This is a genomic window from Pelatocladus sp. (assembly GCF_059505505.1).
In genome coordinates, this window is record NZ_JCACKS010000208.1 from 11,146 (window position 1) to 68,816 (window position 57,671).

Below are 57,671 nucleotides of genomic sequence, written 5' to 3' on the forward strand. Positions count from 1 at the left end.
GGTTGAAACTGGAATCTTCGAGTTCACGACGAGAAATTTCTAGGTTGAAACTGGAATCTTCGAGTTCACGACGAGAAATTTCTAGGTTGAAACTGGAATCTTCGAGTAAGCGAGTTCAAAAAACCCGCCTGCGATTTCAATCGCAGTCTCATTTGCATTGTCCACAAAAAAACGGCTACGTGGAAGACCCTCATTCTTGTAATTGTTGTACTAAAAGTTCTTCCAAAATATCCAATAAACTATCAACATCCTGACCAATTTGTTGAAAACAATCTGGTGGTGCTGGTTGTGGTTCAAAATGAATCAGCTTGATTTGCTCTTTACCTACACCAACCATTACAACTTCAACTTCTGGTTGATAATGTTCTATGATTCCAAGAACTTCCTGAAGCCTATTCTCAACATTATCATTTAATTTTTCTATGGCTGCTTTCGGACAATAAACAAAATGCGGTTGAGGTTGCAAATCAATACCGATAGTACCCTGAGTGTCACCATTTTCTAACCACAAACCCCAAGCTAGCGCGCCTAATTCTTGCTGATGTGCTTTCACAAATTGATCTAATTGGCGACGCCATTTGTTATCAGGTGATTCTGGTTGGGTAGTACCGAAGATCATATCAATTCTGGATTTTGGATTCTCACAAAATATAATCTCACCCATAGACGCAAAAGTGCAAATTTTAAAAAACCCGCCTGCGATTTCAATCGCAGTCTCATAGCTCAAGTCTGCTTAAGCAGACTAACTGATTTATATTCATCCCAGCATTGAATCGAAGATTACAGTGTGGGGCTTCTGCCCGTTTAAGCTAAACTCTAAATTGTAAACCAATACTCGGCATAAGCTTATGAATATCTCGTCAGCGCGGCAATATTTTTACCAGGAAATTCAGCAGCCTGATGAGTATATAGACTTAGCAAGAACAGCTTTATATATTGCTCAAGAAGAATACCCTAACCTAGATCCAGAAGAATATATCAATAGTTTGGATACAATGGCAGCAGAATTAGAAGAACGCCTCTCAGCAGAACGTTATCCTTTACGAATTATCCAAACTATTAATCAATATCTCTATAACGATTTAGGATTTGCGGGAAATAAACAAGAATATTATGACCCCCGTAATAGCTATTTAAATGATGTGATCGATCGCCGTCTGGGAATTCCGATTACATTGGCGCTAATATATCTAGAAATTGCCCGACGCATTGATTTTCCCATGATAGGTATAGGAATGCCGGGACATTTCCTCATTCGTCCTAACATTTCTGATATTGAAATTTTTGTTGATACCTTCAACAACGGTGAGGTTTTATTTCCCCAAGATTGTCAAGAAAAATTGACTCAAATATATCAGCATCCCGTGACTCTGCAACCAGAATTTTTAGCAGCAGTGACAAATAAACAAATTTTGGCAAGGATGTTGACAAATCTCAAATATATATATTTGAACAAACAGGAACTAGAAAAAGCCTTAGCAGCAGTAGAGAGGATATTATTATTATTTCCTGGTTTTGCGTTAGAGTTACGCGATCGCGGTCTTTTATGTTATCAACTCGGTCGCTTTTCCCAAGCAGCCAACGACTTAGAAACCTATCTAGTCAAAACCCCAGAAGCCCAAGATGCATACATGATTCGGCGATTGTTAACTCAGCTTGGAAGAGGATAATCATCGGATTTTGGATTTTAGATTACTCTTTGAGAAGCCGCTATCGCGTCTATGGATTTTAGATTATTTTGTCTCTCGTGTCTCCCTTGTCCCCCGATCCCCGAACGCGAGTGCGTCTCCTCTGGAGAATCCCCGATCTCCAATCCCTTATCCCCGATCTCCAATCCCTTATCCCCGATCCCCAATCCCCGATCCCCTATCCCCCAATACGGTTCGGATAAGACAAATCGATTGGCATTTAAACCCTGTAGAGACGTTGCACTGCAACGTCTCTACATTCCCAAATCATGCGAAAAATCCTTAACCGAACCGTATTGCCCTATCCCCTATCCCCTCAGCTACAAGTTTAAGTCGGCGTAACTGAGCTTGCATATCTTGTTTTGTCAAGGTTTCGGCGAAGGTTTTAAAACCCCAACTAACTAGGGGATTAGGTATCTCAAATTCAAAGCGGTTAATAAGGCGTGTTCCTTTTGCTTGTGGTTGACATTCCCAGCGATCGCGTCCTTTGAAAAAACCCTCGAACCCCCAAACAATCAAACCTGGTTGTCTTTCAATCACAACACTATTTAAAGTCGGTTTGATCCCAGGTATTTGAATCACAAATCGACTGCGACTACCAACATCAGTACTCCATTCGCCTACAGGTTCGCAACGCAATGCAGGATTGAGCCAACGGTGCATTAAAATGCGATCGCTAATACAGCGTTCAACTACTGCTGCTGAAGTATTAATATCTATCGATTGTTCAAAAACTTCCATTGCAGATATTTCACTCTATTTTTAATTATATCTGCACTCACATTAACGCAAAATCAGAAAGTAAGAATTGTGGAAATATGCGTCGGAAAAACAACTAATAACCATATAGCTATTAATATTTCAGAAAAATTTAATTTCCATGATCCAATTACTATACTATGTATTTGTCAATACAAGTCAACTACTAAGAGATATATATTTTAGTTTGCTTTTTTAAATTAAAAAAAATAAAAATTCTGAAATAACGGTTGAGATCAATTACCTGTAAAATTGACTAATTAAATTCAAATGTAAAACACTACGAAGTTGCTGGAATGTAGAATTGTCAAGGGCAATTTACTCCAAGAGCATCTACAGTGTTTTCTGGAACAAACTTACTTTAATACCGGAAAACCATGAATATAACTTGGCAAAATATAACCCAAGTAATGAGAACTGGTTTGTGTGTTAGGGTGGAAACATTTTTAGCACAATCACCTACATTCCCATCACAACAAGACGCAGGATTCAATTCTTATGTGCAGAACTCTTTCCAACAAATAGTTGCATTTCTACCCCGTTTACTGGGAGCAGTAGCAATTTTGTTGATTGGTTGGTTGATTGCTGCTGGGGTTGCTGCTCTGACGCGAGGAATCCTCAACCGCACACAAATTGATAATCGCATTGCTGCTGGCGTAATTGGACGTGAAGACAGTCGCCAACTTCCCCAAGTAGAAAAATTGATTTCTAACTTGGTGTTTTGGGGCATTTTACTGCTAACATTAGTTGCTGTTTTAGACACACTGGAGTTAAGGGTTGCTTCCCAACCGCTTAATACTTTCCTCAGTCAGATTGGTGACTTTTTACCCAGATTCGTAGGGGCGCTGATTTTTGCAGGAGTTGCTTGGTTAGTAGCAACTGTTGTTAAACTCATCACAATTCGAGGATTACGGGCGTTAAGAATAGACGAACGCTTAAACGCACCAGAAGATAATGCTACTGCTCAAAATCAATTACCTCTGAGTGATACCATTGGTAATGCTCTGTATTGGTTCATCTTTTTACTATTTCTGATTCCAATACTAGATACTCTGGGGTTACAACGAGCGCTACTACCAGTAGAAGCACTGGTGACAGAGATTTTGGCGATTTTACCGAATATTCTCGGTGCAATCATCATTGCTGCTGTTGGTTGGTTTCTCGCGACTGTTGTACAACGGATTGTCACGAATTTACTAGCAGCAACAGGAATCGACAATTTAGGAACTCAATTAGGATTATCCCGTGCTGCGGGAACTCAACCTCTTTCCAGAATTATTGGCACAATTGTCTATATTCTGATTTTGATTCCTGTAGCGATCGCCGCATTGAATACTCTGCAAATAGAAGCGATTTCCGTACCAGCGATCGCCATGTTGCAGCAAATTCTCAATGCACTTCCCGCAATCTTTACAGCGATCGCCATTCTCATTCTTGCCTATTTCTTGGGACGGTTTGTGGCAGATTTAGTCACTAACATTTTGACCAGTATAGGTTTTAACAATATTTTGTCTGTCTTAGGTCTATCAACACCCACAAGACAAATTGTCATTCCCCAAGAAGAACCTACAGCACCAACTCCCATCAGCCGCACACCTTCGGAAATCGCGGGGATTATTGTATTAGTTGGTATCATGCTGTTTGCAACTGTAGCAGCAGTGAATATCCTCAATATCCCTGCCCTGACAGCACTAGTAACTGGTATTGTCGTTGTACTGGGGCGGATTTTGGCTGGAGTAATTATCTTTGCGATTGGTTTATACCTAGCGAATCTTGCTTTTAGCATTATTACCAGTTCCGGTAATCCCCAAGCCAGGATTTTAGGTCAAATCACGCGGATTGCTATCATTGCGCTAGTCTCTGCTATGGCGCTGCAACAAATCGGTGTAGCACCCGATATTGTTAATCTTGCTTTTGGCTTGCTACTCGGTGCGATCGCAGTGGCGATCGCTCTTGCTTTTGGTTTAGGAACTCGCGATATAGCCAGAGAACAAGTCCAACAATGGCTAGAATCTTTCAAAAATAGAGGCTAATTCAACTTGCAAGGGAAGCATCCCAAATGTTTAAAATCTCCGCAGAGTGTAATACTGCTCGGATAAGACAAATAGATTGACATTTAAACTCACCAGAGACCGTAAATTTACGGTCTCTTCATGTTCAAAAGTATGACGAAAATCCTTGTAATAACGAAAATAATATAAATCACTAAAATCACTATTATGAATCAAATCAATCAAGTTGCGATTGTTGGCGCAACTCATGGAAACGAATTTACAGGGGGATATCTACTCAAAAAATTTGAGCAATTTCCCCATTTGATTCGGCGAACTAGCTTTGAAACTCAAACTTTACTAGCAAACCCCGAAGCTTTCAAACTAGGTAAGCGTTATATTGACAAAGACTTGAATCGTTGTTTCCTCAGCCAAGACTTACAAAACTCGACACTTTCGAGTTATGAAGATATTCGAGCAAAAGCTATCAATAAAATACTAGGGCCAAAAGATAATCCCCAAGTAGATGTAATTTTAGATTTGCACAGTACAACAGCAAACATGGGGTTGAGCATCATCATAGGTAACAAAAATCCCTTTTGTCTACAATTGTCTGCTTATCTGAGCGCAATCAATCCTCTAGTCAAAGTTTGTTTATCATCAACTAATCAAGCAAGTTCTTTACTGAAATCCCTGTGTCAGTGTGGTTTTGTGATTGAAGTTGGGCCTATAGCTCAGGGTGTTTTAAATGCAGATTTATTTCTCAAAACAGAGAGTCTGATTTACACAATTTTGGATTATTTAGAAGCATATAACCAAAATCTAATTCCCGAAACTTATGACGAACTTACACTTTATCAAGATATCGGAACTATAGACTATCCCAGAAATAATTTCGGAGAAATTCAGGCGATGATCCATCCCCAGCTTCAATTTCGAGATTATGAACCTCTTCATCCTGGCGATCCAATATTTCTCAGCTTTGATGGTCAAGAAATTACTTATAAAGGAGACTCAATAATCTATCCAATTTTTATTAATGAAGCTGCTTACTATGAAAAAGGAATTGCTATGCGTTTAACTAAAAAGCAGGAACTAATTAACATTTCTACCTTAACAAGCCATGATTAGCGCTGACATCTTGCAGCATTATCAATTAGCCGTACTACCAGCCTTTGACAGAAATATCTAATACCAATTAAATATGAAGTTACACATTATTTTAACCCCTCCCAACCTCCCCTTGGTAAGGGGAGGTGCCGAAGGCGGTGGGGTTCTTTTTATGCATCTTCATATGGAAATGGTATTAGTACTGCAATATCAATTAATATCTGTAGAATCTAGCTTATTTTCATCTTGTTCTTGAACAGCTATGTAAATATTGATCAAAGTGGCACAAATGAAAAAGAAAAAGGCTAACCAAAATCCAAAGCTGTAATTCACAAGAATTAAACCTTGTCCTTGTTTGAGAATTTCATTATCAATTTTAGATTTAACGATTAGTAATAAAATAAAACCTGCGGCTCCACACCCTGCTGGGATCACAGCACTTTTTTTAGCTTTGAGAAAGCTAGTACCTAAACCAATAGCCCCGGAAAGAAAAGCCAGTGCAGCTAAAGGTTCACCAGGTATTTTTTCTTTTTTTGCTGGTTCTCCAAAAATACTTGGTGATTGAATTTCTTTGCCAGTTGCGAGTTCAACTCCATTTAAAGTAACTAGTGGTTCTTGACGACAAGAAAGAGTAATAAAAGGTAAGAAAAAGCAAATTAATGTTAAAGAAAAGAGTGCAGGTGAAATCTTTTTAGTAGGATTATTCATGCTTTTCGCACTTAAGTAATTATTTAAGTATAAGCATAAGACCTATGCAGGTGTCACATACAATTCTCATGTTTTGTTTGTAGTGTAGACGCTCCTATGAGCGTCTACACTACAAACTAGTACAGCACGGCGTAAATAAAGCAACCATTTAAAATAGTCGAAAAGCTAATAAACTAAGCATTTTTTCTTTTTACTTTTGCCTTTTTACTTTTGCCTTATTATACTAAGTATTGTTTCCTTCACAAAAAGACATAATTAGGTAAAATTAGGTAAAGCAATTTATGCAGTTGTAAAACAAAGGCGTCAGCAATCTCATGCAGCTGAAATTCAGTGCATCTCGACTTCCCTTAACTCCTCTACTGTTAATCGCACCCTTCTTTTTATGGGGAACGGCGATGGTGGCGATGAAAGGAGTAATTTCCCACACAACACCACTGTTTATGGCGGGGGTGCGGATAGTCCCAGCAGGGGTGCTGATTTTAATAGCAGCCGCTTTTATGGGGAGATCCCAACCCAAAACCTGGACTGCTTGGCTGTGGATTGCTTTATTCGCCTTGGTGGATGGGGCCTTATTTCAAGGCTTTTTGGCTGAGGGATTAGTCAGAACTAGTGCTGGGTTGGGATCAGTGATGATCGACTCGCAACCATTAGCAGTTGCTTTAATGTCTTCGTGGCTATTTCAGGAAAGAATTGGTTTGTGGGGATGGTTAGGACTTTTATTAGGTGTGATGGGGATCAGTTTAATTGGCTTACCTGATCAGCTGATTTTAGGTATTTTGTCTGACAACACTCCCGAATTTTTGCTTTCTCCGACTCTCCCACTTTTAAATTCTCTGTTTGCTAGTGGCGAATGGTTAATGCTGTTAGCAGCGTTGAGTATGGCGGTGGGTACAGTGATGATCCGCTTTGTTAGCCGTCATACTGATCCCGTCACTGCTACAGGATGGCATATGGTTATAGGTGGTTTACCATTGTGGGCGATTTCATCGTTTACAGAATCCCAACAATGGCAGAATCTTGTACCCTCAGACTGGGCAGCTTTAGGATATGCTACGGTATTTGGCAGCGCGATCGCCTATGCATTGTTTTTCTATTTTGCTTCTAGCGGTAATCTTACTAGTCTCAGTTCTCTGACTTTTCTCACGCCTGTATTTGCCTTATTATTTGGCAATCTATTACTGCAAGAAATCCTCAGTCCCTTACAGTGGATAGGAGTTGGTTTGACTTTAGTTAGTATTTACCTGATTAATCAACGCGATGTGTTAGCTGCTGTAGAGGGGATTGGGGAAGGGGGGGTTTCCTCTGGGGATAAGGAGGATCGGGGACAAGGAGGACAAGAAGAATTGTTAGCAACTAACCAGCAACCAGCAACCAGCAACAAGCACTAAGCACTAAATTACTTTTCTGGTGCTTCTGATTGCAGAATTGCTTGACAGTATTCGATGATAATTGTGAGGCGATCGCTAATGGTTTTGAGTCGATCAGCAGCAGTAGCAGCTTGTCGCGCACCTTGAAAAAACATGATGTCAATTTCCAATAGTCGCAGTTGCTTACTCATCTCTGTCCTATAGGATAATTCTCGTGTTTTTTCCTCTGCTAAAGGTAAAATCTGTTGCTGAAAAAATTGTTGTAAAGACAAAAGATGCTGTCGCAGTTGCTGTGCATCTGTTTGGTGAGTTGCTGTTTGTGAGCGGAGTTGCTCTAATAGTACTACGAAGGTGTGATATCTCTCTTGATTGACGGACATTCAGTGCTAATTAAGATACTATTAATGTCAAGTAATTTTTCCTATACAATATTCTTTTCTAAACATTTGGTCTAGTGATGGACTCCAAAATATTAAATTTGGAGTCTGATTTGGCATCATTTGACTCTGATGACTATTATGCTTGACACCTAATACAGGATAATTTGCCACAAGCTTTTTGTTTGAGCAGTCATCTTGCGATCCCTTTTTCCTCCGCCGTGTCAGCAGCAATATAGTTTTTCGATGACATTTTCGTTAACTGTGTTCACTCCTGCCTCTAACCACCGAATTATCTCCAGCCCCGCTATATTTTATGATGAGCAGCACAATTGTCAACCACCCTATTGATATAACTCTTCCAGAATGGCTAGAAAGTTGTTTACGTACTCCGCCGACAGACAGTGCCGCAACGGAAGAAGACCGAAGATACTATGATACAAGTTTGATTTGTCGAGCCTTTGAGTTTGCTTATCAGTTGCATCACGGTCAGTACCGCAAATCAGGAGAACCATATATCTGTCATCCAATTGCTGTAGCTGGAATGCTGCGTGATTTAGGTGGTAGTGCAGCTATGATAGCAGCTGGATTTCTTCATGATGTAGTTGAAGATACAGATGTTACAATTGAAGATATAGAACAGCGTTTTGGCTCAGAAGTTAGATGCTTAGTTGAAGGTGTTACCAAGCTTTCTAAAATTAATTTCAAAAGCAAAACTGAAAGTCAAGCCGAAAATTTTCGGCGAATGTTTTTGGCTATGGCCCAAGATATCCGCGTGATTGTGGTGAAGTTGGCAGATCGCTTACACAACATGCGAACATTAGAATATATGCCAGAAGAAAAACGCCGTCGCACCGCTACAGAAACGCGAGAAATATTTGCTCCCTTAGCAAATCGCTTAGGAATTTGGCGTTTTAAATGGGAATTAGAAGATTTAACATTTAAGTATTTAGAACCGGAATCTTTTCGACAAATTCAACAGCTTGTTTCGGAAAAACGCACAGCGCGAGAAGAGAGATTGACAAATATTTCCGAAACATTGCGATCGCGACTTGCAGAAGCGGGAATTCGCTGTCTTGATATTAATGGACGTCCCAAGCATCTTTATAGTATTTACCAAAAGATGCAACGGCAAAATAAAGAATTTAACGAAATTTATGATTTAGCAGCACTGCGAATTATTGTCCAGACAAATGACGAATGTTATCGTGCTTTAGCAGTAGTTCACGATGTTTTTCGTCCAATCCCTGGTAGATTTAAAGATTATATTGGATTGCCCAAGCCTAACCGTTATCAGTCATTGCATACTGGCGTTATAGGGCCTTGGGGACGACCTTTAGAAGTGCAAATTCGGACATTAGAAATGCACCGTGTAGCAGAATATGGTATTGCTGCTCACTGGAAATATAAAGAAACTGGTGGTTCTAATAGTAATCTAACTGCATCGGATGAAAAATTTACGTGGTTGCGGCAGTTATTAGAATGGCAAAGTGATTTAAAAGATGCTCAAGAATATTTAGAAAACATCAAAGATAATCTATTTGAAGAAGATATTTATGTATTTACTCCCAAAGGAGATTTAATTGCTTTAAAACCAGGCTCTACAACAGTAGATTTTGCTTATCGCATCCACACCGAAGTAGGAAATCGCTGTACAGGAGTGCGGGTAAATGGTAGAATGGTGCCACTTTCGACGCGCTTACAAAATGGGGATATCGTCGAAATTATTACTCACAAAAACGGTCATCCTAGTTTAGATTGGTTGAACTTTATTCGGACAAGTGCAGCCAAAAACCGGATTAAACAATGGTACAAGCGATCGCGCCGGGAAGAGAATCTTGCTCGTGGTCGAGAATTATTAGAAAAAGAACTTGGGAGAACAGGTTTTGATAATCTCTTGAAGTCCGAACCAATGCAGACGGTAGCAGAAAAATGTAATTACCACTCCACAGAAGATTTACTCGCAGCTTTGGGTTATGGAGAAATCACACTCAACTTAGTACTTAACCGTTGGCGAGAAATAGTCAAAGCACAGCAGCCTGTTGCTAGCGAGCCAGATCATACCACAAACCTACCCACCACAGCCAAGGCCGCCGCCTTGTTACGAGAGGCAACTTTCACAACTTCCCGCGCTAGTGATTCTCCTATCGTCGGCGTCGAGGGATTATTATATCACTTAGCTGGATGTTGTACCCCCATTCCCGGCGAAGCAATTATTGGTGTAGTGACACGGGGTAGAGGAATTTCCATCCATCGCCAAGGTTGTCACAACTTGGAAAAAGCAGAGTGCGATCGCTTAGTACCAGTCAGTTGGAACCAAGCATTAGAACATACTAGTCGTCCTCAGACTTACGCGGTTAACTTGCAAATTGAAGCGCTAGACCGAGTCGGAGTCTTAAAAGATATTTTGTCACGCTTGAGCGACCAAGGAATCAACGTCCGCCATGCAAATGTCAAAACATCATTTGGTCAACCAGCGTTGATTGATTTGGGGATCGAAATTTGCGATCGCTCTCAATTAGAACAGATATTTACTCAAATAAAAAAAATGAGTGATATTCTTAATATCCGTCGTCTTGGCCAAATTGACGAATGATTAATCATTTACAAGGGTGCGTTTACAGTTATTAGTTAACAGTTAACAGTTATCAGATTTTTAAAATCAACTCCTCTTTCCTCTTGATTTTTCTAGCATTCCTAAATCATTTGTAAACAATCAGCTCCCCGACTTCTTAAATAAATCGGGGAGCTGATTCTCTCAATATTCACAACTCCTCCATGGACTGCTATATAATAGCCTCAAACATAAACTTATGAAGTTAAACTTATAACCCAAATCCAGCAACCACCATTAAGTAAAGCTGTGATAATTGCACCAATAATAACCCCCTTCATTGATGCAAACTTTTCTTGTCTTTTCAGTCGCAAAAGCACAGGAATAATATATACAACTTGAGTGATACCAATCCCAAAAAAATAGAATATAAATATTATCTGAAAAAATCTGATGTTATATTGAGAAGCTAGTCTTAACTCTATATAAGCAAGAATACTCAAAATCAAAGTTGCAATAATATGCATTCCCAAGACTAGGAAAATTCCGCCGATCACATAAGAAAATTCGTTTCTTCTCGACATGCAGCTTCCTTAATTGCCAAAATTAAATCTTTTATTATTAACCAAATCATACCCCGTACTACCTTCGCGATAAAACATATTAAAAGTATCAAAAGGAATTATTCTTCCATCTGGGTGTACAATATGAATGCACGATCGCTTTACAGAACGCACGTCAAAATTATAGGGATCAAGAAACTGGACAATCATCACCCGAAAAATATTGGCGTAGGTAATTCCTTCTGGAACAGGCAACATTGGCAAACAACACAAAAGCTGCTTTAATGATGTAGCCGCAGAACTGGGTGAATGACTAGTGGAAAATAACTCAAAAATGTGGCGTTTTAGTTCTGGATTTTGTTCGTAAAGTACACTATTGGGCATAACTTCCACAAACTTTTCAGGATTAATTAACCCAGTCAGGGGTATAACTTTACCATTAACTTTGAGTGCATAAGCCATTGCCAAACAATCGGGATGGCAAGGAACAGGTAAAATATCTTCTGGTTGAAAATAAGGACTTTGTTGTAAAATTGACCTGCGTACTTCGGTGAGAGTGTACCTGTCTCGCTTGGGATCAAAGCCTTGCAAACGTCCAGCTGCTTGGATTGGTTGAAACGTTACGCCGCGTACACAAGGCTGTTGCAAAGCATACTCAATTATTTTGCCGATTTCCTGGTCATTCAACCCTTTTTTGAGGGTGACTACTAGAGTTGTAGAAATATTATATTGATTGAGGCTCGCGATCGCCATTTCTCTGACACTACGCAAATCTTTACCCCGCAAGTCTTTTAGCGCTTCTACGTCAAAGCTATCAAATTGCAGATATACTTCTATACCAGGCATGTATTGACTCAGGCGACTGCAAAAAGTTTTATCTTTAGCAATTCGTACGCCATTGGTATTAATCATTAAATGTTTAATTGGCTTGCTTTTGGCAAGATCCATAATTTCAAAAAACTCTGGATGAAGCGTCGGTTCTCCACCACTCAACTGCACGATTTGCGGTTCTCCCTCATTCGCTACCACCGCATCAATCATGCTTTCAATTTCTGCTAAACTGCGGTGGCGTCTGGGTTGATGAGAAATATCAGAAAAATCTTCAGCACCGGAATCAGCATAGCAAATTGGGCAAGAAAGATTGCATTTATCTGTGACTTCTATTAAAGTTAAACAACTATGCTGCTCATGATCTGGGCATAGTCCACAATCATAAGGGCAACCATATTTGATTGGTGTATTAGACTTGAGTGGCATATCTCCTGGTTTGATAAACTCCAGGGATTTTTTATAATACTCAACATCATCAGCAATTAAAACTTCTTCTCGTCCATGGGTAGGACAATGTTTAACTAAGTAAACGCGATCGTCTTGAAAAATAATTTTTGCTTCGACTTTGGTGAGACATTTTGAACAAACACTATTTGTCAAAGCATAAAATAGGTAATTGCGAGTAGGCATGGTGCAGAGGTTTGTTTTTAATCTTACACCAAGAAATAATAGCGAGCATCATTTAGAATACTAAGTAAGTCGCTGGGAATAAACATAACTGAGTTACGAAAAGTAAACATGCCTAAAAGCCTTACCAATAAAAAATGACATAGACGCTTTAACGGCTTCAAGGTAGAGTATGACAAATGACGACCCCAATTAGTTAGCTTTATTTGTACCAACTTACCTATCAGTGCGTCACTGATCACTGATAAACGTTATCAACTTGTTTTGCTAAACTCACAACAAGTGTTACTATTTCTAGTATGAGATTTTTGTCGTTTTATAGTTTGATTTGTCATAAATAACAACTCTACTACAAAAATCCCTATTTATTTTCGGCAAAGGCATTGAGTTAGCCTTTTATCAATCGGAGCGGCGGGATTTGAACCCACGACCTCCACTACCCCAAAGTCTAACGAGCGCAAACGCAGTCACAGTAAGGATTTCAAGCGTTTGCTAGTGGCGCGCTACCTACTAAAGTCCACACTCGGAACACTGAAATGGTAGGAAAGAAAAGAAACCCATGTGGAAGTGTAGCGGTTGAGTCTGTTAAAGGACGTATAAGACTACGTTTTAGATACCAAGGAAGACAGCTATACATGGCTGTAGGTGCAGATAATGCCACAATCAGAAGTGTTGCATCCCTTAAAGCAAGACAAATTGAATTAGATTTACTAACAGGTACATTTGACCCCTCACTCAATAAGTACAGACCACTATCAGCCAAGCCTGTCTACAGAGATCCACCAATACAGTTAATAAAGGAATCTGTAATAGAGGTTTTTTCTGCTTTCATAAAATGGAAAGCTAAAGAAATTGATAAGCGGTCACTCGAAAAGTACAACGTTACCTTACAGACACTAAAAGTCTCTATCTTTGGAAAATTTCCAGCTATCGATTTGACAGAAGATGAGGCACAATATTTTAGCGATCACCTAAAAGAAGAACATAAGTTAAGCCCAAGAACTCTGAAAGAACGTATTACATTACTACGGGCTTGTTGGGATTGGAAGAAACTACCAAATAATCCCTGGATTGAGGTCAGAAGGCGGATTAAGGTACCTCCGACTCAACCACCTACACCATTCACCCCACATGAGATAAACTTCATTCTAGAGGTGTTTGAGCGTGATTATAGCAACTATTATCCTTATGTCCTATTTCTCTTTTCAACAGGCGTACGTACGTCTGAAGCTATCGGTTTGAGGTGGAGACATATAAGCCCTAACTTCACCTCTATCTGGATTGGAGAGAGTTTAACTAAAGGTGTTAAGAAGTCCACCAAAAACAATAAGGCTAGAACAATAGTTGTTACACCAAAAGTCAGAGATGTGTTGGAAGCTATTAGACCGCCAAAAGCTAAACCTGATGGGTTGGTCTTCACCTCTATAGGTGGGGGCGTCATTGATGTTGATAACTTCACAAAACGCTACTGGGTATCTGCCTTAGAAAAGGCTGGCGTTGAATACCGTAGACCCTATAACACTAGACATTCATTCATTAGTAACTGTCTTGAAATAGGCATGAATCCAGTAACTATAGCGTCCATTACGGGGCATAAAGTTGAGACTCTATTCGAGTACTATGCTGGCTTAATTTCTCCTCCTGTTATCCCCGTCTTGTTCTGATTGCGGGATAAGCTTACACATACCATTTTTGACCATACGTACAACTGACCATACATACAACATTGAGCTTTTCAGCAACAAATAAATACTTTTTTTGGGGGCTATATGACTTGTCATATAGGGTTAACACCAACTACAAACTAACGTTAAAATCCAGCCAGCTCTAAATAGTACAAATGTTTTGCAGGGACGTACATCAAGAGCAACCCTGCTTGATTACCTAAAAAACAAAGAACCCAAAGCATAAGCGTCTGGGTTCTCTTACATCTAATATTCAAACATACCGCCATGTTAACAGAATCAAACAATAACGGTCAAGAAGTAACATCTCGTAACAATTCTGAAACCAGCTCACAGCCGGAGCTAAACACAGATTGCAAAGAGATTACAGAAACAGATGTCAAAGTGGAAGAAAATGTTGTACGAGATTCTCGAACAATAAGGGATGAGCTTGTAGAGCAAGACTTAAAGACAGATTTTGAAAACGGTGAAAATGTTGTTATAGACAATATGGAACAAGAATATTTTACCTCTCCTGAGTACGTGTTAGGTCTCCTCAGAACTCTTCCAAACAGACTCAGATTCACTCCTGTGGGTTGGAATAAAAATGCCTACTTACCTGAATGGCAAAAATTTCCACTAACAAAAGAAAAAATATATGAAGTCTACGTGAAAGACAGAGGCTGTGGGGCAATAGGACTAATGGCAGGGGAGGCGTCAGGAGGGTTAGTGTCAGTGGATGAAGATGCCCATCCTCATCACCAAGGTCATTCAATCAAGCAATTTATAGAAGAAAAATCGGGACTCCCTTACGAAGAAGCACTACCTCCTACAGTATGCTTTACTTCAGGAAAACCTAATAGGAAAGTCAGCCTTTATCGTGTCCCCGAAGAATATTGGAGCGCAATTAAATCTACGGATCATGTGACTTTAAGAGGGGAAACTAAGAATGGACAGAGAGAGGTATTAGAACAACTGCAACTGATGTGGAATGGTAAACAAAATATCATTGCAGGACATCACCCAGAAACAGGCTACTACAGACCAGTAGAAGGACACGCACCCCACGAGATCGCCTTTGCAGAAGCACCTACCTGGTTACTTGAACTAATGCTTCCAAAAACTAAGAATCCTAAACAAACTAATGAGACTCTCAATAGTGTTAGTGGAACATGGTCAAATTTTTTAGTTAATAGTGTGTACCAAACATTAGAGCTTGAATCAGGGTTCACTTGGAATGGGCATAACTTCCATACAGAAGACACCAGAGGGGTCGTAAAAGGCTGTTGCCCTTGGCACGAGAGCAAATCTGGCACTTCATTTACTGTATGGAGAAGTGAAGGAATAATCCATTGGATGTGTGCAGCAGGATGTGGCAAAGGGGATTTAGTGGGGTATCGACACCGGTTAAACGGTGGTGACGGTAAGCCAAAAGGAAAAGACTTTACAGACATAGTTAAAGGACTAGCATCAGAAGCTGGGGTAGATATGCCAAGAATCGAAAACAAAAAAATAGAGAATAGAGAACTGTCTTTTGAAGAAGCAATGAAAAGGACAGAAGAAATTATTGAGGAATTAGGCGATCCTGCGTTGCAGATGTGGGAACTAGAGAAATTAGCTTCCAAATGCTCAAAAGGAATAACTGCCGCAAAACTGAGACAGATGCATCAAATCAGAGTGGACAACTTTAGAGAATTTAACCCTAAAGATGTACATGAAATTTTAGCTACTGCACCTGAAACTAGAGAATGGCTTATTGCTGACCTTATATCAAAAGCTACGACTATAGTTTTGAATGCAGACGGAGGGGTAGGCAAAACCCTTTTAATCTATGACCTAGTAAAAGCAATCGCAACGGGGAGACGATGGAATGGATTCAATACCCAAAAGGGTAAGGTATTGATAATCCAAACAGATGAACCAGAAATAGACACGGCAGAGCGTCTAAATATTGCACACTTTGGAGAAGAAGTAGAAACAGGTTACGTCAAGTTTGAAACTAACTGGCAGTTTAGCCAAATAAAACAACTAACAAAATGGGTTAAACAAGAAGTACCAAGCCTGGTGGTTATAGACTCTCTTACTTCTTGTAACCGCGACACTACGTACGAAGAAAAAGATATTGCATATGCTCGTTGCTTATATGAATTAAGGGACTTAGCTAACGAGTTAGGAATAACTTTTATAGTATTACATCACACAAACAAACAAGGTGGTGCAAGAGGGACAACAGGGATTCGGAACAATGTGAGTGAAGTTTGGAATCTACGAAAAGGTGAAACAAAAGAAAACTTATTACCTCTTCAGCGAGTACTACAGTTTGATAAAAGCCGCAGTGGTTGTGCTGGAAGCATAGTACTAGAGCTTAACCCGGATGATTACTCCTGGAAGTATCTCAATAAAGTAAACGAACCACAAGGAGGTATGGCTCCTTACCCTGCAAGGCTATTAGGTTTCTTTAATAAGAATCAGGGGACAAAATATGACCCGGAAGAATTAGTGGAAATCATTCCAGGAGCCACAAAGGATGCTTGCCGCAAAACCTGTGAACGTCTTTGGAAGAGAGGACATATTAAGAGAGAAGAAAGGATTAAATCTTTTAATGGACGTAACTATCGTTCTTTTGTATATTACACACCTAATGAATATATAAATTCTCAAAACAAAGGTGAACAAAAGGAGGTCTTGTCCAGCTTGGAGCTACAACAACGTAATACCAATAGTTTTGAAGCTGGACAAGCATCTGGACAGGAGCCGGACAATCTGGACAAGGATGAACTAGAAACGCTACAACAACGTAATACCAATAGTTTTGAAGCTGGACAAGCAAAAAAAGAAGATGTCCAGATACAAAACAAAACAGGTAACGCTTCTCTTGACTTAACCTCTTCTGCTATGTCCAGCTCCGAAACGGTTGATATACAAGGGTTGCAGCAAAACCATCAGGGCAACACAGATTCTGTCCAGATGCTGTCCAGCTCCTTGTCCAGCTCCGAAACGGTTGATATACAAGAGGTTGAGGGGGCATCTGGACAGAATGTAGAAAAAGAGGACAAAAGAAGATTTAAGTGTGGTGGTTTGAGTTCTATATCAATAGGTGATGATGTGACATACATTGGGGAGAAATTAGCGCAGCAGTTTAAGGAAATTCGTTTGGTGGTTTTAAGTGTGGATGAAGACCGAGAAACAGCTAGACTTAAAAAAACCAATGGTTATGAAACTGGGGATATCCCCTTAAAGGATTTACGACTGCGAATGGGGTTTTAAACAGTGGGTAAGGTAAGGACTGATACAATACCAGCTACAGAGTTGCTTAGAAAAGGGCTAGTTAGGCTAAACGCAGCACTTTCCAGAAGCGGTGATTACGACTTAATAGGAATGGTAGGTGCGGTTATTTATGCTGGGCAGTACTTTCAACAAGATACAGAGAAAGGTACCCATGTCTACCTGTACTGTCCCAATGAAAGAACCGCTAAATTCCTTTCGGAGCAAGCAGTGTACCTGTTTCTGAAAATGTTGGCGGTGTTCCCACTAACCCGATTACTCATCAGCACCGTAGACGATCCCATAATTACTGTGCCTGCGGATGATTGGATAAGTCTTGGAAAACACGAGGTAGAGCCTGATCTATTTGTTGGAGTAGGAACTGTTAAGGGACATCCTAGTTGGCATGTAGTCGTGAAGCTTGATGAAGACGGTTATTTAATTAGGTAGGTAGTTATGGCTAGATACAAACGATATTGGTATAGAAGCTCAATTTTGCCATCAGTTCTTTATCACTGGGGTACTTCAGGCATAAAAATTGATGAGCATAAACCACTAGCAGGCTTGGACTGGAAAACAATCATCGAAAACAAAGATTACGAAAAAATTAATCTGTTAGACCAGCTAGCTACACAACACATCAAACAGTTTTGGGACAGGTACGAATTAGAGTTACCATTTGCTATCGAACACAAACTAGATCATACGTTCACAGTTGCAGCTTACTTCAATAAAGCCCACTACATACTACGAACTATAGAAGGTGAAGATGTCTACAAAATAAGAGGTGCTAAGAACTTCGATGACCTCTCCGACCACAAGAGACATCCCACGTACCAACTGCTGTGGAACATCGTAGAAAACGTTGATGATTTTCCCGAAAGCACCGAATACACCCATACGTCGCTACTCAAGATTGGCATGTGGTTGGATGCTCAGAAATCTACAGCTTATGAGGCAATTAAAGGCTTAAGACCTGGAGATGAAGTTGTACAGACAAGACAAGCGCGGTACAACAACACGCACATGCCATGCGATAACGTGAGTGAATTCAAACGCCGAAGACAACGTAAAATCGTTGACCACGGTCAAGAAGTACTTTGGTTTGAACGGTACGCCAAAGAAGGTATTGCAAAAATACATGCACGTATGTTAAATGATACCTTAACGTACTAGTAATAATACTCGGGGCTGCCCCTGCCACTAAAAAAAAAGTAGGGGGGGCAACGTATAGTGTACATTCTTACCCCACAAGGGTTCCAGCCGCTCTGCTCCGTAGTGGGGTTATGTGAAATTAAGAAAAAGAAAAACACGCACGTATCTTAAGATGCTCACCCCAACATCATGCATTTGTTCTTCCAACAGTTCATGAAGTACTAAATTATGGATACCGATGAGGATGTCAATGAATCGAAAGTTGCTTAATCTAATGCTCTACGCAATTTTGGACACTACCGCACATAAGGTTAAGTTGGGCATATCAAACAATCCCAGCCGTAGGCTACGTTGTCTACAAACAGGCAATTCCAGCAAGCTTCAGTTGTTATGGGTTATCGATGGATTTGGGCGTACAGAGGAACGTAAGCTGCATCATGCACTAGCCAGGTATCGCGTGGGTGGAGAATGGTTTGATGAGAAGGTGTTACAGTTCTTAAATCCAACTTCAGCCCACATCATAATTGCGTAGAATAGTGCATATGAACTCGTAATCGTTTGTACCACCTGGAAGCACTCTTCAAACTTCTAGGTGGTTTTTTAGGTATATTTAACGTGCGCTGTAAGCCTCTACAAGCCCTCTTAAATCATCAAGCATAGTAATCTATCATTTACGAAAAACGCTCTGATTTGCCTCTGTACGCTCCTTCCTGGACAACCCTTATAGAACAAGCGTTTGGACAGTTGTATTTTGAAAATACATCTGTAATAAACAAAGTTGGCGCGGTAAATAATGTTACTTTTGCGTACTTAACAGAAGATCAAGCGTACTTCGTGATGACACTGAGTAAACATACTGAAGGTAAAGTTTAAGGAGGAAGAGAATATGTCTGCAATAGCTCATTTACCAGAAGATATTCGCAAAGAATTTGAAGTTAAAGATGATGGGAGAGTTGTTTGTAAGAGTTGGAGAGCGTTAGGTAGGTTGTGTGGTGTTAGTCATACAGTCTTTACAGATATGAGGAAAGAGGCAGGTAGATTACCGTATAAAATACTGGTCGCGGATTCACTACCAAAATCGCTAGAACCATTAGCTGGTATGGATTTAAGGGTGGTCGCAGAAATTAACGAAGTTACAATTTCATGTTTTGTTAATTATTTCGCTTGGGAATCATCAGCTCTAATGACACAGCTAAATCAACAGCACTAGCACTACAAGCAGTGGGTGTTAGAGCTTGGATACAAGAAGAACTGGGTTGGAAGAAACCACTGTATCACGTAGATTCAGACTACTTGTATAATGCCCAAAATTTAGGCTCCGAAGATATACTCAATGAGTTTGGGTTTTATCAAGCACTAAGTTCTAGTAACAAACCTAAAGCTAAATCATTCCAGAAGTGGGTGTATGAGAAGGTACTACACGTTGTTCAAATGTGGTCAACCATTTCAGCTTAAAAATGGCTGAACTCCAGACACCATGAGGGTTACAAGGGGTCAACCTTATCCCAGCAAAGCTAGTTTTTAGATGGTTAATGAAAGACAATCCAGAACTTGCACTGGCAATGGCTGAGGCAGCGTACTTAGTCATATACCCAGATAAACAATAGGAGGAAGATAATATGTCTGCAATAGAAGTAGTACAACGTGGTGATTCACTAGTAGTTGATTCAAGATTGATAGCTGATGAACTAGAGATACAGAATCGTTCAATAGAACGAACTGTAGAGATGTACCGTGGAGAAATAGAAAATAATTTTGGATTAGTAATAACCGAATCAGTATGTGATCAAACTAAATTTGGTAGTGATACATACCGATACTGGTATTGGCTAACAGAAGACCAAGCGTATTTTGTAGTTACCCTTAGTCGTAACTCAGAAATAGTTATACAAGCTAAAGCAAACCTTGTTAAAGCATTCTCTAAGGCTAGAAAACAAGAACCTGTTGATGTGTTTGCTGAACTGTGTTCGATGTCAAGAGAAGTTCTTGAGTTCAAAGTAACTGAAGCAGCGTACTTAGTAATTTACCCAGATAAACAATAGGAAGGAAGATAATATGTCTGCAATAATGCCATTTGTATATGATGGTTTTGAAGTACGTGTAGTATTGATTGATGATGAGCTTTGGTTTGTTGGTAAGGATGTTGCAGGAGTATTGGGGTATGTTAAACCAGAAAATGCTATAGCAACTCATGTAGACCAAGAAGATAAAACCACTACCCCAAAACAAGGTGGTGGTTTTTACTCACTGATTAATGAGTCAGGACTGTATGCATTAGTATTTGGTAGTCGGCTTGAATCGGCTAAGAAGTTTAAGAAGTGGGTAACATCTGAGGTACTACCTACCATTCGTAAGACTGGTAGCTACGGGAAACCAAAGGACTTACTAGTTCAACTACAAGAAGCATCAAAAAACGAGATTATTGTCAAATTCCTTGAAGCTGGAATTGTAATTAAAAATTTACAGGAGGAGGTTGAACAAAAAACACAAGAGGTTAAACAAAAAGAACAGAAGATTGAGGAGCAGGCACCTAAGGTATTCTTAGCCGATCAATACATATCTACAGACGGGTTGACGACGTTCACTAATTTCTGCAAGGACTTGAACTTACCGGTCAACAAGTTCTGTCAGTACTTACGTGATTACAAGTACTACTACAAGAAGTCGGCTAGGAGAGGTGAACCACCAGCCGTAGGCATAAATTATGTGCGCTGTAAGCCTCTACAAGCCCTCTTAAATCATCAGGCATAGGAATATATCATTTACTAAAACATAGCGCTAGAAGCCAACTATAGGTAATGATTGTAGTATGTCAGTTTATAGTGTGTGAGACATCCATGTCAGCAATTAGTAAGAAATCGCGTGAGTTCGTAGACAAACTAAATGGTTGGGAGTTGGCGTACGGTAAGGGTGAGCTTGAATCACTTGTAATTAAGCTCGTACATAAGAAGCGCAGGTTTTTTCAAATTCCAATTGCACAGATTTATAAACATATTGATGCATACTTCTGGATAGACCACCTAAGCGAGAAGGCATGGGCAACTGATGAGGATTTAGAGGAGCTAGCTGAATTTTTTGATTTCTACTTAGCCACCTCTCGAAATGCCAAGCTATACGGAGAAAAAAGGTAATGCCAACAATCTATAAGTTTTCAGATGGTCGTCGTCGTACAGGTGGTCAACCGTGGACAGATTGCGAAGGGATATTATTTAATGCATTACTTCATGAACACTATCGTTTTGGCTGTAATGTAGCTGTATCAGGTAAAATCGTTGATTTTAGGTTCTATGGCACTCCTCTACTTATTGAACTTCATGGCTCCATCCATAAGAATCCAGACAAACAAAAGCTAGATGAAGCTAAACGTATATATTTAGAGTCTAAGGGGTACACAATCCTATATTTAACCAATAAACAGGTATTAACAGACCTGGATGAGTGTCTCAATACTATTCGTGAAGCATACTTACCGTTTGTCCCACACGTCAAACTAAGTAGACGCGATTGTGTCTGAAGCGAACCCAATTAAGATATACAAGATAAAACCTGAACCACAGGAGTTCTTACCAATGCCTAGTACTGTCCGCTACGATAAGGTGACTAGTAAACGACTGTACCACCCATGGACAGAGTGTGAATCAATATTATCTAAAGCACTTATTAATGCTGACATCAACTTTACTTGTCACGTACCTATAGATGGCGAGATAGCTGATTTCGTATTTACAGGTAGTGACCTTATAGTTGAGGTAGACGGCAGTTACTATCACAGTCAACATAAGAAACTGCTGGATGAGCAAAAGCACGCCTATCTAGAGAGCAAAGGTTTTACCGTCATACATTTTACAAATAGGGCTGTACGCGAGTCTACACGTGGTGTAGTTGCAGCTATAAGAAGACACTTAAGTCTGTCCTAAGTATTTGTTACTATTTAAATATAAAGTTGCATACGTATGTTAGCTTGCTACGCTTAGTACTTAAAACTAGTAGTGTTCTAGTGTCAATATTTTTCTTGTGTAGTACATATAGAAAGCGTAAGGCGTACCCCCCGGTAGGCGTACATGAATAACTGAGGTGTTCATAAGATTCAGCGTACTTATGAGAGCAGGTGTACGTCTAGAACTATTGATGTATAAGGGTTTCTCAATAAGCTTATCATCTATGCTCATCCGACAGTCGGGTATCTACCGTATAAGGTATATATTAACAGCTTATTACGCATACGATAACAGCTTATGCTTACATACTAATAGTTGGTACTACTAAGTTATTACTACTAAATTGTTAGCAGTATGTCCATCTTAAGTAAGATGATACTAAAAAATATGATAACCATTCTCATTCGTATGTCACGAATATGCTCAAATATGTGTAAATAATAAGGTTAAGGATAGGTAGAGGACTCCACCAACAACAGGAGAGAGTAGGGATAATAGTACTAATAACTTAATATAAATAGTATTATGAGAGACCATTCCACAGGTGGAAGTAGAGAGTACACAGGCGTATCAGCCATATGCTCTGATGAGCTAGATAATGACATGGCGGGGGCTTATATCACTTCTGATAGCAATGAAGAAGTATTACAGAATAATACTAATAGAGTAAAACGTAAGCAATATATAGTGAATCCTCAGCCACACGATACGCATCCAGATGTAGCAGGTAGGTTTGTAGAAGGTAAAGGTGTAGTGCGTACTGAAAGTAATGAAGAGTTACTATTACGTATGCGAGAGAGATATCATGAACACCCATTACCAGCAGTTATGCCAAACCTCATGGTAGGTAGTCGAGATGCTCGTATACCTGAAGAAGTGCTTCATCGTTATCAGAAAGAAGTAGGAAAGAATAATACTAACCCATATAAAAACATACCGACTACACAAAAGATTAGGGTAGACGGGGTAGTGATGTGTGCATTAGAAGCATCACAGATATGGGAGGAAAAGCAGGCTACTCGTAAGATGACCAACACGTTGTTAGCAGGACATTATGAAGCAAAGCGAATACAGCAAGAGAATTTAGTTGAAGCTAATCGCACTGTAAGCACGTTAAATACAGCGTTAGTTAATCAATACGCAAATCTAACCGAGGAACAACTACAAGCTGTCGTAGCTGCACAGGAGAACGCAATCATAAAATTACTTATGCCTAAGCTGACTGAGTTAGTAAACGAAATTATAAGGGGGAAAGTGTAATGGGATTTCATAATTACTTTGCGGATGAAAAACCAGAAGCTGAACCTACTGTAATCAGTGCTTTTGAGATACCATCACGTGTGTCTGAGATATTCAATACCTTATGGGAGGATGACCACCATAAGAAACTTATTGAGGGACTGAAAGCTACAGATAAGCCAAGCTTTCAAAAGCAGAACGCCATAAATAGGCAGATAGCTAAACGTAAGGCTGAAGTTGTAACAACTATATTCCAGGACTTCATAGGTGATATTGAGACACTAAATCCAGCTATACCTGAATTTAAACAGAAGAGTTGCTGGTATTCGTATACAACCACACATCCAATACACAAAAGTATAGTGGTTGATAATGAGCATAGGGATTTATACACCCAAGTGCATCGTGAGTATGCACAGAAGTTTATCCAACTTGGAGACAATATTATTAATGACACACCAGTAATGCGTTCAGGTGATGGTAGGCGTGCTGGACATAAGAAAGCTATCCAGGTTGAGCTACCAGTTTCGTTGGTAGAGAAGCTGGAACATACAGCAAACAGATATCAGCTAACAATCCATGATGTAGCAGCACAGGCTATAGAGCGGTACAGCGAAAAGCAAACCAGACTCAAAGACAAACCAGTCATAGTACCGAATATAGGGGTGTCTGTTGAGCAAGAAAAGTTTATTGAGGAGCTAGTTAAATGACACCACAAGAAGGTTGGATTACAGATAGTGATGGAGAGCGGGTGTATGTCCCATCATCAAACGTCTATGCAGGTAATTGGCGAAATGATGAAAGAGAAGACAACACAGATACTGATTACGTCTATGACAACACACCCACTGTGTACACCAGTAAGCCGCATGTCACAGTTGATGGAGCGTACTGGGATGAGCGGTCACAGACCCTTATGGCTGCTAACCCAAATGAATTAAGCGACTACCATCAGCGCTACATCCAGGGGCAAATGAAAGCGCAGGCTAGAGCGGCATTAGGGATTAACCCTAACCGTTATGATGGTACATTAGCTGATGATGTCCTGACCGGCGAAGTAGTTACACCTGCTGAACTAGGGTATGACCCTCTTAATGTCCACCGTCTCATTAATAAAGCCGGTGATGATGAGGGATTCCAGCAGTATGCACAGACGTTTAATCCAAATAACGCTGAATTACAACTTACACCTGAACACAACCAGATACTATCTCGCATCGAAAAACAATTCGGCTCTAAATTCCAAAACTCTAAAGACCCTGGTTTAGTTAATAGACAACAGTTACTTGCTTTCGCTAGCTACTATGGCATACTGCCTAAACAAGGTAGTATATCCCAACCACAAATGTACTACGACATTGATCAATCCAATATTCCAGAAGCCACACAATTGAAAGGAATATGGGGTGTCTCAGAACAAGATACTGACCACAGGATAAGAGTTGTAGACGAAATATTACAGATATCAAAAGAAGGTGAGAATTACGCCACTGTGGATGGTGTAGCGCTTATCTGGGATAGATTTAACAAAGGGTTCTACGATAAACAATTACAACAAATAGGCAGACAGGACTTAATACATAAACGGTATCGCCAGTAGTGGTGGGCAATTGTACAAATTTTAAAGGATAGTCATGAGTTCTAACAATTTTTCGATTAAATCAGACGAATATCAGATGATTCCGGTATTTGAGGATAACTTAATCTCTAACGCACGGCTGAACGTACCTTTGAAGACACAATACTATGCAGACAGTACGTCTAACTTGGGTAACGGTGGCGTGTTTAGTGGTACGGCGCGAGACACACTAGGTCGTTACACAAAGTTCAGAGCAATAGCTTTCAATGACCAAGCCAGTGCAGCTAGTGGGTTTGTAATCCAGCAAAGTGCAGACGGTAGCACTAATTGGAGGACAACCAAGACAGCATCTGTTAGTGCCTCAACTGTGGCTACGTTAGTGGAAGCAGACATAATTCTTAGGTACGTTCGTGTACAGCTAACCAATGGTGCAACACCAACAACATCTTTAGACATCAAATCTTCACTGGCATAATGAACTACCAAAAAATCGATAACAAATGGGCAATCTCTCAACCACCTCCACCGTACAGGGATTCTACCAATCCCTTAAACCTAAAATCCAGTTGGTTGATACGTTACAGAAGTGTACACGATGTGCATTCTGATGTAGCGGGTAGTATTGAAGAAATCGAAGTATAATCAAAACGTATATGGTAATGTGAAGTATTTCCTTTTTACGTACACATACGAGACCCCTGGTTACCTACCCAACTGGGGGTTTTAACTGTTGGACTTCTTTGATAGCTTCCTTCAGTTCTCTAGCAATCAAATCTTCACCACGACTTTGTGCTAGTGCTTGGATTCGCTCCAGATTTTTTACGGCAGCCAAAAAATTTTCGTTCTCGTGGTGAACTTGGGTTTTCACCACAACTTCTTTCGCTTTTTTGAGGCAGACCAAAAACTCGTACCATCCAGCATCGCTCAGGTTCAGATTGTGGCAAGCTTCTCTAATCGCCGCACGGGTTACTTTGGCATTCGCACCTATATTCATCTGTCGCCTACGACCACCTACACACTTCTTGGCGAGCCAGTACCCATTGGATTTTGTAAATGTGCATTCGCCACTTGATTCAATTGCTCTGAAGGACTTTTGACCGGCAAGCCACATAAACCAATCTGGACTATCAACGCTTATGTCTCCGACTTTCCCAAAAGCTACTTCCATATCAACCTCTCCTGATGAAGCGTACCGCAAAGTAGGTACACCGTGTGCTGAATGTATATTGTTGTATATGTTTTACATATGGATGCTGCATAGCAGTATACTAATGATATAAGAGTAGATTAAAGCAAATGAAGACCTTAGAAGGCATAGTAAGTTTCTCTACTGAGCAGCTAGAAGAGACAACAAGCAAGACAACGGTAGCAGGATTGATGCAAACCACGAGAGCAACAATTCAAAAATATGACAAGCTAGCAATGAAATATTTGAACGAGTACTGTGATGAATACCCAATAATAGATCACAAACATTTGACAGTACTGCCGCTAACAAAATACCAATGTTGGGTACTACAGAAGTTGTTAGTTGAATCGCTCAAGTACACATACAAAGGTGTTGAAGCGAAACTAATTGCAAGTGATGGGTATAAGGATAAATTCTCATTCAAAATGTTTTCCACTAAAGACACAAAAGTTTCATTTAGCTTTTAGATATTTCATTTTAATTTAGCCTCAACTGTAAACTACAGTGACTTGTTAAGACTAAAGAGTAAACTAAAGCAAGTGTATAAGGGCTAAAGCGAGACTAAAGTAAAACCTTAAAAGCATGAAAATAACGGATGGAATGTCAAGTTTTACGACGGATCAGCTTGAAATAATGACTCCAAAAGTCCAACTTGCACACAAGCTTCAAATTTCCGAAGTAACGATCCAAGTGTATGACAAGCTCGCATTCGGAAACATTATGGATTACAGAACGGCGTACCCAAAAATAGACAACATAAGAATTAGGTCTATGCCGCTAACAAAATACCAGTGCTGGGTGATCGCGAAGTTAATGGTTGAAACTATTAAGTTACGCCTTAAGGTTGTACGTCACTTACTCAAATCCAATAAGGACTATTTGAGTACTTTTACTTACACTGAATTCTGCAAAATTGAAAATAACAAGAGGATTGATTAGTGATGGACATCGAAGAATATTGTATTCAGAAAAATGTTCCTTTAGGTGCGATAGATGGGTACGTTAAAGCTAAAGGATGGACTGATGTTTTATCAGATGAACAAGTTACTGAGTTGGATAAGTATTTATTTCCTAGCTCATTGGCACTTCCAGGTGAGACACCAAAGATGAGTACCTACGAGAAAGGTCAAGCTATGGCTGAGACACTAAATATTAAATTTGTATCTTACGAACAACTCGATAGTGTACTGAAACAGATAGGATTTAGTTATCGAGACGTAATCGACCTCTACCAACGTGAAAAAAGGGATGATATCGTAGAGTACTTCAACCAAAAGGAACAAGAGACAGCCAACTTTCTTGGAACAGCTTTTGAAAGAGCAGAAAGAGAAGCTATCTATCGAATTATCGACAATCTCCAACCAGGGACAATCAACTACCTCAAGTCCCAAGGTCAAACCCCCTACGAGTACTTCAAAGTACCTGAACCTGTTCGATAACATTATTGAGAAGATAATAGTCTACGCATTCGTAGCTGTTTTCTTCCACCAAATGCTCTACTTTATGAACTTCGTGCCACGTCTACCGAGTGTCTCAATACCTTCAATCTCAGTCAAAAAATAAGTCCCTCTGGTTGGTGTGCTAGAGGGATTTCTTCTTATTCGCCGTTGCTGTGGCGTCTGGCTAATATTTTTTCGAGTGCTTCGTTTATTCGGCGTGCAATCAGCTTTTTTGAACTTGGCGATAACCTGGACATCACCTCTTCTTTTAGGTCTTCGGTGAACTGCCTGAGTTCATCATCTTCAAAACTCAGGCTGCCTGTTTTCCCTCAATTACGGCATCTAATGCCCTCCTTAAATAATCTTTTATATCGACTTCTGGGTGAGCATCCAACCATTCTCGTTGCTCTTTCGTCACCTTAAAACTCACCGGAACCTTAGCTAAACTGCCCTCTTTAGGTGCAAACCTGCCTTTTGCGTCTCTCATAATGATGTACTCCTGCCTCAGTTTACTTTAGTATACCACGGATAACTGGTTTATTGTTGTCACATTTCTTTATATATTCCTTAGTAAACCGAGGTATACTAGGGATATAAGGAAAGAGAGAGGTTCACAGATGGCACGTATAGAACGAATCAGAAACAAAATTCAGCTAGCCAAAGAAAATATCCAAGAATTCGAGTTCCACTTCAATCTAGTAGTCCAACAAGTTGCTGCACTACACGATGAACTTACGATTCTCGAAAATCAAATCGACGAAACAAACAACGTCCTTCGGCAATGGACAACCACAGACTGATTAAGGAGACACACAAATGTTGACCACACTAATAACCACAATAGTTCTAGGTTTTGTAGCACTAGTCGTGCTGGATTTCATAACTGGATTATGCGACCTATTCTTCTATGCCAAGACACACTACGAGCTTAAAGATTTCAACAGCAGTTGCGACGTACTTTCTGAAAACTCAAGCTGGTATGGACGCACCTGTTGGATGTCAGTTAACCAACAATTACAGGTTGCATAGGAGGTCTTATGAAACTTATAGGTTACGGGAGAGCATCGACTTTCGGGCAGCAGTTAACGAAAGAGGTGCAGGAAGAAAAAATTAAGGAGTACTGCCAGCTTTATGGACACGAACTTGTTGATTTCTGTTATGACCACGGTTTAACAGGTAAAAACATTAATAGACCTGCGCTCGATAAGGCGTTAACAGCTTTAGAAAATGATGAGGCTGAGGGTGTCATTATCTTTAAGCTGGATAGGCTAACACGTAATGTTAAAGATTTGTGTCACCTAATTCAAAACTACTTCGCAACGAAATATACTCTCATTTCAGTTAGCGATCTCCTGGATACGAAAACAGCTAATGGACGGCTCATAATTAACGTTCTAGGCTCGGTAGCCCAATGGGAGGTAGAATCCACCATTGAGCGTACTAAGTCTGCTCTAGCGGCTGCTAGACGTCAGGGAAAGCATCTCGGTAAAGTGCCTTATGGTTACAAGCTTACAGATGGGTTTCTTGAAGATTGCGACGAAGAAATAGAAATAGTGACTCTAATGCAGTCGTTACGGATTGAAGGTAAATCATATCAAGCTATAGCGGGATACCTTAATGCACAACAATTGATGAACAGAGGAGGGAAGACATGGAAAGCTAGTAGTATCCACGATATTCTGAACAGGAGCAAGCTGGCTTAATTAATGTAAACTTTTATAGCTAAATCGCTCTTAAGTCTACATTTACACCACACTTATATTTAGTAGGTATACGTTTATTCGTTAGTCAATCGGAGCGGCGGGATTTGAACCCACGACCTCCACTACCCCAAAGTGGCGCGCTACCAAGCTGCGCTACGCCCCGGACATAACAATTCATAAAATTTGAATTGTTTTAGTCAACCCAATGATTTTAACAAGAAGCCCTGGAATAATCAACTAGTCTACTGAAAAAACTTTCAGCATTCCCGCAGCTTGCAATAAACCCCCAACAGCAGCAGCGTTCCACTTGCCTTCTGCACAACGACCTGTGTTCAGAATAAAGCACAAACTGTAAGCGTGGGGATAACCTTCTACTTCCATCCACAACAAATCACTTTCGGCTTCACAAGCAATTTTTTCTTCATCCATTAATTCTGATTTTATCTGCTGCATTGTGTCTGCTAACTGCAACAGTAGCCGACAAAAATCATTTAACTCTGCTTGCGTTAATTCGATCGCCCAATCATCTGTACCCACTAAACCCTTAAACTCTGGCGCTGATGGATTCCAACCAATACGCCAACCAGATCCACTTTTGATGACACGTTCCATACATGAGTTAGTAGTTAGTAGTAGTGATTATTGTCTACTAACTAAGTATCTAAACAAAATTAGCTACACATTCTCTATACTGTTGCCTTAACCACTAACCTAATTTTGGCTGTAAGCATTAACTAATGCTTGCACTAAAGCATTTCGTTGCTTGCGGGTGAGACGACGAATAGCAGCGCGATCGCTTTGAAAGGGATTTTTCTTTAAAGTGTCATGACCTGGATAGGATGAATCGTACATGACTTCGTTGGCATTCAGGTAATCAGCCAAAGTCAATTTCCAATCTAGCCGATAATTTGGCGCACGTCCTTTGAGATAGACGTGATACTGAATCAGACGACTAACTAGGGTATTGTTTTCGGCGACTTTCCCTGTTTCTTTGCTGATGTACTGGTTTTCTTTTGGTAAATCAGGTAGTTGTTCATACACCTGCTGCCAAACATCACCTGATCTAACATTTTGAGCATAGGCAGGTGAAGTGGAAAGTAAATTAGCATAGATAGATTGGTTTTGATCTAAGCTTAAACAGAATATACCTAACACTAAAATCAACCCCACCCCCCTAAAATAGTGGGGAGTAAATAATGCTTGCCAAAGCTTAAGCATAGTACGCCACACCTTACTAAAAACTCATTTATCTATACTTCTCCGATAATTTCTGGTTGAGTCAGTTCGTCTGACATCTCAATAATTGCTCTTAACACTGGCTTCATCATCATATCATCGTTACTCTCGAAGTCTTCGTAACGCCGACGTTTAGCGCGATTTGCCACCTGAACCGTAATGCGGTAACGATTTGAAGCTGCACTAATCAAATCTTCCGCACGATGCATGATTTGGGTTGGGGTTGTCTCGAATTTAGAACGCTTTAGCATATTTACTGGTTCTTTGGGTCTTTCTTAGTTTAGCAGTATTGTCAGATATTAACGATAAACTAAGTCTGCGTTCCCCGACGGTAAGCACAGTTGGTTTGTGTAGCTGCGACTGATCGTCGCCAGGTATTTGTAAATTTTTGGGAATAATTTAGCAGAAACATTGCAGTACTAAATGTCAATATCGCAATCGTATATGATTTGTGAAAATCTCAGAGCTTAGATCCTCGACAACTCTTGCAAAGTCGGGGATCTTGTCTTTCACTAATGATTTAGGAATGCTATAAATTTGTTTTATTCGAGCAGTATTGGCTTTGATCTTGCCTTTTAAAATTAGTTCGTATCTATGACTACATTATTATTTAATAATTTTATTAGTCAACAGATAGATACATTCTTTTTCAAAAAACAATCATAATACTTGAGGTCTATGACCCTAACAAAGGCATTGTTGTTTCTACCGTTGTGATTTTGCGATCGCGACGGTATTTTTCAGTTTTTCAGGCAATTCTTGGTATTGAAATCAAATAAGTTATTTGTTCTCAGCTATCTCTGTTCGTAAAACTTGATTTAGTAGAATTTTTACGATTTGATTCAACTTTAATTATTTTGTGTGCATTGCTACACAATTATTTAATATTTTACTAACCAATTGGTAGATGTTTATTATCTGAAAAATTCAGATAATATTTGACGGATAGATAAACTTGTTTATCGAAACATCCCTTAACTTAGATTAGAAGGCATTATTCCTCAAATGTCGTGGTTTTATAACTACGACATTATTCTTATTAACGCGATTATGTACATTTTTTGAAAACTATTTTGTATCTGTAGCTACGCGATTAATTAATATTGTCACTAACGATCAATAGATGAGTGCGATCGCCTGCTGCTTTTTCTAGCTGACGACAGATATCAAGGTAATTTTATGAGGCAGAGTTTACAGCATTAGGTGTTTTTGATTAATTATTGCAATTATTGTAAAAAAAAAGCGATCGTAGTGAGTTCCGTATACGCGATCGCTTCAATCACTCCTAGATAGGAGTCATCAATAACAAAGATTATATGTATTTAATGCCATTAATGATTGCAGTGGCAGCCCCCTCATACCCCTAACCCCTCAATGAGGAAAAGATCATCACCAAAGAATTTTAGCAGTAGTAAAAACTTGAAATGAAAACCGAGCGCATAAGGGAGCAATTTCATGCTAGAAATAAGAAATTCCCTCCCATAAAAATATAGGAGGGAATAAGTTTGCAATGTTGAAGATGTGACAGGTCAAGCAACAAGTAACATCAGACCTAATCTCAATAAGCTTACTCAATCAGAGTAAGGAAGTTCTAAGGGTTTTATAGGCACTTGCAGGCAAGTTAATTGCTATAAAAATCCCCCCTGTTGGCATAGGAGAGAGGAATCTTGACCGAAAATAATTATGTATTTAATAAATTTAGTTGATAATCATAAGGAAATTATAAGAGTTTTATCTGAAAACAAAAAAGTCTAATACTGATAGCTTAGTTTTATCAAGTTGAGAAAACAGAGTTTTGTCGTAGCTGTATTGATTATGTGGACATGGAGTGAACACTTTTGCAAGCCAATAGAACGAACTATGTTTTACCTCAGCAGTTTTGTTCGCAAGCACCAATATTCACCCAACTACTAGAACCATCTTGCCAATGCTCCTTTTTCCAAATAGGAGCATTGTGTTTGAGAGTGTCGATCGCATAGCGACAAGCTTCAAAGGCCTCCGAGCGATGAGGACAACCCACTGCTACCAAAACACTAATTTCACCAATTTGCAAATGTCCAATGCGATGGTGGATAACTACACGATTTACATCAGTCCACTTTTGCCGAATCTCGGTAGCAATTTGATAGAAAACTCGCAAAGTCATTGGTTCATAAGCTTGGTATTCTAGGGCAATCACTGGTTTTCCATCAGTTTGATTGCGAACAGTACCACTCATCACCACTATTGCTCCATTTGCTGGATCGCTAGCTAATTGATAGACTTCCTCAACTAGCAATGGTGCAAAGGTAATGGCAAAGCTATCTTCAGATTTTGGTTTGATGGGAAAAGCAAATGTTGTTGTCATAGCAATAGGATTGGGGATTGGGGATTGGGGATTGGGACAAGGGAGCAGGTAGACATGGGGACACGCGGAGAATAACCAATGCCCAACGCCCTAACTACTGAACACTAAATTTTGATGCTGAAGATTTATTGATACGAGCTTATTTTCATCTAAAGTCCCATATTTGCGAGCATGTGTCAGCTTCGGACAAAATTCATCTATAAAAAAAATGCTTACATAATGCACAAATTTGCAACTTTTTAAGTATTATTACTCAATTTAGTTTATTATTTTGTCATCTTCCTTAAGGCATATTACTATAGGTTAAGTGACAAAGTTGGCTAATTATCCTTTATTTTAGATGACTAAACAGTAACTTGACCTATATATCAGCTAAAGTAATCACTTAGTATCAGCAAGCAAATTCCCGTTGGGTTATTTATCTATGGCGCTTGCAAAGACACTCATGACTGATCTCCCTCTTTCATTTCTTACCGCCCTACTTTAGTCATTTCAAAAACAGCATTTTGCAAGAAGGTAAGCCGTAAATCAGTAATAGTGGGAAAATATCTCATGAAAACTTTAGTGCCTAATGATGAAGTGAAGAGGCTTGAAGCTCTTCATGAGTATCAAATTCTAGACACTCTACCAGAACAAGTCTTTGATGATTTGGCATTTTTAGCGACTCAGATTTGCCAAACACCGATCGCTTTGATTAATCTCATTGATGCCAAACGTCAATGGTTCAAAGCCAAGGTGGGACTGTCTGTAGAAGAAATGCCCAAAGAGATCGGATTTTGCCCTTTTTGCGTAGAATCACGTGATATTTTAGTTATTCCAGATACTTTTGCCGATGAACGATTTGCCACTTCACCTGTAGTGACTTCAGAACCATACGTACGATTTTATGCTGGTGTGCCTTTGTTAGCACCAGAGGGAGAAGCCGTTGGGACTGTATGTATAGTCGATCATGTTCCTCGTGAGATTACCTCAAACCAAATAGAAGCACTACAGGCTATTGGCCGCTTAGTTATTAGGCAATTAGAGTTACGGCGAAATCTCTCCGAATTAGCCAGTATCAAGACTGAATATAAACAGTCACAAATAGCACTACAGCACAGTGAATGTACTCTCCGTAGTTTCTTTGACAGTGCGCCCATGATGATGGGAGTCGTGGAACTTCAAGGTGATGATATTGTGCATATTTCTGATAATGCCACTAGTGCCAAATTTTTTGGACTGACTCCAGAAGTGATGCAAAATCGTTTTGCTACTGAGTTAGGTATCCCGCAAGAGTTTGTAAATGAGTGGATTAATTATTATCGTGAAGCTGAATATACTAAATTACCTGTCAGCTTTGAATACGCTTACAACCATCCCCAAGGTAAAAAATGGCTGAGAAGTACAGTTTCATCAATTGCTGCATGTTGCGGTTGCACTTCACAATTTGCTTATGTAGTAGAAGACATTACTGAGCGCAAACTTGCCGAAGAACATCTCCGTTGGCAAGAAGCCTTATTACGTTCTATGACAAGGGTTGCACCACTAGCATTTTATGTTGTAGATAATTTTACAGATAATATCCTGTATTTTAACGATCGCTTTTGTGAAATTTGGGGTATCCAACACCTCAAACCATTGATGGAACGTCGCCAATTAAAAAATCAAGATATCATTCCTGATTGCTTGCAATTAATATTAGATATTCCTGCTTTTGCCGAGTCCTGTAAACCTTTGCAAAGCGAAGACAACCAATGTGTTGTTGAAGACGAAATTTTATTTACCGATGGACGGACTGTGCGACGGTTATCAACTCAAGTTCGTGATGCCAATAATCAATATTTTGGACGTTTATATATTTTTGAGGATATCACAAAGCGCAAACAAGTAGAACAACAAATCCGCGAACAAGCAGCATTATTAGATATCGCCACTGATGCCATAATCCTCAGAGATTTATCTCATCAGATTTTACTGTGGAATAAGAGTGCAGAAAACCTTTACGGCTGGCGATTAGAAGAAGCTATAGGTAAGTATGCTGACGAGCTTTTATTTAACGAACCATTATCACTACTACGAGAAATTCATAACACAGTTTTAGAATCTGGTTTTTGGCAGGGTGAATTACAAAAAATTAGTAAATATGGCAAACAAATCATTGTTGAAAGTCGTTGGACACTGGTAAAAGATGAGCATCACCAACCAAAATCTATCCTTGTTGTTGACACTGATATCACTCAAAAGAAACAACTAGAAAAACAATTTCTACGCGCTCAACGCATGGAGAGTATTGGTACTCTTGCTAGTGGTATAGCTCATGATTTAAATAATGTCCTGTCACCAATTTTGATGTCGGTACAACTGCTGCAAATGAAATGCCAAGATCGACGCGATCGCCAAATCTTATCAATAGTAGAAAATAATGCCAAACGTGGTGCAAATTTAGTGAAGCAAGTACTATCATTTGCCAGAGGAATAGAAGGCGATCGCACTGTTTTGCAAGTCAAGCACCTGATTTTGGAAATGAAGCAAATCGTTGAACAAACATTTCCCAAATCAATTACTGTCAACACCGAAATTCAATCAGATTTGTGGAATGTTTGTGGAGATAGTACCCAACTGCATCAAGTACTAATGAACTTGTGTCTTAATGCTCGTGATGCAATGTCTGCAAGTGGAACTTTAACAATTTCTGCTAATAATATTGTCATTGATGAAAACTATGCCGAAATGCATCTAGATGCACAAGTAGGTTCCTATATCATTATCAAAGTTGCTGATACAGGAGTCGGCATTTCTAATGAACTATTAGACAGAATTTTTGAGCCATTTTTTACAACCAAAGAATTTGGAAAAGGTACAGGACTGGGACTGTCCACGGTCATGGGTATTGTCAAAGGTCATGGTGGTTTTATTAGTGTTTCTAGTACTATTGGTAAAGGTACAAAATTTCAAGTATATTTACCAGCAGTTGAAACACACACAAAACCACCGTCAGAAAATTTGGAAATGCCAAGAGGCCAGGGACAGTGGATTTTGGTTGTAGATGACGAAGCAGCTGTCAGAGAGATTACAGCAACTTCTTTAGAAAATCACAACTACAAAGTTATAACTGCTAGTGATGGTATTGAAGCTGTAGCACAGTATGCCCAATACAAAAACAAAATCAGTGCAGCAATTATAGATATGATGATGCCAAATATGGATGGCACAACTACTATTAACACATTGCTAAAAATGAATCCGCTTTTACGTATTATTGCTGTCAGTGGATTGGCAACATGTGAACAAATTTTACTCAATAACAAGACAACCCATACAGTTTTCTTACCCAAACCTTATACTGCACAGGAATTATTGAAAATATTACAAATGATTTAGGAATACTACATCAGCAGGTGTTGATGCACCCAAAGAGCAACTTGAGTGCGATCGCGTACGTCTAAATTCACAGAAAATATTGTCAGATAGGCATACCCGACATCTCCACGAGATCCGTTTTACTGTGGAGAGCATCCCAATTTTTAAAATACCTGGCGATTAGAAATCGCGGCTACAATTAGTCCGCCTGCGCGGACTAATTGTAGCCTGCGTAGGGCATCTATGTTTGTGTAGCTGCGACTTTTAGTCATCAGGGATTTTAAATAAAAATTGGGATGCTCCCTACTTATGCCTCACAGCTTATACCAATTTTCTTCTGTGAAGCTGCACATTATTTTGACCCCTCCCAACCTCCCACCCCCTTTCATCCCCCCTTGCCAAGGGGGGACAGAGGGGGGTTCGCAGGCGGTGGGGTTCTTTATATGAGTCTTCACAAAGAAATGGTATTACCAGCTTTAGTATCTGCTGCTACTGGGCTTGTGAACGATAAAGCTGAGAACTTGGCACTGTTTGATGTTGTCAAAGCCAACAACACGGATGAAGCAGTTGCCATACTGAGAACGACAAGATTGTACTTCGCTCAACACTTCTTGAGTACTTCTAGCACTGAACAAAGGCAGTTTCCACAATGTCCAGTAGTATACAGTAGGCTCAGAGGATTCGTTGAATTCGATCGCTGGAATGTAGCCTTGATTCAGAATGTATTGAATCTGCTTGGAAATTTGAGCATCGGTGAGGGGAGGAAGGTAGGAAAGGGTTTCGTAACGACGCTCTTTTGGTAGAGTTTGCATAGCTAAATGATAATTATTGCGGTTGACATTAGTTATTCAGTTATCAGTTATGGTTTGTTAACTGTTCACTGTTCACTGTTCACTGTTTTGATCTGAAGTTGCTTGCTGTTCTGATTCGGCGCTGGGGTTGGATTGGTTTAACTGCGTTATCCGCTCAAGATGCTGGCGGCGGTGTTCCATATTGGCTTGTAAAATACCAGCACGAACCATTTCCGGCAAGAATTCGGTTATTTCCTCCGCTATGTGTTCTCTGACTGTCATGATCCGCAATGCTAAATCCGGCTTTTCTCGGAAAAGTTCTTCAATGTAAGCCTCTCCGTCCTGGATTTTATCCTGTGCAGAAAATTTATGCAGCCAATATGCCAAGGGAGGATTGGTTTCACTGAGTTGAGCCAACACCGTCCTAACTGCCTGATAAGTCAGGTAGCTTTGCAGCGTCTTGGCTGTGTCCTTCGCAATTTGTTTCAGATTCATGCTTGACCCCAGCCCCTAATTAAGTAAAAAGTTAAAAGTTAAAAGTCAAAAGAAGGAAGAGTGATTTTCTTTTACCTTTTATCTTTTTACTTTTTACTTGAAGATCAGACGGTATCCATGGCCTCGAACTCGAACTTAATTTCTTTCCACAGTTCGCAAGCAGCAGCCAACTCAGGAGACCACTTAGCAGCTTCACGGATAACGTCGTTACCTTCGCGAGCCAAGTTGCGACCTTCGTTACGAGCTTGAATACAAGCTTCCAAAGCAACACGGTTTGCGGTTGCACCAGGAGCATTACCCCAGGGGTGGCCGAGTGTACCACCACCGAATTGTAGTACGGAATCATCACCAAAGATTTCTACCAATGCTGGCATGTGCCATACGTGGATACCACCAGAAGCAACAGCCATTACACCAGGCATAGAAGCCCAATCTTGAGTGAAGTAAATACCACGAGATTTGTCTTGCTCAACATAGTTTTCGCGCAGCAGGTCAACGAAGCCCATTGTAATACCGCGCTCACCCTCTAGCTTACCGACCACCGTACCAGTGTGAATATGGTCTCCACCAGACATCCGCAGAGTCTTAGCCAAAACGCGGAAGTGGATACCGTGGTTCTTTTGACGGTCAATTACTGCGTGCATTGCTCGGTGGATGTGGAGCAATAGACCGTTGTCGCGACACCACTTAGCCAAAGTTGTGTTGGCGGTGAAACCTGCGGTTAAATAGTCATGCATGATGATAGGCATTTTGAGTTCTTTAGCGAACTCAGCCCGTTTCATCATTTCTTCGCAGGTAGGAGCGGTAACGTTTAGGTAGTGACCTTTGATTTCGCCTGTTTCTGCTTGGGCTTTGTGAATTGCATCAGCTACAAACAGAAAGCGATCGCGCCAACGTTGGAAAGGCTGGGAGTTGATATTTTCGTCGTCTTTGGTGAAGTCCAAACCACCGCGCAAGCACTCGTATACTGCGCGTCCGTAGTTCTTCGCAGACAAACCGAGTTTGGGCTTAATCGTACAACCCAACAAAGGACGACCGTATTTGTTTAATTTGTCACGCTCAACTTGGATACCGTGGGGAGGGCCTTGGAAAGTCTTGAGATAAGCTACTGGAATCCGCAAGTCTTCCAGACGCAGCGCCCGTAAAGCTTTGAAACCGAATACGTTACCGACAATTGAGGTCAACATATTGGTTACAGAGCCTTCCTCAAACAAGTCTAGAGGATAAGCAACGTAAGCAATGTACTGGTTGTCCTCACCAGCAACGGGTTCGATATCGTAACAACGACCTTTGTAGCGATCTAGGTCGGTCAGCAAGTCAGTCCATACGGTAGTCCAAGTACCAGTGGAAGACTCAGCCGCCACAGCAGCACCTGCTTCTTCGGGGGGAACTCCAGGTTGGGGAGTCATCCGGAATGCGGCCAGAATATCTGTATCTTTAGGTGTGTAATCTGGGGTGTAGTAAGTTAGTCTGTAATCTTTAACCCCGGCTTGATACCCAGATTTTGTCTGAGTCTTCGTTTGAGCGTAAGACATAATTCCCTTCCAAGAAGTCACTCTTTCTACTTACAAACCACGCCGCGTGCAACCCCCTCTAACTTTGGCTGTTTCCCCCAAACAACAAAAAGATTTGGAACATCTTCATGTGTTTAGGTTGTCTTTGACTAAAGTTAGTGGTTTTTTGACTTAGGAGATTTGGTGGAAACCTTCATAAGTCTGTAATGGAACATTTACCCCTAAGAATTTTGGGGAAATTTTCTCACCAGTGTACTTGCGTTGTAGGCACACACTATTGTACGGTGTTATGTTCCCCTTTTTCCAGGAATAAAATTTTATTTACCTAGCTGTTGCTTGCACTCCCCTAAATTTATTCTTAACTTAAGGCAGTGGTGAACTTAAGACTGCAATTGCACACCACGTAATTTGTAACTTGTTTCACAATATATCAAGAATGTAATAAGTTATTCTTTGGAAGTTTTTAACTTTTATATTTGAATTTCTTATTAAAGAATCATTTCAACATTATGTTACATATGCTTTACAGAAACTCATTATCAGTTATATAAAGCAATCTCAAAACTCTCAGTAGTACTTATCCACTGGCGATCGCTCATAATTGATACATTGATACAAAGTTACCAAAGATAATATTGTTACATTTTGTTAGATTTTTCGGTTGTGCGATCGCTTGCTGTGTTTCAGCGATGCAAAATCGATTTCCAACTCACAAAATCCTCACATTCTTTACCTATTTTTAAATTAGAGATTATCTGCCCTAGTTCAACTTTAGGAACATTTACCATGATTCCTCGCAGCCACATTCGCAATATTGGCATTTCCGCCCACATTGATGCTGGAAAAACCACTATTTCTGAGCGAATTTTGTACTACACGGGCAAAATCCACAAGATGGAAGAGGTGGGTGGTGATGGTGATGGCGCGACGATGGATTACATGGAATTAGAACGGGAAAAAGGGATTACAATCACTTCCGCAGCAATCACCTGTTTTTGGAACGACACACAAATTAATTTAATTGATACACCTGGGCATGTAGATTTTACGATAGAAGTAGAACGTTCTCTACGAGTATTGGATGGGGCAATTATGGTGCTGTGTGGTGTAGCTGGTGTGCAGTCTCAGTCCATCACAGTCGATAGGCAAATGAAGCGCTATCGCGTGCCACGTATCGCTTTTATCAACAAATTAGATAGGATAGGTGCGAATCCTTGGCGTGTAGTTGATGCACTGCGAGAAAAACTTGGTTTAAACCCTGTGGTGCTACAACTACCAATTGGTTTAGAGGATAAATTCGAGGGTGTGATCGATTTAATCGAGATGAACGCCAATTACTTTACAGGAGAAAATGGCGAAAACTGGCAGAAAAAAACCATTTCTGAAAATTTACAGCCACAAGCACAAATTGCACGGGATAAACTCCTCGATCAAATATCCATGCATTCAGAAGCAATGATGACAAAGTTGCTAGCTGCTGAAGAAGTACCCAAGCAAATGATTTGGGATACAATTCGTCAGGGAACTCTGAGTTTGGAATTTACACCTGTGTTTATGGGTTCGGCGTTCAAAAATAAAGGTGTGCAAAACTTACTTGATGCGATCCCATTATATTTACCTTCTCCTCTCGAACGAGGCGCGATCGCAGCAACGAATGTCTCGACCGACACACAAGTACGAGTTCATCCCGAACCACAAGCATCAGTGATAGCACTAGTATTTAAATTAATTGAAGATGAATTTGGTCAACTAACTTACACCCGCCTTTATTCTGGCACACTCAAGCAAGGCGATCGCCTTTACAATAGCCGTACCAAAAAACAAGTCCGTATCAACCGACTAGTAAGAATAGAAGTAAATAAGCGACAAGAATTAACCTCTGCTGAAGCTGGGGAAATAATTGGGTTAATGGGGATTGAATGTGCATCAGGCGATACTTTGTGTTCCCCTGGTACAAATCTTTCCCTAGAAGGAATATTTGTACCAGAACCCGTAATGGCGATCGCTATCACCCCCAAAAGCCAAGAAGATATAGATCATATTGCCAAAGCCTTGCACCGTTTTGTGCGCGAAGATCCCACCTTACACGTCAGCACAGATCTAGAATCTCACCAAACTTTAATGTCAGGTATGGGTGAGTTGCATCTGCAAATATACTTAGAAAGGATGAAACGAGAATACCACGCCGAAGTTTATGTGAGTGCGCCTGCGGTAGCCTATCGGGAAACCATCAACCAGTCTGCAAGTTTTGACTACACCCTCAAAAAACAAACTGGCGGTACTGGACAATACGCCCATGTGAGAGGACGCTTGGAACCCTGTGCAGAACCTTTTATCTTTGAAAACCGAGTTGTTGGCGATGCAATCCCCACCCAGTATATTACCGCTTGCGAACAAGGATGTATCGATGCCCTGAAAACAGGATGGCTAAAAGGATATCCAATTACAGGAGTCAAAGTAATATTAGAAAGTGTTTCGCACCATCCGATTGATTCCTCAGAAATGGCTTTTCGTTTTGCAGCAAGACTTGGGTTTGAGGAAGCTTTTGCAAAAGCCAACCCAACTATTTTAGAACCGATGATGTTGCTGGAAGTGGAAACCCCAAGCCAGTTTGTAGGAAGAATTCAGGGTAAATTATTATCGCGACGGGCTTTGTTGCTGGGTTCGCAGACACGAGACAACGATGTAGTCATTCAAGCAGAAGTTCCGTTAGCCCAGATGTTTGGTTATTCCACAGAATTGCGATCGCTTTCTCAAGGAATGGCTACTTTCTCCATGGAATTTGCCGAATATCGACAGGTATAGGGATCAGTTAACAGTTAACAGTTATCAGTTATCAAATTAAACTGTTAACTGTTAAATGATTCATTCCCAATCCCCAAACTCAGCAACCAAGAATTATGTGGGATGCACTACACTTAATTAAGAAAGACCAGTGTAATTTCTGTAGTTGTCAGGTGCAAACTTTTTTTGCCAGTCTATTCAACCAAAATATATTCTGTAGGCAAGAAGCACACAAAGTAGCTGAATTGTTATAAAAAAAGTTTAAAGGAGATTAACCAGCCTCAAAAACCTTAACAAGAGGATGATCTTCTCCTGCTGTCAATAAACACGCTCAAGTTATAAGATCCTTGTGCAATCTCAAAAACCCGAAAAACTTGATTTTAATAGCGAATACCCCTGTCCCTGTCGTCGTCGGGGACGGTTAATTCCGATTACCCTCACAGAAGCGTTTGGGTGCGATCGCTGTCAACAAATCTTTGTAGTGGAAGATAATGGTTATGTGCTAGAACAGCTTTCTACAACCTATCCCTATAAACGCGCTTGGCGCTGGACAGGTTCTAGCTGGCAAGTAGTCCATCCGCGTTTAGGAGAAAGCTATCTACCAGTAGCACTTGGCATTATTTTCGTGCTAGTGATTATATGGTTGCCGTTAGCACTACGCTTGGCCAGTGGTTCTAGTATAATCGCTTGGGCAATGGTAGCAGTACTATTGGCAATTCTACCCGCACTGATGGTCTGGCTTACTTACAGACGTTGATTCAATGACAGTGGATGCTTTTGATCATAGCCCTGAAGCAATCGCCAGCACTAAACGTGCCTACGCTGCTTCTTTAAAGTTAGGAATTACCAAAGGGATAGATCGCAGTCGCGCCGTATTGGCTATGGCAGAGGCGATCAAACGTTCTTTTGACGATATTCTCGAAGCCAATACTTTGGATCTAGAAGCTAGTCGGGAAATGGCTATACCAGATTTGATTTTGGACTGGCTGAAGCTAACCCCAAGACGTCTGGAAGCAGCTGTAGAGATTTTGCAACGACTAGGAGAACTATCTGATCCACTGCGGCGAGTGCGTAGTGCTGACTACCAACTCGAAGATTCTCAGACCTATACGCAGCTAACACCTTTAGGAGTGATCGCGTTTATTTATGAAGCGTTTCCAGAGTTAGCGGCGATCGCAGCAGGTTTATGCATCAAAACAGGTAATTGTTTGATCCTCAAAGGTGGTACAGAAGCTAGTCACTCGAACGCGGCGATCGCTGAGGCTTTACAAGCTGGGATTGCTGATGCTGGTTTATCGCCTGGCTGTATAGAATTAATCCAGACTGAACATGGTGCTTCTATCCGTGATTTGGTCAGCCAAGACCAGTATTTAAATTTAGTCATTCCCTACGGACGTTCCAGTTTAGTACAGCAGGTAGTGCGGCAATCTACAGCACCAGTACTGAAATCAACAATGGGTAATTGTTACCTGTATTGGTCACTCAATGGCAGCTTGGAAATGGTACGTTGGATAATTGTCGATAGCCATTCTAGCCAACCAGATCCGGTGAATGCGATCGAAAAAGTCTTGATTCATCGGCAAGCTATGCCATCATCTTTAATTACCCTGTGGAACAGCTTACAAGAAAAAGGTTTTGCAATTAAAGCAGACGCAGAATTAGTAGAAGCTTTTCCCCAGTTACAAATAACTAAAGATGCAGAATGGGGAAGCGCTTATTTAACTAAAACAATTGCCTTTAAACTAGTGGATAGCTTAGAGGGAGCGATCGCTTGGATTAATCATTACAGTAGTGGTCACGCCGACTGCATCGTCACAGAATCTTACCAAGAAAGTCGGCAATTTGCCTTGGGAGTCAACAGTGCTTCCAGCTACATCAATTCTTCTCCCCGTTTCACCCGTAACCCCGCACGAGGAGATGGGGTATTTCTTGGTATGTCCAACCAGAAAGGCCATCGACGTGGCTTTATCAGCTTAGAAAGCCTAACCACGGTTAAACATATCGTGCAGGGAAATGGACGGTTCTAGCAAATGGAGAATTGGGGAAGGGAGTATCCTAGTTCCCTATTTTCCACAGACTTTGTGAAAAGAGTATTAATACTAACAGTTGAAATCCCCACCAGCAAAAGAATCTTCTAGAATGAGAGAGTGATTGAGTACATATACCAAGGAGGATGAAATAAAGCATGGCTGGTGGCGAGTCTCAGGCCCCTGTAAGTCTGTCAGACAGAGAACTGCAAATTATCGACTTAGTGGCCGCTGGCTTAACTAATCAAGAAATTGCAGCAAAGCTTGAAATTAGCAAGCGTACGGTTGATAACCATATCAGCAACATTCTCACCAAAACTGGTACAGACAATCGAGTAGCTCTTGTTCGCTGGGCTTTGCATTGGGGCAAAGTCTGCTTGAATGATGTAAATTGCTGTCCTTTGCCGAGTCCGAATATGACCGAACAAAATTACTAGTATGCTGACAAACCCATTTTGATTGGTTTTTGTTCATTTTTCTCCTCACGCCTGATGTTAAAGTGAGAACCTTTCAAAATTCAGCGCTACAGAGTACTGGAACATGGGTGAGGAGTAGGGACAGTTTTCCCCAACAATGAGAAAAATGTTTGCCAGGTTAAGCATCCCAATTGTAAGAACGAGGGTATTGGACATTTATTGGGGTATGGGGTATGAGCCATTGGGAATTACTATTACCTCTAGCACCTAGCCCTTAGCCCCTAGCTAATCAATTTTGGATTTTAGATTGACCGTAAACCTCAATCCAAAATCCAAAATCCAAAATCTCAAATTGCCACAGTCAACAAAAATTAGCAATAATCGCTAGGCTCAAAGGTTAAATTTGAAGGAAATATATATTGCTCCATTATCTTAGGGAGCAGTGCTGTTATGAATAATTTTGCTGATACCAAAATAGATGGGTTTCCTTTTGACTTATTTAATTTTGATTTAACAGCACCTCAACCCACCTTAGATGCTGATTTACTCAAACAGTTATCTTTTATTCCAGGGTTGAAAGAAATTCTCATGCTGCGGCAAGTTCATGCTTTAGAACATGCTACAGTGTGGCTTCTGAGCGAATCAAAAGTTACCCATCCTTCACCTTTTATCTCCAATCACATTCAAGTAGATAACAATTCATTTGGTGGTTTGTCTACAGAAGAAGGATTCTACCTCTACGGAGATGTAAATATTAGCGACTTGCGACGTGCAGCCACACTTGCTTTACATCGACTGATCAATGGAGAATGGGATTTAGCCGTACATCCCCGTTGTGGTACAAATGCATCAGTTGCAATGCTATTGACGGCTGGATTTGCTGTGAGTATGCATGTATTGCTACCACTAGGCATAATAGAACAACTTTTAGGTCTAGGAGTGGCAGCAACAACAGCCGCAGAATTAGCCCCTGATGTGGGTGCTTTAGCACAAAAATACCTAACAACTGCCATTCCTTTCAATTTAAAAATTGAAAACATAACACATACACCGGATTTGTCGGGACGGGAAGCATATTTTGTTAAAGTATGCTGGCGGGAGTGAGGGACAAGGGGGACAAGGGGGAAACTAATGACAATTGACCATTGACCATTGACCATTGACAATTGACCAATTTATTAATGAGAAAGCTTTACTTTTTACTTCCGGGGACAGATAGCAAGTTTGCTTGTGGTGGTCTTTGGGCAGAATTAAAAACATTTAATCTTGCCAAGGAAGTTTGTCATGCTGATGTTGTCACTTACCGTCAAAGAGAGGAAGGGAAACTCTTTATTGATGACTTGTTACAAGAGAAAAATTTAGATGATGTGATTTTTGTGATTAGTTGGGGCTTTGATGTTGCTCGACTTGCTAGTAAGCTTCAGCAATATAATGTTGTTTACCATGCCCACAGTGCAGGTTATGGATTTAAATTACCTGCAAGTATTCCGATTATTAGTGTCAGCCGGGATACGATGGGATATTGGGGGCAATCTTCACCTCATTCACTAATATATTATTTGCCGAATCAAATTAGTAACGAATTTAAAAATTTACATTTGCAAAGAGATATAGATGTATTAGTTCAAGCTCGTAAATCTTCGCAGTATTTAATGCAAGAATTGATTCCAGCTTTGCAAGAAAAATGCCAGGTATTTGTTGTTAATTCCTATGTAGAGGATTTACCAGGACTATTCAATCGCGCGAAGATTTACCTCTATGATTCTGCTGAATACTGGGCGCAGCAAGGCGTAAGTGAAGGATTTGGTTTGCAACCGTTGGAAGCTCTGGCTTGTGGTTGTCAAGTTTTTTCTAGTATTAATGGTGGTTTATCTAATTACTTAGATCCCGGTTTTAATTGCTATAAAATAGCTGGATATTCAAAAGAGTATGATGTTCAACGTATTTTGAAGTTACTGAATAATTGGACACCATCGTCATTATCTGAAGAGTTTTTGGCAGAATACAGATATGAAAATATTATCAAACGTTTAGAAGTGATTTTAGATGAGTTAAATGATTTTCTTGATCATAAAAAAGATTATGTTGGTAATATTAAAAATCTGACAAGAATGCGTTTGACTAAATTGCGCTTGCAAACACTATTTAATAAGGTGAAAAAGAAGTATTTCAAAGTTTGATAATTGATTATTTATGTAATTGACCGCAGGGATAAAAATTGAGAGAGCCAAATTCCCGATTTCTTTAAGAAGTCGGGGATCTTGTTGTTTACTATAAGCATGAATTTAAATTAACCTGAGTTCGATAGATTTCATTAGCTCAACATCCCACCCTCAAATAAATAGCTGGCTCATAGCCCAATACGGTTCAGATAAGACCAAAACCTTTATTAGGACGATAATGTAGAGACGCACCATGGCGCGTCTCTACACATCACTAATTTCACTAAAAATCCTTAACTGAACCGTATTGGCTCATAGCCAACAGAATTTTACCAAAACTCGTCAATCAGCTTTACCGAAAAATAAAAAAACCACCAATTTCTAAAATACCTTTAATTTCACCATCTTTGTTAAAGTCGTAGCTCATAATTTTTACTCCAAGTTTGTTGAAAGTTTGTATCGATTTATCTCACTTCCCATTTTGCTGGATATACAAAGGTTTGACGGAGCTGATACCGCTCTCCATGAATTTGCTTAAATATCCAATAAAAAAGAAGCAAAATTTCTCCAAAATAAGGGAAAGTTAGTGCAATGAAATATGGAATTATTGCATCTGAAGAAGGACTCAAAATTGTTGAAAATGCAGCTATTTTATGCACGATTACTACCAGAAAGCCTACTACAAAGTAGAAGTTCTATAACATCAAATGTTCTATGATAAAACCAGAAATTTCTTTCCAGTTATTTTTAATCCAATCTGACAAACTATTTGCTAAAGTTCGCAAACCTAAATCACGCAAAAATCGAAGAAATGAATTAGGTGATTTAGCAGCAGATTTCTTAGCAGAATAACTAGCGTTTCTCGCAGCATTCAAAGCACGATCAAGATCATTATTATGAGACATAGGATTTAAATGTGAATAACTTCTGCGACACAGTATATAAGCAAGTAAAAGAATCAATTAAACGGATTGAAACTATCTAACCAACTCTTTCCATTACTTACTTTCTCACTATTACGTTTCTCAAGTGCATCAAGCACAACCTTTGGTGTATATTCTTTGTATGAAAAGCTTTTCAGCCCATTAAAAATCCAGGTTCTTTCTTCAGGGCAAGAATCAATTATAGTTGCAAATAATTCCTCAAGTTTATAACCAGTTTTTGAGGAATAATCAATCAATTTGATATTCTTTTTAATTACGCCAAAAAGCTTATCTCTTCTATCCTGAAGTATCACTTCAATATTGTTCTTTTGCTCTTCAGATGGAATGTTATATTCAATCTTCCAGTTAAGTGGTTCAACAAGGTCAATTTGGTTTAGTCCAAATACTATTTTACTGTGGAATTCTTCAAGTTCTTGCAAATACCTTTGGTCTAAAGCTATAGCTCTATTACGAGCCGTCAAAACCCAAATTATAACGTCACACTTACCTAAATTCTCTTTATACATCTGGAGATATTTAGGATCAAGGTTAATATCTTCACCTAGACCAGGAGCATCAATTACTCTTAGTTGAACCGGAGAATTTTTAATTGTGCTATTAGTAAGCGTAAGTTCAATATCTTTCTGCTCAAACTCTTTGGTACAAGCAACTGTGTCACTAGTTGCCAAGTTGGTTTTAAAAAGTCTGTTAATTGTTGACGATTTGCCAACACCTGAGACTCCAATTAAACCGATTGTAGGAGGGTGTTCTTCCAATTCCTGTTTAATTTTTGGGAGTGCTTCTTTTAATTGTTCAATTTTTTGATTCATATCAATTTCCTTTTGTTCGGTGTTATTTCAATCATGTCTGAAGTGAGAAAGAATTTTGGTTCAGGTTTTGGTTCAATATGGTTGTTGAAGGAGAGCCAGAAATTGATCCAAATTTCAAATTTTCAAAAACATTCTAAATAAAACCTTCTTTTCTTATCTCACCCGCTTGCTACTGTTTTACCTTGTGGATCTTTGGTTGAATGAGATGGATCAAAATGAACTTCAACCCTTGTGCCACACATCCTCAGAATCTCAATGTCGAAGTAAGAAACTTTCTCAAAAATTTTGATACTGCTTCCTGTCATATCATCTATTTGTGAGTCGTAAAGAGCTTGCTGCAAATCACAATAAGGCTCTATCGATTTATCTCACTTCCCATTCTGCTGGATATACAAAGGCTGAACAGTCCTGATATTGATCTCCATGAATTTGCTTAAAGATCCAAGAAAAAAGAACCAAAATTGATCCAAAATAAGAGAAAGTTAGTGCTATAGAATATGGGACTTATCGCATCTGCACAAGGACTTAAAACTGTTGAAAAGGCAAGACTTGCAAAGGGTTGGGCGCGTCAAGCTTCTATTTGGTATGGAGAAGCACACGTTGAATTACCGACATTGAAGCGATTTTTGGCGGGTAAAGTGGCAGTTCGCCAAGAAAATTTCGAGGCTATTTGCAAAGCCGTAGGAGTGGACTGGAAGCAGATTGTAGATTGGGAAAAAAGTGGCCAAAACCGAGTTGAGGACAATTCTGATATAGCACAGATATGTCTTAAGGAAGATTGTAATGAGATGCATGATGTGCAAATTTTCTATGGTCGGGAACAAGAACTTGAAAACCTTAAACAATCGATTTTGCAAAATAGATCCCGTGTAGTGACACTATGTGGTCAACCGGGAATTGGTAAAACTGCTTTGGCTGCAAAATTAGCAGAAGAAGTGAAATCTGATTTTGAATATTTTAGTTGGCGATCGCTTAACGATTCAGTAGCACCAAGTTTGTTAAAACTGCTGTCAGGTTTGATTAAGTTTCTATGTAGCGAAGAAGAGACTGATTTCCCTAGCGATGTTGATGAATTGATTGACAAGTTGCTCAACATTTTTAGCAATCACCGTGTTTTGTTAGTGCTTGATGGTTGGGAAAACATATCGCGAACTCAAAGCATGGAAGGTTCCCAAACAGATTATGAAAAATATAGCAAATTACTCAAACGAATCGCAGAACGAAAGCATAAAAGCTGCGTTGTAATTACCACTCAGGAAGAACCAAAGGAATTATCGTCACTCCAAGATACCCCATGTGTAAAAACCAGATTGAAGGGTTTAGACTTTCAAGCAAGTCTGAAAATATTGAATGCTAAGAAGCTAATTTTTGTACCACAGCAAGCAGAAAAGTTAATTAATGACTATAACGGCAATCCATTAGCATTGAATCATATTTGCGAACATATTCAAAAAGTATTTGCAGGAAATGTATCGCACTATGAAACAAAATATACAATTCTCTTTCCATTAGAATTTGAAACTGCAATCAATAAAAACTGTGAGTTTTTATAGCGGTTCTCGCTCAGATGAGGTACATTCTCAAAGTTGAAATGATTTATCTATGAAGTCTAGCTATACTTCATTAGCATAGGAAACGCTATATCAGAATTGGAATCTTATACTTTACAAATTATCGCTACCGAATCTATACCAATAGAGTATGAAAAATTGAACTTACAAATACAGAATAATTTTGACGTATCAAATTCAGATTTACAGATTGCTTTATCGTCACTTTTTGAGCGTTCGTTAATCGAAAGAAACTCTCAAGGTATCGCAATGTTTTACAATCTCCAACCTGTGATCAGAAAGTGTGTCAGAAAGTTGCATGGAATTACGTAGCTTACTTTAAAATATAGAACACTAATTAGATATTGGATTGTTCATATTTAAAAAACTGTAAACTAATGAGCAAAAGATAATAATTTTAGTATCAGTATAGACATGCTAATTCTATAAAATCTACATATACCTTAAGTATGAGTTATTGCATCAATCCTAAGTGCAGACAACGTTACAACCCAGACGAATCGGAAATATGTCTAAGTTGTGGCACTTCATTACTGATTAACAATCGCTATCGCGTAAATAAGCGTATAAAAAGTAATCAATCTGTTTGTACTGAAATATTTGAAGTAAAAGACTTGACTCCAAAGGATAGTGATGAAAAGAAGATTCTTAAAATAATTTATGATGATGATTCCCAAAGAGATAATGGCGAAAAAAAGTTTACCATTTTGACTAGATTATTTAAACGAGAACAAGATTTTTTAACTGAAAATAGAAATCCAGGTATCCCTCTAGGATATGACAAATTTTCTTTGACGTTGAGCAATGGGAAAGAAATACATTGCTTAGTTATGGAAAAAGTCAAGGGGATAAATCTAGAAGAATGGGTAGAAAACAACGGAGCGATTACACAAGAACGGACTTTGAGATGGCTGAAACAAATAGTTGATATTCTCGATTTTATACATGAAGAGAAAGACTTCTTCCATCGAGATATTAAGCCATCAAATATTATGCGGCGACAAATAGATCAAAAATTAGTGTTGATAGACTTCGGCACGGTAAAAGAAATCTGCTTTAATCAGCATGGATCACAAATAACTACACAGATAGGGACACCAGGTTATCAACCACCTGAACAAAGTCAGGGACAGGCAGAAAAAAAATCGGATTTCTACGCACTTGGTAGAACTTTTGTGTATTTATTAACAGGTAAACAACCGCGTCAGATGGAGACAGAAGGAGCAATTTACAGATGGTATGAACACATCAATTCTCCCATTTCTCAGTCACTAATTAAGTTAATTAATGACTTGATGGAAGAACATATAAGTAAGCGTCCTGAAGATACGCAAACTATTTTGGCACGCCTCGATCATATTCAGGAAGAAATTGCAAAATTCCCATCATCTATATCTTCTAAGGTTGTGTCCCAAACTCCAACTAATCCGCCTCAACATAGAGTTGCATCTTCAACTCCAACTAACCGACCCCAACTAGAAAATCAACAAAGACGGGATTTGATAAAGAGTGTAGCTATAGCCTTTGGAGTTATTGGAATAGCATTATTGATTCCATTACTCGTTGGACGAAATAACCAAGCTCAAAATAAAGATATACCTATTATGCCTCTAACGTCCCCTTCTACAACTCTTCTCTCAGAAGGTTGTGATTTTAAACTAGGAGATAATATCAGTTGTGGCGAAGAAAGTTTGATTTCTCAGAGTGGTCAAATGAAAGACCCTCCCCAGGAGAAAGTCCAAGGAATGGGTGAAATCAAAGAAGGTAACTACAGTAAAGCACAAGAGTTACTTGAAAAAGCTTGGAACCAAACTTTTGAAGATGGAAAACCAGACCCTGAAACTCTAATTTATCTAAACAATGCTAAAATTCATAACTTGATTAATCAACAAAAAAATTCTCAACAAAAGATTTATACTATAGCAGTAGCCGCTCCCCTAAAATACATAAAAGAAGAATCAGACATTTTTAATCAAGGCTTAGAAATGCTGCGTGGAGTTGCTCAAGCACAAGATAAAGTGATAAAAGAAGAAGGGATATATTTGCAAGTTGCGATCGCCAACGACGCAAATAATATAGAAAAAGCACCTGAAATCGCCGAACAACTAGGCAAAAATCAAGATATTTTAGGAGTTATAGGACATTATTCTAGCAGTATCACTCAAGCTGCACTTCCAAAATATCAAGAGAATGGATTGACATTAGTTTCACCAGCAAGTACTTCAGTAAAATTATCTGGTCAAAAAAACTTGTATCGTATTGCTCCTGATGATGCTGTGGCTGGTCTGGCTATTGCAGAGGATCTAAAAAATAAGCCAAATCCCCAGATAGTTGCAATATTTTGGAGTAAGGGTGAAGCATTTAGTGAATCTCTCAAAGGAGAAGCAGAAAGAGGATTAGGAATTGACAGGGTTGTTAACTATAACATAGAAAATAGCGAAATATTTAATTTAGCAAGTGATAATTTCAATGTAGAGAATGCCCTTAATGAAGCTAAAAAACAAGGAGTAACTGCAATTATTCTTATTCCTGATGGTGGTCAAACTAAAGCTTTGACCAACGCATATGCTGTAATTCAAGCAAATAAAGACCCCAATTTCATCTTTATCGGAGGAGATACTCTCTACAATAGTCGCACGATAGAAAATGTAAAAAAAAATGCGGCAAAAAATCAGCTTATAATAGCTGTATCATGGCATCCGTTGAATAACGAGCTATTCTCTAAATCCACAGAAAAGTTATGGCGGACAAAAGATGTCAGTTGGCTAACCGCTACAGCCTACGATGCTAGCCTTGTACTAACTGAAGCTATTAAGCAAGACCCCAGTCGAAAAGGTGTTAATAAAATTATATCTGCGGCTGGCTTCAAAGTTAACCAGGGTGCAACAGGAGAAATAAGTTTTAATGAAAGCGATCGCACCGATCCTAAAAGTACTTTAGTCAAGGTCTTACCCTATTGCCAGCCAGGGTCAGGTTATCGTTTTGTTCCTGTTAACTATCCCAAAAAGTGTATTTCAAGCTAAATTTACGCAGATACAGGGGAGCATGTGACTTGCAACATAAAAATGTCCTCATTTGTACTGATAATATTTATCGAACTCAGGTTAGATTAAATGTAAGTCATCATTGACTATTTCTCTGACTTTAGCCGCAGAATCTTGTTGTAATGCTGCTGTGATGATCGCCTGTGCTTTTGGTATAGTCAATTGAGCGATCGCACTCTTAAATCCAGGAATCGCTTGGGGATTGAGACTCACTTCATCTAGCCCCAAGCCTAATAAAATTGGTGCTGCTAGGGGATCGGCGGCGATTTCACCACATAACCCCACCCAGATACCAGCAGCATGTCCAACTTCGACGGTTTGCTGGATCATTCGTAATACTGCTGGGTGCAAAGCATCGGTTAAATTTGCCACTTTGGGATTGGTGCGATCTGCTGCCATGATATATTGACTCAGATCATTAGTACCAATACTGAAAAAGTCTACTTCCCTAGCTAACTGGTCGGCAATAGTGACTGCTGCTGGTACTTCTACCATAATCCCTATTTCCATGTCTTCATCAAAACCAATATCAACTTGACGTAGTTCTGCTTGCACTTGCGCTAGTATTGCTTTTGCTGCTTGGATTTCTGTAAGAGTCGCAATCATAGGAAACATGATTTTGATTTGATAGTGAAGGCTAGCCCGTAAAATAGCCCTTAATTGAGTTTTCAAAACTTGGGGACGATCCAAACAAAAACGAATTCCACGCCAACCTAAAAAAGGATTAGTTTCTACACCCACACCTAAATAAGGAATTGACTTGTCTCCACCAACATCGAGGGTACGAATAATCAAAGGACGATTATCTAAAATTTGCGCGATCGCTTGGTAAACTTCTAATTGCTGTTCTTCAGTAGGAGCGATCGCACGATTAAGATAAAGAAACTCCGTCCGCAGTAGTCCGACACCTTCTGCACCAAAATTCACAGCTTGTTGTGTATCATGAACACTGCTGACATTAGCGAACACATTTATTCGGTGGTGATCGCGAGTCATACAAGGCTGATGAGCAATATTGATTATTTGTTGCTGGATTGCGTGTTGTGCATTTTGCTTCGCTTGAAGTGCTACCAGAGTTTCTGCTTCTGGTTGTACCCAAACTTTACCCATCTCCCCGTCAATAGCTAACTGTGTACCATCGTTTAGCTGTAGTATTTCTAATGGTAAGCCAACAATTGCTGGAATACCCAAAGAACGAGCAAGGATGGCTGTATGGGATGTAGCACTACCACCTGTGATACAAATACCCAAAATCCTTGTCGGATCTAAGCTAGCTGTATCTGAAGGAGTCAGATCAGCCGCTACTAAAATAGCTGGTTGGGATACATCCACAATTGTCATTGGAGTCCCTGATAATACCCGTAATACTCGCTGTCCCACATCAACGACATCAGCGATTCGTTCTTGTAAATAAGGATCATCAAGATGGCGATAGTTATTTGCTACCTCATTAATTACTCCTTGCCAAACAGCTTCCGCATTGAGGTGCTGGCTCAAGATACGTTCCTGTGCAGTTTCTAGCAAAGTTGGATCTTCTAAAAATAATAAATGGGCATCAAAAATAGCAGCTTCCGCATCACCAATTTGAATCGACGAGTGCGACAGCAAAGTTTGAATTTCTTGTTGGGCAGTGTGCAGTGCTATTTGTAATCTTTGCCACTCATCGTTAGAGTTTTCTATGTGATAATGCTGTACTTCTTCGAGAGAAGTCGTTTGATTCGAGCTTATGGGCGTTTTTCGATAGCGAAAACAAGGTGCGATCGCTACTCCACCAGAAGCGGGGATACCTTGGAGAGAGGAGAGAGTGTGGGAAGTGGGGGGAGTTTGGGGAGTGTGGGAAGTGGGAGGAGGAGTATTTTGTTCACCGAAATTGGTGGTAAATAGTGTTTGTAATGCGGCTAGTGCTGCTTCTGCGTCAGTACCAGTGGCAGTAATGACAATTTCGTCTCCTTGACGTACTCCTAACATTGCTACTTGGTTGATACTGTCAGCGCGGACAAATTCGCTAGATTTAGTAGCATTTTTGACTTTTATTTGGGATTGAAATCGAGCAGCACACCCTACAAATTGAGCTGCGGGACGGGCGTGCAATCCAAACCTATTGCTGACTCTGAGCTTAATTTCGTTTGTCTGTGGCGTGTCATGAGTCATTGGTTCTTCACTAATGACAAATGAGAAATGACTCTCATCCAAACCTAACTGAGTTGCTTTTGCTACTAATGCTCCCTGTGCTTCTGCGATTACCTGTTGCATGTCATTACCAGCTGCGGCTGCAACTACTGCGGCGATCGCACCTTCAACTAGAGGCGCTGCACACAAATGTATTTGCTGTTGTTGTTCAAGTGGGAGGAACTCTAGCGCCATTTCTGCACTCATCAGGGCGCTACCGAGATCCATCAGCACCAACACACCATCATCACTATATACAGATGCGATCGCCTCATAAACCTGTATTGCATCCGTACCGAGAGGATTTGCGGGATCATCAATTCCTGCTGCGACGGCGATGGGAACATGATCTTGAACCATCTGTACTGCAAGTTCTCGCACGCCTTCTGCTAGCCGTTTGCTGTGAGAAACAATAACAATTCCAATCACGGAGACACCGTTAATTAATTGCGGATTGCTTTCTTCAACCTCATTATCAGGGGTAACTCAAATTTTTGGGTGAATTTTCAGCAAACCGTAATCTAGCTTGAAAATGGGGATCGGGGATAAGGGATCGCTTAAGAGGTTTTCATACCCCTTCCTATTCAACCCCGAAGAAAGATGATGGTATCCGCTTATTTGTACGACTGCTGTATGCAGGAATGCAAGAGTGATGCATTCCCGTGTCCTCACACTGCCCTCACCTTTCCATTTTCTCTTCAGAAGCAGCCTCTGGTGGCAAATTTGCTAAAAATTGTTGTAGTCTCATTCGCTCTATGTAAGGCCAGCCACCCTCTGACTCAATATCTTTAAGTAATGAGTACAGTGCTTGACGATTATTAGGCAAATTATTCTGAAAAGATCCATCTCGAATCTCTCGGTGTAATTCTTCCAACTGTCTTAATAAAGCCAAAAGAGCAATAGTATCTCCTTGACAAAATGCCACTGCATCATGTACGACGCTCACGATGTCTTGTAATTTACAAGATAATTTCTCTGACTCAAAAATTCTGCTTTGATTCATGCGAGCTTCTATAAACTAGACCAACTCAAATTTACCGAAGATATTTTACTTTCATTGTTTGCTAAAAGACGTGTTTACGGAAAACTCAAGAAAATATGCTTTTAAGTTGCATAATTACCCTTAATTTAGCTCTCCATTAGCTTATGCAAAGTATGTTGCTCTGAATTATAAGTTACAGTAGAGATACTCAGTATAGCCTGTTGGGAGCTAAATGCGATCTCAGCATTTTTGATAAATACATGGTAAATGTGAGATCGCTTTGATTTTGAGTTAAAAAAAATCGTATGATCTGGCTGATGATCCCCCATAAAAATATGGGCTGTATGTAATGGCGGCACATATATCACAAAACGACAAAGGCGATACCACAAAAGTAAAAATACTGGCAGACTCACGGACAGTGGGTGATCACCCAAACAAGTTGTATTAACCATATTACAGTTGTTTACAACTTGACAAAGCCGTCCAAAGGTCAAAAACAGTATCTTCATTTGTAGGAATCTGCTCAAGTTACTGTGTATCGGGGTGTACTCATCCATAAACACACCCTAACTTTAACCAAATGCCGCCAAAAATGAAACTGCTAGTTTTTGCTTGTCTTTGAGATGCTTTCCTAATTGGATGCTGTGTCTTGGCTAGTCTGATGTTTTAAGCTTCAGGCTCAACAAGTAAAACTTTGAGTTAATTGCAGTTTTACAACTTAAGATATCAATTTTTGACATTGAGGTTGACCATGAGGTTTCGCGCTGTAATTGTTGCACTCTTGGCTTTGTGCTTGGGGTTACTAACTGCTTGTAGTGAGGGTCCTACTGCTGGTAGTACGGATTTACTCACCTACGATCAAATTAAAGGAACTGGTCTGGCGAACAAGTGTCCCCAACTCACAGAAACGAGTCGTGGTTCTATTCCCATTGATGCTAGCCAATCCTACGTCATAAAAGAACTTTGCTTAGAACCAACCAATTTCTTTGTAAGAGAAGAACCTGCTAATAAGCGTCAAAAAGCTGAATTTGTTGCAGGTAAATTAGTAACTCGCAAGACCTATTCGTTGGATCAAATCGAAGGCGACCTAAAAATTAATTCTGATGGTAGCCTTACCTTTGTGGAAAAAGATGGCTTTGACTTCCAAGCTACTACCGTGCAATTACCTGGAGGTGAGCGAGTACCTTTCTTGTTTACCGTCAAAGGTTTAGTTGCTCAGTCACAACCTGGTATGACCAGCATTAATACCTCAACAGATTTTGAAGGTGCTTTTAGAGTTCCTTCTTATCGTGG

At 39.8% G+C, this 57,671-nt stretch carries 57 protein-coding genes and 1 tRNA gene (1 of these 58 running past the window's edge); 37 read left to right on the plus strand and 21 right to left on the minus strand.

The annotated features are described in order from the left end of the window. Positions 1-190 precede the first annotated feature (190 nt). Entirely contained in the window at positions 191-619 is a 429-nt protein-coding gene (ccmS, locus tag AC5JMK_RS17265) for a beta-carboxysome assembly chaperone CcmS (protein WP_096678740.1), read from the minus strand. A 229-nt stretch (positions 620-848) separates the two neighbouring features. Here ccmS and AC5JMK_RS17270 point away from each other — a divergent pair, with 229 nt between their 5' ends. Continuing rightward, complete coding sequence (locus tag AC5JMK_RS17270) at positions 849-1,670, plus strand: SirB1 family protein (protein ID WP_096674324.1); 822 nt, start codon at positions 849-851, stop codon at positions 1,668-1,670. A gap of 300 nt (positions 1,671-1,970) precedes the next feature. Here the strand turns inward: AC5JMK_RS17270 and AC5JMK_RS17275 are convergent, their stop codons facing one another. Beyond that, complete coding sequence (locus AC5JMK_RS17275; RefSeq protein ID WP_096674322.1) at positions 1,971-2,429, minus strand: SRPBCC family protein; 459 nt, start codon at positions 2,427-2,429, stop codon at positions 1,971-1,973. A gap of 395 nt (positions 2,430-2,824) precedes the next feature. On the opposite strand from AC5JMK_RS17275, the gene AC5JMK_RS17280 reads away from it, so the two are divergent. Both AC5JMK_RS17280 and AC5JMK_RS17285 read left to right on the plus strand, forming a co-directional pair. Then, positions 2,825-4,480, plus strand: a complete 1,656-nt coding sequence (locus tag AC5JMK_RS17280; protein ID WP_096674320.1) for a mechanosensitive ion channel — start codon at positions 2,825-2,827, stop codon at positions 4,478-4,480. Positions 4,481-4,666: 186 nt separating this feature from the next. After that, positions 4,667-5,569, plus strand: coding sequence for an aspartoacylase (locus tag AC5JMK_RS17285; protein ID WP_096674318.1), 903 nt, complete (start codon positions 4,667-4,669; stop codon positions 5,567-5,569). 189 nt (positions 5,570-5,758) lie between these two features. On the opposite strand, the gene AC5JMK_RS17290 is transcribed toward AC5JMK_RS17285, so the two are convergent. Beyond that, positions 5,759-6,256 (minus strand): hypothetical protein, encoded by a 498-nt coding sequence (locus AC5JMK_RS17290; protein WP_096674316.1) that lies wholly within the window; start codon positions 6,254-6,256, stop codon positions 5,759-5,761. Between the two features lie 314 nt (positions 6,257-6,570). Between AC5JMK_RS17290 and AC5JMK_RS17295 the strand changes: the two genes are divergently transcribed. Then, on the plus strand, positions 6,571-7,644 hold the full coding sequence (locus AC5JMK_RS17295; RefSeq protein ID WP_096674314.1) for a DMT family transporter: 1,074 nt from the start codon (positions 6,571-6,573) through the stop codon (positions 7,642-7,644). 8 nt (positions 7,645-7,652) lie between these two features. Here the strand turns inward: AC5JMK_RS17295 and patD are convergent, their stop codons facing one another. Beyond that, the gene (gene patD / locus AC5JMK_RS17300) at positions 7,653-8,003 is read right to left on the minus strand and encodes a heterocyst frequency control protein PatD (RefSeq protein ID WP_495910654.1); all 351 of its coding nucleotides are present in this window, start codon (positions 8,001-8,003) and stop codon (positions 7,653-7,655) included. A 316-nt stretch (positions 8,004-8,319) separates the two neighbouring features. On the opposite strand from patD, the gene AC5JMK_RS17305 reads away from it, so the two are divergent. After that, positions 8,320-10,596 (plus strand): RelA/SpoT family protein, encoded by a 2,277-nt coding sequence (locus tag AC5JMK_RS17305; protein WP_495910705.1) that lies wholly within the window; start codon positions 8,320-8,322, stop codon positions 10,594-10,596. 215 nt (positions 10,597-10,811) lie between these two features. Here the strand turns inward: AC5JMK_RS17305 and AC5JMK_RS17310 are convergent, their stop codons facing one another. Together AC5JMK_RS17310 and AC5JMK_RS17315 are read right to left on the minus strand one after the other, a co-directional pair. Beyond that, positions 10,812-11,138 carry a hypothetical protein gene (locus AC5JMK_RS17310; RefSeq protein WP_096674308.1) on the minus strand — a complete coding sequence of 109 codons (327 nt, stop codon included), beginning with the start codon at positions 11,136-11,138 and terminating at the stop codon, positions 10,812-10,814. 9 nt (positions 11,139-11,147) lie between these two features. Further along, the gene (locus tag AC5JMK_RS17315; RefSeq protein WP_495910655.1) at positions 11,148-12,578 is read right to left on the minus strand and encodes a radical SAM protein; all 1,431 of its coding nucleotides are present in this window, start codon (positions 12,576-12,578) and stop codon (positions 11,148-11,150) included. A 533-nt stretch (positions 12,579-13,111) separates the two neighbouring features. On the opposite strand from AC5JMK_RS17315, the gene AC5JMK_RS17320 reads away from it, so the two are divergent. From AC5JMK_RS17320 to AC5JMK_RS17350, 7 genes are all read left to right on the plus strand, one after another. Beyond that, positions 13,112-14,239: a tyrosine-type recombinase/integrase gene (locus AC5JMK_RS17320; RefSeq protein WP_495910656.1), complete on the plus strand. Its 1,128-nt coding sequence runs from the start codon at positions 13,112-13,114 to the stop codon at positions 14,237-14,239. Between the two features lie 288 nt (positions 14,240-14,527). Next, positions 14,528-17,506: an AAA family ATPase gene (locus AC5JMK_RS17325; RefSeq protein ID WP_495910657.1), complete on the plus strand. Its 2,979-nt coding sequence runs from the start codon at positions 14,528-14,530 to the stop codon at positions 17,504-17,506. Between the two features lie 111 nt (positions 17,507-17,617). After that, entirely contained in the window at positions 17,618-17,953 is a 336-nt protein-coding gene (locus AC5JMK_RS17330; protein WP_495910658.1) for a hypothetical protein, read from the plus strand. A 6-nt stretch (positions 17,954-17,959) separates the two neighbouring features. Beyond that, positions 17,960-18,679: a hypothetical protein gene (locus AC5JMK_RS17335; protein WP_495910659.1), complete on the plus strand. Its 720-nt coding sequence runs from the start codon at positions 17,960-17,962 to the stop codon at positions 18,677-18,679. A 253-nt stretch (positions 18,680-18,932) separates the two neighbouring features. Beyond that, positions 18,933-19,190 (plus strand): GIY-YIG nuclease family protein, encoded by a 258-nt coding sequence (locus AC5JMK_RS17340; RefSeq protein ID WP_495910660.1) that lies wholly within the window; start codon positions 18,933-18,935, stop codon positions 19,188-19,190. 354 nt (positions 19,191-19,544) lie between these two features. Next, on the plus strand, positions 19,545-19,868 hold the full coding sequence (locus AC5JMK_RS17345; protein WP_495910661.1) for a hypothetical protein: 324 nt from the start codon (positions 19,545-19,547) through the stop codon (positions 19,866-19,868). A gap of 11 nt (positions 19,869-19,879) precedes the next feature. Beyond that, entirely contained in the window at positions 19,880-20,113 is a 234-nt protein-coding gene (locus AC5JMK_RS17350) for a BRO family protein (protein WP_495910706.1), read from the plus strand. Here the strand turns inward: AC5JMK_RS17350 and AC5JMK_RS17355 are convergent. Then, complete coding sequence (locus AC5JMK_RS17355; RefSeq protein ID WP_495910710.1) at positions 20,040-20,246, minus strand: hypothetical protein; 207 nt, start codon at positions 20,244-20,246, stop codon at positions 20,040-20,042. The two genes, AC5JMK_RS17350 and AC5JMK_RS17355, sit on opposite strands and share 74 nt — an antisense overlap. A 31-nt stretch (positions 20,247-20,277) precedes the next feature. Between AC5JMK_RS17355 and AC5JMK_RS17360 the strand changes: the two genes are divergently transcribed. The 10 genes from AC5JMK_RS17360 (at position 20,278) to AC5JMK_RS17405 (ending at position 26,056) form a co-directional block, all read left to right on the plus strand. Continuing rightward, positions 20,278-20,700, plus strand: a complete 423-nt coding sequence (locus AC5JMK_RS17360; protein ID WP_495910662.1) for a Rha family transcriptional regulator — start codon at positions 20,278-20,280, stop codon at positions 20,698-20,700. Positions 20,701-20,713: 13 nt separating this feature from the next. Continuing rightward, complete coding sequence (locus AC5JMK_RS17365; protein WP_495910663.1) at positions 20,714-21,409, plus strand: BRO family protein; 696 nt, start codon at positions 20,714-20,716, stop codon at positions 21,407-21,409. 86 nt (positions 21,410-21,495) lie between these two features. Further along, positions 21,496-21,789 (plus strand): hypothetical protein, encoded by a 294-nt coding sequence (locus AC5JMK_RS17370; RefSeq protein WP_495910664.1) that lies wholly within the window; start codon positions 21,496-21,498, stop codon positions 21,787-21,789. Then, complete coding sequence (locus tag AC5JMK_RS17375) at positions 21,789-22,172, plus strand: endonuclease domain-containing protein (RefSeq protein WP_495910665.1); 384 nt, start codon at positions 21,789-21,791, stop codon at positions 22,170-22,172. The genes AC5JMK_RS17370 and AC5JMK_RS17375 overlap by 1 nt, the downstream gene beginning before the upstream one ends. Positions 22,173-22,227: 55 nt before the next feature. Continuing rightward, entirely contained in the window at positions 22,228-22,575 is a 348-nt protein-coding gene (locus AC5JMK_RS17380) for an endonuclease domain-containing protein (RefSeq protein WP_495910666.1), read from the plus strand. A 708-nt stretch (positions 22,576-23,283) separates the two neighbouring features. After that, positions 23,284-23,856: a hypothetical protein gene (locus AC5JMK_RS17385; protein ID WP_495910667.1), complete on the plus strand. Its 573-nt coding sequence runs from the start codon at positions 23,284-23,286 to the stop codon at positions 23,854-23,856. Then, a complete protein-coding gene (locus AC5JMK_RS17390) occupies positions 23,856-24,545 on the plus strand; it encodes a hypothetical protein (protein WP_495910668.1) in 690 nt (229 codons plus the stop codon). The genes AC5JMK_RS17385 and AC5JMK_RS17390 overlap by 1 nt, the downstream gene beginning before the upstream one ends. Beyond that, positions 24,542-25,435 (plus strand): hypothetical protein, encoded by an 894-nt coding sequence (locus AC5JMK_RS17395; RefSeq protein ID WP_495910669.1) that lies wholly within the window; start codon positions 24,542-24,544, stop codon positions 25,433-25,435. The genes AC5JMK_RS17390 and AC5JMK_RS17395 overlap by 4 nt, the downstream gene beginning before the upstream one ends. Positions 25,436-25,469: 34 nt before the next feature. Next, on the plus strand, positions 25,470-25,889 hold the full coding sequence (locus AC5JMK_RS17400; RefSeq protein WP_495910670.1) for a hypothetical protein: 420 nt from the start codon (positions 25,470-25,472) through the stop codon (positions 25,887-25,889). Continuing rightward, complete coding sequence (locus AC5JMK_RS17405; RefSeq protein ID WP_495910671.1) at positions 25,889-26,056, plus strand: hypothetical protein; 168 nt, start codon at positions 25,889-25,891, stop codon at positions 26,054-26,056. Before AC5JMK_RS17400 ends, AC5JMK_RS17405 begins: the two co-directional genes overlap by 1 nt. 64 nt (positions 26,057-26,120) lie before the next feature. Here AC5JMK_RS17405 and AC5JMK_RS17410 read toward each other — a convergent pair whose 3' ends face one another. Then, positions 26,121-26,582 (minus strand): hypothetical protein, encoded by a 462-nt coding sequence (locus AC5JMK_RS17410; RefSeq protein ID WP_495910672.1) that lies wholly within the window; start codon positions 26,580-26,582, stop codon positions 26,121-26,123. Positions 26,583-26,710: 128 nt separating this feature from the next. On the opposite strand from AC5JMK_RS17410, the gene AC5JMK_RS17415 reads away from it, so the two are divergent. Together AC5JMK_RS17415 and AC5JMK_RS17420 are read left to right on the plus strand one after the other, a co-directional pair. Then, positions 26,711-27,070 carry a hypothetical protein gene (locus tag AC5JMK_RS17415; protein WP_495910673.1) on the plus strand — a complete coding sequence of 120 codons (360 nt, stop codon included), beginning with the start codon at positions 26,711-26,713 and terminating at the stop codon, positions 27,068-27,070. A 471-nt stretch (positions 27,071-27,541) separates the two neighbouring features. Next, the gene (locus AC5JMK_RS17420; protein WP_495910674.1) at positions 27,542-28,042 is read left to right on the plus strand and encodes a hypothetical protein; all 501 of its coding nucleotides are present in this window, start codon (positions 27,542-27,544) and stop codon (positions 28,040-28,042) included. 310 nt (positions 28,043-28,352) lie between these two features. On the opposite strand, the gene AC5JMK_RS17425 is transcribed toward AC5JMK_RS17420, so the two are convergent. Continuing rightward, positions 28,353-28,529 carry a hypothetical protein gene (locus tag AC5JMK_RS17425; protein WP_495910675.1) on the minus strand — a complete coding sequence of 59 codons (177 nt, stop codon included), beginning with the start codon at positions 28,527-28,529 and terminating at the stop codon, positions 28,353-28,355. Between the two features lie 130 nt (positions 28,530-28,659). Here AC5JMK_RS17425 and AC5JMK_RS17430 point away from each other — a divergent pair, with 130 nt between their 5' ends. Genes AC5JMK_RS17430 through AC5JMK_RS17440 form a run of 3 tightly spaced genes read left to right on the plus strand, consistent with a single transcriptional unit; the run spans position 28,660 to position 29,745 of the window. Further along, entirely contained in the window at positions 28,660-28,842 is a 183-nt protein-coding gene (locus AC5JMK_RS17430; protein ID WP_495910676.1) for a hypothetical protein, read from the plus strand. A 16-nt stretch (positions 28,843-28,858) separates the two neighbouring features. Then, positions 28,859-29,071, plus strand: coding sequence for a hypothetical protein (locus AC5JMK_RS17435; protein WP_495910677.1), 213 nt, complete (start codon positions 28,859-28,861; stop codon positions 29,069-29,071). 8 nt (positions 29,072-29,079) lie between these two features. Next, positions 29,080-29,745, plus strand: a complete 666-nt coding sequence (locus AC5JMK_RS17440; protein ID WP_495910678.1) for a recombinase family protein — start codon at positions 29,080-29,082, stop codon at positions 29,743-29,745. Between the two features lie 89 nt (positions 29,746-29,834). On the opposite strand, the gene AC5JMK_RS17445 is transcribed toward AC5JMK_RS17440, so the two are convergent. From AC5JMK_RS17445 to AC5JMK_RS17465, 5 genes are all read right to left on the minus strand, one after another. Then, positions 29,835-29,908, minus strand: a tRNA-Pro gene (locus tag AC5JMK_RS17445). A gap of 74 nt (positions 29,909-29,982) precedes the next feature. After that, on the minus strand, positions 29,983-30,357 hold the full coding sequence (locus tag AC5JMK_RS17450; protein WP_495910679.1) for a DUF1818 family protein: 375 nt from the start codon (positions 30,355-30,357) through the stop codon (positions 29,983-29,985). Positions 30,358-30,456: 99 nt separating this feature from the next. After that, positions 30,457-30,963 (minus strand): hypothetical protein, encoded by a 507-nt coding sequence (locus tag AC5JMK_RS17455; RefSeq protein ID WP_096678738.1) that lies wholly within the window; start codon positions 30,961-30,963, stop codon positions 30,457-30,459. Between the two features lie 32 nt (positions 30,964-30,995). Continuing rightward, the gene (locus AC5JMK_RS17460) at positions 30,996-31,232 is read right to left on the minus strand and encodes a DNA-directed RNA polymerase subunit omega (RefSeq protein WP_016861589.1); all 237 of its coding nucleotides are present in this window, start codon (positions 31,230-31,232) and stop codon (positions 30,996-30,998) included. 1,619 nt (positions 31,233-32,851) lie between these two features. Further along, positions 32,852-33,328, minus strand: a complete 477-nt coding sequence (locus AC5JMK_RS17465; protein ID WP_096674302.1) for a molybdenum cofactor biosynthesis protein MoaE — start codon at positions 33,326-33,328, stop codon at positions 32,852-32,854. 552 nt (positions 33,329-33,880) lie between these two features. Between AC5JMK_RS17465 and AC5JMK_RS17470 the strand changes: the two genes are divergently transcribed. After that, complete coding sequence (locus AC5JMK_RS17470) at positions 33,881-36,688, plus strand: hybrid sensor histidine kinase/response regulator (RefSeq protein WP_096674300.1); 2,808 nt, start codon at positions 33,881-33,883, stop codon at positions 36,686-36,688. A 455-nt stretch (positions 36,689-37,143) separates the two neighbouring features. Here AC5JMK_RS17470 and AC5JMK_RS17475 read toward each other — a convergent pair whose 3' ends face one another. From AC5JMK_RS17475 to AC5JMK_RS17485, 3 genes are all read right to left on the minus strand, one after another. Further along, on the minus strand, positions 37,144-37,479 hold the full coding sequence (locus AC5JMK_RS17475) for a ribulose bisphosphate carboxylase small subunit (protein WP_096674298.1): 336 nt from the start codon (positions 37,477-37,479) through the stop codon (positions 37,144-37,146). 72 nt (positions 37,480-37,551) lie between these two features. Continuing rightward, the gene (gene rcbX, locus AC5JMK_RS17480) at positions 37,552-37,953 is read right to left on the minus strand and encodes a RuBisCO chaperone RbcX (protein ID WP_495910680.1); all 402 of its coding nucleotides are present in this window, start codon (positions 37,951-37,953) and stop codon (positions 37,552-37,554) included. A gap of 104 nt (positions 37,954-38,057) precedes the next feature. Beyond that, entirely contained in the window at positions 38,058-39,488 is a 1,431-nt protein-coding gene (locus AC5JMK_RS17485) for a form I ribulose bisphosphate carboxylase large subunit (protein ID WP_096674294.1), read from the minus strand. A gap of 765 nt (positions 39,489-40,253) precedes the next feature. Between AC5JMK_RS17485 and fusA the strand changes: the two genes are divergently transcribed. The 6 genes from fusA to AC5JMK_RS17515 all read left to right on the plus strand — a co-directional run bounded on the left by fusA (position 40,254) and on the right by AC5JMK_RS17515 (position 46,874). Further along, on the plus strand, positions 40,254-42,272 hold the full coding sequence (fusA, locus tag AC5JMK_RS17490) for an elongation factor G (RefSeq protein WP_495910681.1): 2,019 nt from the start codon (positions 40,254-40,256) through the stop codon (positions 42,270-42,272). A 328-nt stretch (positions 42,273-42,600) separates the two neighbouring features. Continuing rightward, a complete protein-coding gene (locus AC5JMK_RS17495; protein ID WP_016861605.1) occupies positions 42,601-43,008 on the plus strand; it encodes a hypothetical protein in 408 nt (135 codons plus the stop codon). Between the two features lie 4 nt (positions 43,009-43,012). Continuing rightward, entirely contained in the window at positions 43,013-44,278 is a 1,266-nt protein-coding gene (locus tag AC5JMK_RS17500; RefSeq protein WP_495910682.1) for a glutamate-5-semialdehyde dehydrogenase, read from the plus strand. Between the two features lie 158 nt (positions 44,279-44,436). Then, positions 44,437-44,715, plus strand: a complete 279-nt coding sequence (pedR, locus tag AC5JMK_RS17505) for a photosynthetic electron transport-dependent transcriptional regulator PedR (RefSeq protein ID WP_096674287.1) — start codon at positions 44,437-44,439, stop codon at positions 44,713-44,715. A gap of 429 nt (positions 44,716-45,144) precedes the next feature. Beyond that, positions 45,145-45,798, plus strand: a complete 654-nt coding sequence (locus AC5JMK_RS17510) for a DUF6391 domain-containing protein (protein ID WP_096674285.1) — start codon at positions 45,145-45,147, stop codon at positions 45,796-45,798. Positions 45,799-45,875: 77 nt separating this feature from the next. Next, the gene (locus AC5JMK_RS17515; RefSeq protein ID WP_495910707.1) at positions 45,876-46,874 is read left to right on the plus strand and encodes a glycosyltransferase; all 999 of its coding nucleotides are present in this window, start codon (positions 45,876-45,878) and stop codon (positions 46,872-46,874) included. 677 nt (positions 46,875-47,551) lie between these two features. Here the strand turns inward: AC5JMK_RS17515 and AC5JMK_RS17520 are convergent. Together AC5JMK_RS17520 and AC5JMK_RS17525 are read right to left on the minus strand one after the other, a co-directional pair. Then, complete coding sequence (locus AC5JMK_RS17520) at positions 47,552-47,761, minus strand: hypothetical protein (protein ID WP_495910683.1); 210 nt, start codon at positions 47,759-47,761, stop codon at positions 47,552-47,554. Between the two features lie 53 nt (positions 47,762-47,814). After that, positions 47,815-48,609 (minus strand): GTPase family protein, encoded by a 795-nt coding sequence (locus AC5JMK_RS17525; protein WP_096674277.1) that lies wholly within the window; start codon positions 48,607-48,609, stop codon positions 47,815-47,817. Between the two features lie 497 nt (positions 48,610-49,106). Between AC5JMK_RS17525 and AC5JMK_RS17530 the strand changes: the two genes are divergently transcribed. Continuing rightward, positions 49,107-50,162, plus strand: coding sequence for an NB-ARC domain-containing protein (locus AC5JMK_RS17530; protein ID WP_495910684.1), 1,056 nt, complete (start codon positions 49,107-49,109; stop codon positions 50,160-50,162). Between the two features lie 467 nt (positions 50,163-50,629). After that, complete coding sequence (locus AC5JMK_RS17535; protein WP_495910685.1) at positions 50,630-53,203, plus strand: bifunctional serine/threonine-protein kinase/ABC transporter substrate-binding protein; 2,574 nt, start codon at positions 50,630-50,632, stop codon at positions 53,201-53,203. 81 nt (positions 53,204-53,284) lie between these two features. Here the strand turns inward: AC5JMK_RS17535 and ptsP are convergent, their stop codons facing one another. Together ptsP and AC5JMK_RS17545 are read right to left on the minus strand one after the other, a co-directional pair. After that, entirely contained in the window at positions 53,285-55,822 is a 2,538-nt protein-coding gene (gene ptsP, locus AC5JMK_RS17540; RefSeq protein ID WP_495910686.1) for a phosphoenolpyruvate--protein phosphotransferase, read from the minus strand. Between the two features lie 250 nt (positions 55,823-56,072). Beyond that, on the minus strand, positions 56,073-56,396 hold the full coding sequence (locus tag AC5JMK_RS17545; RefSeq protein ID WP_096674269.1) for a hypothetical protein: 324 nt from the start codon (positions 56,394-56,396) through the stop codon (positions 56,073-56,075). A gap of 733 nt (positions 56,397-57,129) precedes the next feature. On the opposite strand from AC5JMK_RS17545, the gene AC5JMK_RS17550 reads away from it, so the two are divergent. Beyond that, on the plus strand, positions 57,130-57,671 hold the 5' portion of the coding sequence (locus tag AC5JMK_RS17550; protein WP_096674267.1) for a photosystem II manganese-stabilizing polypeptide. Its footprint extends 292 nt past the window's final position; 542 of the gene's 834 nt are visible here — the first part of the coding sequence; its start codon is at positions 57,130-57,132; the stop codon falls past the right edge of the window.

What these genes read in the sequence shown, in the direction of transcription:
- AC5JMK_RS17270 (WP_096674324.1), top strand. Translation starts at nt 849, where the DNA reads ATGAATATCTCGTCAGCGCGGCAATATTTTTACCAGGAAATTCAGCAG.
- AC5JMK_RS17450 (WP_495910679.1), bottom strand. Translation starts at nt 30,357, where the DNA reads ATGGAACGTGTCATCAAAAGTGGATCTGGTTGGCGTATTGGTTGGAAT.
- AC5JMK_RS17320 (WP_495910656.1), top strand. Translation starts at nt 13,112, where the DNA reads ATGGTAGGAAAGAAAAGAAACCCATGTGGAAGTGTAGCGGTTGAGTCT.
- ccmS (WP_096678740.1), bottom strand. Translation starts at nt 619, where the DNA reads ATGATCTTCGGTACTACCCAACCAGAATCACCTGATAACAAATGGCGT.
- AC5JMK_RS17475 (WP_096674298.1), bottom strand. Translation starts at nt 37,479, where the DNA reads ATGCAAACTCTACCAAAAGAGCGTCGTTACGAAACCCTTTCCTACCTT.
- AC5JMK_RS17305 (WP_495910705.1), top strand. Translation starts at nt 8,320, where the DNA reads ATGAGCAGCACAATTGTCAACCACCCTATTGATATAACTCTTCCAGAA.
- AC5JMK_RS17365 (WP_495910663.1), top strand. Translation starts at nt 20,714, where the DNA reads ATGTCTGCAATAATGCCATTTGTATATGATGGTTTTGAAGTACGTGTA.
- AC5JMK_RS17460 (WP_016861589.1), bottom strand. Translation starts at nt 31,232, where the DNA reads ATGCTAAAGCGTTCTAAATTCGAGACAACCCCAACCCAAATCATGCAT.
- AC5JMK_RS17510 (WP_096674285.1), top strand. Translation starts at nt 45,145, where the DNA reads ATGAATAATTTTGCTGATACCAAAATAGATGGGTTTCCTTTTGACTTA.
- AC5JMK_RS17340 (WP_495910660.1), top strand. Translation starts at nt 18,933, where the DNA reads ATGCTCTACGCAATTTTGGACACTACCGCACATAAGGTTAAGTTGGGC.
- AC5JMK_RS17285 (WP_096674318.1), top strand. Translation starts at nt 4,667, where the DNA reads ATGAATCAAATCAATCAAGTTGCGATTGTTGGCGCAACTCATGGAAAC.
- patD (WP_495910654.1), bottom strand. Translation starts at nt 8,003, where the DNA reads ATGTCCGTCAATCAAGAGAGATATCACACCTTCGTAGTACTATTAGAG.
- AC5JMK_RS17435 (WP_495910677.1), top strand. Translation starts at nt 28,859, where the DNA reads ATGTTGACCACACTAATAACCACAATAGTTCTAGGTTTTGTAGCACTA.
- AC5JMK_RS17380 (WP_495910666.1), top strand. Translation starts at nt 22,228, where the DNA reads ATGCCTAGTACTGTCCGCTACGATAAGGTGACTAGTAAACGACTGTAC.
- AC5JMK_RS17470 (WP_096674300.1), top strand. Translation starts at nt 33,881, where the DNA reads ATGAAAACTTTAGTGCCTAATGATGAAGTGAAGAGGCTTGAAGCTCTT.
- AC5JMK_RS17290 (WP_096674316.1), bottom strand. Translation starts at nt 6,256, where the DNA reads ATGAATAATCCTACTAAAAAGATTTCACCTGCACTCTTTTCTTTAACA.
- AC5JMK_RS17310 (WP_096674308.1), bottom strand. Translation starts at nt 11,138, where the DNA reads ATGTCGAGAAGAAACGAATTTTCTTATGTGATCGGCGGAATTTTCCTA.
- AC5JMK_RS17465 (WP_096674302.1), bottom strand. Translation starts at nt 33,328, where the DNA reads ATGACAACAACATTTGCTTTTCCCATCAAACCAAAATCTGAAGATAGC.
- AC5JMK_RS17280 (WP_096674320.1), top strand. Translation starts at nt 2,825, where the DNA reads ATGAATATAACTTGGCAAAATATAACCCAAGTAATGAGAACTGGTTTG.
- AC5JMK_RS17455 (WP_096678738.1), bottom strand. Translation starts at nt 30,963, where the DNA reads ATGCTTAAGCTTTGGCAAGCATTATTTACTCCCCACTATTTTAGGGGG.
- AC5JMK_RS17530 (WP_495910684.1), top strand. Translation starts at nt 49,107, where the DNA reads ATGGGACTTATCGCATCTGCACAAGGACTTAAAACTGTTGAAAAGGCA.
- AC5JMK_RS17520 (WP_495910683.1), bottom strand. Translation starts at nt 47,761, where the DNA reads ATGTCTCATAATAATGATCTTGATCGTGCTTTGAATGCTGCGAGAAAC.
- AC5JMK_RS17410 (WP_495910672.1), bottom strand. Translation starts at nt 26,582, where the DNA reads ATGGAAGTAGCTTTTGGGAAAGTCGGAGACATAAGCGTTGATAGTCCA.
- AC5JMK_RS17415 (WP_495910673.1), top strand. Translation starts at nt 26,711, where the DNA reads ATGAAGACCTTAGAAGGCATAGTAAGTTTCTCTACTGAGCAGCTAGAA.
- AC5JMK_RS17405 (WP_495910671.1), top strand. Translation starts at nt 25,889, where the DNA reads ATGAACTACCAAAAAATCGATAACAAATGGGCAATCTCTCAACCACCT.
- AC5JMK_RS17515 (WP_495910707.1), top strand. Translation starts at nt 45,876, where the DNA reads ATGAGAAAGCTTTACTTTTTACTTCCGGGGACAGATAGCAAGTTTGCT.
- AC5JMK_RS17370 (WP_495910664.1), top strand. Translation starts at nt 21,496, where the DNA reads ATGTCAGCAATTAGTAAGAAATCGCGTGAGTTCGTAGACAAACTAAAT.
- AC5JMK_RS17325 (WP_495910657.1), top strand. Translation starts at nt 14,528, where the DNA reads ATGTTAACAGAATCAAACAATAACGGTCAAGAAGTAACATCTCGTAAC.
- pedR (WP_096674287.1), top strand. Translation starts at nt 44,437, where the DNA reads ATGGCTGGTGGCGAGTCTCAGGCCCCTGTAAGTCTGTCAGACAGAGAA.
- AC5JMK_RS17335 (WP_495910659.1), top strand. Translation starts at nt 17,960, where the DNA reads ATGGCTAGATACAAACGATATTGGTATAGAAGCTCAATTTTGCCATCA.
- AC5JMK_RS17275 (WP_096674322.1), bottom strand. Translation starts at nt 2,429, where the DNA reads ATGGAAGTTTTTGAACAATCGATAGATATTAATACTTCAGCAGCAGTA.
- AC5JMK_RS17485 (WP_096674294.1), bottom strand. Translation starts at nt 39,488, where the DNA reads ATGTCTTACGCTCAAACGAAGACTCAGACAAAATCTGGGTATCAAGCC.
- rcbX (WP_495910680.1), bottom strand. Translation starts at nt 37,953, where the DNA reads ATGAATCTGAAACAAATTGCGAAGGACACAGCCAAGACGCTGCAAAGC.
- AC5JMK_RS17390 (WP_495910668.1), top strand. Translation starts at nt 23,856, where the DNA reads ATGGGATTTCATAATTACTTTGCGGATGAAAAACCAGAAGCTGAACCT.
- AC5JMK_RS17535 (WP_495910685.1), top strand. Translation starts at nt 50,630, where the DNA reads ATGAGTTATTGCATCAATCCTAAGTGCAGACAACGTTACAACCCAGAC.
- AC5JMK_RS17360 (WP_495910662.1), top strand. Translation starts at nt 20,278, where the DNA reads ATGTCTGCAATAGAAGTAGTACAACGTGGTGATTCACTAGTAGTTGAT.
- AC5JMK_RS17425 (WP_495910675.1), bottom strand. Translation starts at nt 28,529, where the DNA reads ATGAGAGACGCAAAAGGCAGGTTTGCACCTAAAGAGGGCAGTTTAGCT.
- AC5JMK_RS17345 (WP_495910661.1), top strand. Translation starts at nt 19,545, where the DNA reads ATGTCTGCAATAGCTCATTTACCAGAAGATATTCGCAAAGAATTTGAA.
- fusA (WP_495910681.1), top strand. Translation starts at nt 40,254, where the DNA reads ATGATTCCTCGCAGCCACATTCGCAATATTGGCATTTCCGCCCACATT.
- AC5JMK_RS17400 (WP_495910670.1), top strand. Translation starts at nt 25,470, where the DNA reads ATGAGTTCTAACAATTTTTCGATTAAATCAGACGAATATCAGATGATT.
- AC5JMK_RS17375 (WP_495910665.1), top strand. Translation starts at nt 21,789, where the DNA reads ATGCCAACAATCTATAAGTTTTCAGATGGTCGTCGTCGTACAGGTGGT.
- AC5JMK_RS17500 (WP_495910682.1), top strand. Translation starts at nt 43,013, where the DNA reads ATGACAGTGGATGCTTTTGATCATAGCCCTGAAGCAATCGCCAGCACT.
- AC5JMK_RS17355 (WP_495910710.1), bottom strand. Translation starts at nt 20,246, where the DNA reads ATGACTAAGTACGCTGCCTCAGCCATTGCCAGTGCAAGTTCTGGATTG.
- AC5JMK_RS17330 (WP_495910658.1), top strand. Translation starts at nt 17,618, where the DNA reads ATGGTAGGTGCGGTTATTTATGCTGGGCAGTACTTTCAACAAGATACA.
- AC5JMK_RS17315 (WP_495910655.1), bottom strand. Translation starts at nt 12,578, where the DNA reads ATGCCTACTCGCAATTACCTATTTTATGCTTTGACAAATAGTGTTTGT.
- AC5JMK_RS17545 (WP_096674269.1), bottom strand. Translation starts at nt 56,396, where the DNA reads ATGAATCAAAGCAGAATTTTTGAGTCAGAGAAATTATCTTGTAAATTA.
- AC5JMK_RS17430 (WP_495910676.1), top strand. Translation starts at nt 28,660, where the DNA reads ATGGCACGTATAGAACGAATCAGAAACAAAATTCAGCTAGCCAAAGAA.
- AC5JMK_RS17295 (WP_096674314.1), top strand. Translation starts at nt 6,571, where the DNA reads ATGCAGCTGAAATTCAGTGCATCTCGACTTCCCTTAACTCCTCTACTG.
- AC5JMK_RS17525 (WP_096674277.1), bottom strand. Translation starts at nt 48,609, where the DNA reads ATGAATCAAAAAATTGAACAATTAAAAGAAGCACTCCCAAAAATTAAA.
- AC5JMK_RS17440 (WP_495910678.1), top strand. Translation starts at nt 29,080, where the DNA reads ATGAAACTTATAGGTTACGGGAGAGCATCGACTTTCGGGCAGCAGTTA.
- AC5JMK_RS17395 (WP_495910669.1), top strand. Translation starts at nt 24,542, where the DNA reads ATGACACCACAAGAAGGTTGGATTACAGATAGTGATGGAGAGCGGGTG.